Origin of the sequence: Serratia nevei (assembly GCF_037948395.1) — a bacterium.
In the GTDB taxonomy this organism is placed as follows: domain Bacteria; phylum Pseudomonadota; class Gammaproteobacteria; order Enterobacterales; family Enterobacteriaceae; genus Serratia; species Serratia nevei.
In genome coordinates this window covers 1,485,689-1,540,743 of the sequence record NZ_CP149940.1, presented here as the reverse complement: position 1 = coordinate 1,540,743, position 55,055 = coordinate 1,485,689, and the positions used below count along the sequence as shown (strand labels likewise).

Annotated in this window: 56 protein-coding genes (2 of these 56 running past the window's edge); 24 read left to right on the top strand and 32 right to left on the bottom strand. The window is 60.4% G+C overall.

From position 1 onward, the window contains the following. On the top strand, positions 1–664 hold the end of the coding sequence (locus V8N38_RS07350) for an ATP-binding protein (RefSeq protein WP_147839553.1). The gene continues 803 nt to the left of window position 1, outside the view; 664 of the gene's 1,467 nt are visible here — the last part of the coding sequence; the start codon falls outside the window, past its left edge; the stop codon is at positions 662–664. Here the strand turns inward: V8N38_RS07350 and V8N38_RS07345 are convergent. From V8N38_RS07345 to V8N38_RS07305, 9 genes are all read right to left on the bottom strand, one after another. Continuing rightward, entirely contained in the window at positions 661–1,329 is a 669-nt protein-coding gene (locus V8N38_RS07345) for a fimbria/pilus periplasmic chaperone (RefSeq protein WP_060438937.1), read from the bottom strand. The genes V8N38_RS07350 and V8N38_RS07345 overlap by 4 nt on opposite strands. Positions 1,330–1,338: 9 nt before the next feature. Then, entirely contained in the window at positions 1,339–2,973 is a 1,635-nt protein-coding gene (ecpD, locus tag V8N38_RS07340) for a fimbrial adhesin EcpD (protein ID WP_102984058.1), read from the bottom strand. Further along, positions 2,963–5,515 (bottom strand): CS1-pili formation C-terminal domain-containing protein, encoded by a 2,553-nt coding sequence (locus tag V8N38_RS07335; RefSeq protein ID WP_280524755.1) that lies wholly within the window; start codon positions 5,513–5,515, stop codon positions 2,963–2,965. Before V8N38_RS07335 ends, ecpD begins: the two co-directional genes overlap by 11 nt. Before the next feature lie 17 nt (positions 5,516–5,532). Continuing rightward, entirely contained in the window at positions 5,533–6,201 is a 669-nt protein-coding gene (locus tag V8N38_RS07330; protein ID WP_038880871.1) for a hypothetical protein, read from the bottom strand. Between the two features lie 77 nt (positions 6,202–6,278). Continuing rightward, positions 6,279–6,866, bottom strand: coding sequence for a common pilus major fimbrillin subunit EcpA (gene ecpA / locus V8N38_RS07325; RefSeq protein ID WP_004939148.1), 588 nt, complete (start codon positions 6,864–6,866; stop codon positions 6,279–6,281). A 429-nt stretch (positions 6,867–7,295) separates the two neighbouring features. Next, complete coding sequence (locus V8N38_RS07320; protein WP_087762184.1) at positions 7,296–7,925, bottom strand: helix-turn-helix transcriptional regulator; 630 nt, start codon at positions 7,923–7,925, stop codon at positions 7,296–7,298. Positions 7,926–8,090: 165 nt separating this feature from the next. After that, positions 8,091–8,930 carry a winged helix-turn-helix domain-containing protein gene (locus V8N38_RS07315; protein WP_100396875.1) on the bottom strand — a complete coding sequence of 280 codons (840 nt, stop codon included), beginning with the start codon at positions 8,928–8,930 and terminating at the stop codon, positions 8,091–8,093. Between the two features lie 528 nt (positions 8,931–9,458). Then, positions 9,459–10,880 carry a heavy metal sensor histidine kinase gene (locus V8N38_RS07310; RefSeq protein ID WP_147839555.1) on the bottom strand — a complete coding sequence of 474 codons (1,422 nt, stop codon included), beginning with the start codon at positions 10,878–10,880 and terminating at the stop codon, positions 9,459–9,461. Beyond that, positions 10,877–11,548, bottom strand: a complete 672-nt coding sequence (locus V8N38_RS07305; protein ID WP_033650568.1) for a heavy metal response regulator transcription factor — start codon at positions 11,546–11,548, stop codon at positions 10,877–10,879. Before V8N38_RS07305 ends, V8N38_RS07310 begins: the two co-directional genes overlap by 4 nt. A gap of 140 nt (positions 11,549–11,688) precedes the next feature. Here V8N38_RS07305 and V8N38_RS07300 point away from each other — a divergent pair, with 140 nt between their 5' ends. The 5 genes from V8N38_RS07300 (at position 11,689) to V8N38_RS07280 (ending at position 15,239) form a co-directional block, all read left to right on the top strand. Further along, positions 11,689–12,315, top strand: coding sequence for a hypothetical protein (locus tag V8N38_RS07300; protein WP_049272456.1), 627 nt, complete (start codon positions 11,689–11,691; stop codon positions 12,313–12,315). Positions 12,316–12,327: 12 nt separating this feature from the next. Then, a complete protein-coding gene (locus V8N38_RS07295) occupies positions 12,328–12,933 on the top strand; it encodes a cytochrome b/b6 domain-containing protein (RefSeq protein ID WP_084826574.1) in 606 nt (201 codons plus the stop codon). Then, the gene (locus V8N38_RS07290; RefSeq protein ID WP_004939173.1) at positions 12,926–13,693 is read left to right on the top strand and encodes a molybdopterin-dependent oxidoreductase; all 768 of its coding nucleotides are present in this window, start codon (positions 12,926–12,928) and stop codon (positions 13,691–13,693) included. Before V8N38_RS07295 ends, V8N38_RS07290 begins: the two co-directional genes overlap by 8 nt. Positions 13,694–13,816: 123 nt before the next feature. Continuing rightward, positions 13,817–14,392, top strand: coding sequence for a hypothetical protein (locus tag V8N38_RS07285; RefSeq protein WP_147839556.1), 576 nt, complete (start codon positions 13,817–13,819; stop codon positions 14,390–14,392). A 316-nt stretch (positions 14,393–14,708) separates the two neighbouring features. Next, positions 14,709–15,239 (top strand): GNAT family N-acetyltransferase, encoded by a 531-nt coding sequence (locus V8N38_RS07280; protein ID WP_060440399.1) that lies wholly within the window; start codon positions 14,709–14,711, stop codon positions 15,237–15,239. A 4-nt stretch (positions 15,240–15,243) separates the two neighbouring features. On the opposite strand, the gene V8N38_RS07275 is transcribed toward V8N38_RS07280, so the two are convergent. Beyond that, positions 15,244–16,116 (bottom strand): LysR family transcriptional regulator, encoded by an 873-nt coding sequence (locus V8N38_RS07275; RefSeq protein ID WP_060421276.1) that lies wholly within the window; start codon positions 16,114–16,116, stop codon positions 15,244–15,246. 91 nt (positions 16,117–16,207) lie between these two features. Between V8N38_RS07275 and V8N38_RS07270 the strand changes: the two genes are divergently transcribed. Then, positions 16,208–17,191, top strand: coding sequence for a nitrilase family protein (locus V8N38_RS07270; RefSeq protein ID WP_147839557.1), 984 nt, complete (start codon positions 16,208–16,210; stop codon positions 17,189–17,191). An 86-nt stretch (positions 17,192–17,277) separates the two neighbouring features. On the opposite strand, the gene ompX is transcribed toward V8N38_RS07270, so the two are convergent. Continuing rightward, on the bottom strand, positions 17,278–17,796 hold the full coding sequence (ompX, locus tag V8N38_RS07265; RefSeq protein WP_019454480.1) for an outer membrane protein OmpX: 519 nt from the start codon (positions 17,794–17,796) through the stop codon (positions 17,278–17,280). A 399-nt stretch (positions 17,797–18,195) separates the two neighbouring features. Here ompX and rhtA point away from each other — a divergent pair, with 399 nt between their 5' ends. Both rhtA and nanQ read left to right on the top strand, forming a co-directional pair. Beyond that, the gene (rhtA, locus tag V8N38_RS07260) at positions 18,196–19,083 is read left to right on the top strand and encodes a threonine/homoserine exporter RhtA (protein ID WP_038880488.1); all 888 of its coding nucleotides are present in this window, start codon (positions 18,196–18,198) and stop codon (positions 19,081–19,083) included. Between the two features lie 131 nt (positions 19,084–19,214). Next, on the top strand, positions 19,215–19,682 hold the full coding sequence (gene nanQ, locus V8N38_RS07255; protein ID WP_047728217.1) for an N-acetylneuraminate anomerase: 468 nt from the start codon (positions 19,215–19,217) through the stop codon (positions 19,680–19,682). On the opposite strand, the gene V8N38_RS07250 is transcribed toward nanQ, so the two are convergent. Next, entirely contained in the window at positions 19,664–20,209 is a 546-nt protein-coding gene (locus tag V8N38_RS07250) for an AAA family ATPase (RefSeq protein ID WP_060440402.1), read from the bottom strand. The two genes, nanQ and V8N38_RS07250, sit on opposite strands and share 19 nt — an antisense overlap. Positions 20,210–20,576: 367 nt before the next feature. Here V8N38_RS07250 and dps point away from each other — a divergent pair, with 367 nt between their 5' ends. The 6 genes from dps to ybiO all read left to right on the top strand — a co-directional run bounded on the left by dps (position 20,577) and on the right by ybiO (position 26,431). Next, positions 20,577–21,080, top strand: a complete 504-nt coding sequence (gene dps, locus V8N38_RS07245) for a DNA starvation/stationary phase protection protein Dps (protein WP_004939215.1) — start codon at positions 20,577–20,579, stop codon at positions 21,078–21,080. A gap of 140 nt (positions 21,081–21,220) precedes the next feature. Then, positions 21,221–21,487, top strand: a complete 267-nt coding sequence (locus V8N38_RS07240; RefSeq protein WP_038880495.1) for a DksA/TraR family C4-type zinc finger protein — start codon at positions 21,221–21,223, stop codon at positions 21,485–21,487. A 338-nt stretch (positions 21,488–21,825) separates the two neighbouring features. Continuing rightward, the gene (gene glnH / locus V8N38_RS07235; RefSeq protein ID WP_038880498.1) at positions 21,826–22,569 is read left to right on the top strand and encodes a glutamine ABC transporter substrate-binding protein GlnH; all 744 of its coding nucleotides are present in this window, start codon (positions 21,826–21,828) and stop codon (positions 22,567–22,569) included. Positions 22,570–22,672: 103 nt separating this feature from the next. Then, positions 22,673–23,332 (top strand): glutamine ABC transporter permease GlnP, encoded by a 660-nt coding sequence (glnP, locus tag V8N38_RS07230; RefSeq protein ID WP_019454487.1) that lies wholly within the window; start codon positions 22,673–22,675, stop codon positions 23,330–23,332. Further along, complete coding sequence (gene glnQ / locus V8N38_RS07225; protein ID WP_004939230.1) at positions 23,329–24,051, top strand: glutamine ABC transporter ATP-binding protein GlnQ; 723 nt, start codon at positions 23,329–23,331, stop codon at positions 24,049–24,051. Before glnP ends, glnQ begins: the two co-directional genes overlap by 4 nt. Before the next feature lie 154 nt (positions 24,052–24,205). Next, positions 24,206–26,431, top strand: a complete 2,226-nt coding sequence (ybiO, locus tag V8N38_RS07220) for a mechanosensitive channel protein (protein ID WP_147839558.1) — start codon at positions 24,206–24,208, stop codon at positions 26,429–26,431. On the opposite strand, the gene V8N38_RS07215 is transcribed toward ybiO, so the two are convergent. The 5 genes from V8N38_RS07215 to rlmF all read right to left on the bottom strand — a co-directional run bounded on the left by V8N38_RS07215 (position 26,428) and on the right by rlmF (position 31,391). Beyond that, the gene (locus tag V8N38_RS07215; RefSeq protein ID WP_100396093.1) at positions 26,428–27,435 is read right to left on the bottom strand and encodes an alpha/beta hydrolase family protein; all 1,008 of its coding nucleotides are present in this window, start codon (positions 27,433–27,435) and stop codon (positions 26,428–26,430) included. The genes ybiO and V8N38_RS07215 overlap by 4 nt on opposite strands. Next, positions 27,423–28,061, bottom strand: coding sequence for a GNAT family N-acetyltransferase (locus V8N38_RS07210; RefSeq protein ID WP_070914015.1), 639 nt, complete (start codon positions 28,059–28,061; stop codon positions 27,423–27,425). The genes V8N38_RS07215 and V8N38_RS07210 overlap by 13 nt, the downstream gene beginning before the upstream one ends. 11 nt (positions 28,062–28,072) lie before the next feature. Beyond that, positions 28,073–28,642, bottom strand: a complete 570-nt coding sequence (locus V8N38_RS07205; protein WP_087762177.1) for a TetR/AcrR family transcriptional regulator — start codon at positions 28,640–28,642, stop codon at positions 28,073–28,075. A 183-nt stretch (positions 28,643–28,825) separates the two neighbouring features. Continuing rightward, positions 28,826–30,130 (bottom strand): methyl-accepting chemotaxis protein, encoded by a 1,305-nt coding sequence (locus V8N38_RS07200; RefSeq protein WP_049272509.1) that lies wholly within the window; start codon positions 30,128–30,130, stop codon positions 28,826–28,828. A 295-nt stretch (positions 30,131–30,425) separates the two neighbouring features. Then, a complete protein-coding gene (gene rlmF, locus V8N38_RS07195) occupies positions 30,426–31,391 on the bottom strand; it encodes a 23S rRNA (adenine(1618)-N(6))-methyltransferase RlmF (RefSeq protein ID WP_169318174.1) in 966 nt (321 codons plus the stop codon). 118 nt (positions 31,392–31,509) lie between these two features. Here rlmF and V8N38_RS07190 point away from each other — a divergent pair, with 118 nt between their 5' ends. Both V8N38_RS07190 and bhsA read left to right on the top strand, forming a co-directional pair. Then, positions 31,510–32,139, top strand: coding sequence for a flavin reductase family protein (locus V8N38_RS07190; RefSeq protein WP_049200915.1), 630 nt, complete (start codon positions 31,510–31,512; stop codon positions 32,137–32,139). Between the two features lie 168 nt (positions 32,140–32,307). Continuing rightward, entirely contained in the window at positions 32,308–32,568 is a 261-nt protein-coding gene (bhsA, locus tag V8N38_RS07185; RefSeq protein WP_147839559.1) for a multiple stress resistance protein BhsA, read from the top strand. A gap of 67 nt (positions 32,569–32,635) precedes the next feature. On the opposite strand, the gene V8N38_RS07180 is transcribed toward bhsA, so the two are convergent. Further along, positions 32,636–33,052, bottom strand: coding sequence for a putative T6SS immunity periplasmic lipoprotein (locus V8N38_RS07180; protein WP_087762175.1), 417 nt, complete (start codon positions 33,050–33,052; stop codon positions 32,636–32,638). Beyond that, a complete protein-coding gene (locus V8N38_RS07175; protein ID WP_147839560.1) occupies positions 33,049–33,588 on the bottom strand; it encodes a hypothetical protein in 540 nt (179 codons plus the stop codon). The genes V8N38_RS07180 and V8N38_RS07175 overlap by 4 nt, the downstream gene beginning before the upstream one ends. 381 nt (positions 33,589–33,969) lie before the next feature. On the opposite strand from V8N38_RS07175, the gene V8N38_RS07170 reads away from it, so the two are divergent. Further along, positions 33,970–34,605: a carbonic anhydrase gene (locus V8N38_RS07170; protein WP_004939270.1), complete on the top strand. Its 636-nt coding sequence runs from the start codon at positions 33,970–33,972 to the stop codon at positions 34,603–34,605. A gap of 63 nt (positions 34,606–34,668) precedes the next feature. Here V8N38_RS07170 and V8N38_RS07165 read toward each other — a convergent pair whose 3' ends face one another. The 4 genes from V8N38_RS07165 to V8N38_RS07150 are packed head-to-tail and all read right to left on the bottom strand — an operon-like array spanning position 34,669 to position 39,680. Then, on the bottom strand, positions 34,669–36,525 hold the full coding sequence (locus V8N38_RS07165) for a M3 family metallopeptidase (protein WP_147839561.1): 1,857 nt from the start codon (positions 36,523–36,525) through the stop codon (positions 34,669–34,671). A gap of 46 nt (positions 36,526–36,571) precedes the next feature. Beyond that, positions 36,572–37,531, bottom strand: coding sequence for a DNA-binding protein YbiB (ybiB, locus tag V8N38_RS07160; RefSeq protein WP_147839562.1), 960 nt, complete (start codon positions 37,529–37,531; stop codon positions 36,572–36,574). Between the two features lie 38 nt (positions 37,532–37,569). Then, the gene (locus V8N38_RS07155) at positions 37,570–38,199 is read right to left on the bottom strand and encodes an FMN-binding negative transcriptional regulator (RefSeq protein ID WP_147839563.1); all 630 of its coding nucleotides are present in this window, start codon (positions 38,197–38,199) and stop codon (positions 37,570–37,572) included. 56 nt (positions 38,200–38,255) lie between these two features. Continuing rightward, positions 38,256–39,680 (bottom strand): MFS transporter, encoded by a 1,425-nt coding sequence (locus V8N38_RS07150; RefSeq protein WP_147839564.1) that lies wholly within the window; start codon positions 39,678–39,680, stop codon positions 38,256–38,258. A gap of 99 nt (positions 39,681–39,779) precedes the next feature. On the opposite strand from V8N38_RS07150, the gene V8N38_RS07145 reads away from it, so the two are divergent. Continuing rightward, positions 39,780–40,619 (top strand): helix-turn-helix transcriptional regulator, encoded by an 840-nt coding sequence (locus V8N38_RS07145; protein ID WP_147839565.1) that lies wholly within the window; start codon positions 39,780–39,782, stop codon positions 40,617–40,619. On the opposite strand, the gene V8N38_RS07140 is transcribed toward V8N38_RS07145, so the two are convergent. The 4 genes from V8N38_RS07140 to prpB form a co-directional block, all read right to left on the bottom strand. Beyond that, positions 40,616–41,245, bottom strand: coding sequence for a LysE family translocator (locus V8N38_RS07140; RefSeq protein WP_048321374.1), 630 nt, complete (start codon positions 41,243–41,245; stop codon positions 40,616–40,618). The genes V8N38_RS07145 and V8N38_RS07140 overlap by 4 nt on opposite strands. Positions 41,246–41,325: 80 nt before the next feature. Next, positions 41,326–42,777: a bifunctional 2-methylcitrate dehydratase/aconitate hydratase gene (locus V8N38_RS07135; protein WP_147839637.1), complete on the bottom strand. Its 1,452-nt coding sequence runs from the start codon at positions 42,775–42,777 to the stop codon at positions 41,326–41,328. A 40-nt stretch (positions 42,778–42,817) separates the two neighbouring features. After that, complete coding sequence (gene prpC / locus V8N38_RS07130; protein WP_049200932.1) at positions 42,818–43,981, bottom strand: 2-methylcitrate synthase; 1,164 nt, start codon at positions 43,979–43,981, stop codon at positions 42,818–42,820. A gap of 33 nt (positions 43,982–44,014) precedes the next feature. Next, positions 44,015–44,905, bottom strand: coding sequence for a methylisocitrate lyase (gene prpB, locus V8N38_RS07125; RefSeq protein WP_147839566.1), 891 nt, complete (start codon positions 44,903–44,905; stop codon positions 44,015–44,017). A gap of 245 nt (positions 44,906–45,150) precedes the next feature. On the opposite strand from prpB, the gene prpR reads away from it, so the two are divergent. Continuing rightward, positions 45,151–46,740, top strand: a complete 1,590-nt coding sequence (gene prpR / locus V8N38_RS07120; RefSeq protein ID WP_147839567.1) for a propionate catabolism operon regulatory protein PrpR — start codon at positions 45,151–45,153, stop codon at positions 46,738–46,740. 3 nt (positions 46,741–46,743) lie between these two features. On the opposite strand, the gene V8N38_RS07115 is transcribed toward prpR, so the two are convergent. Next, the gene (locus tag V8N38_RS07115; RefSeq protein WP_060421219.1) at positions 46,744–47,652 is read right to left on the bottom strand and encodes a DMT family transporter; all 909 of its coding nucleotides are present in this window, start codon (positions 47,650–47,652) and stop codon (positions 46,744–46,746) included. A gap of 136 nt (positions 47,653–47,788) precedes the next feature. Between V8N38_RS07115 and V8N38_RS07110 the strand changes: the two genes are divergently transcribed. Further along, positions 47,789–48,223: an Lrp/AsnC family transcriptional regulator gene (locus V8N38_RS07110; protein ID WP_147839568.1), complete on the top strand. Its 435-nt coding sequence runs from the start codon at positions 47,789–47,791 to the stop codon at positions 48,221–48,223. On the opposite strand, the gene dinG is transcribed toward V8N38_RS07110, so the two are convergent. The 4 genes from dinG to V8N38_RS07090 form a co-directional block, all read right to left on the bottom strand. Beyond that, on the bottom strand, positions 48,224–50,422 hold the full coding sequence (gene dinG, locus V8N38_RS07105) for an ATP-dependent DNA helicase DinG (RefSeq protein ID WP_033637643.1): 2,199 nt from the start codon (positions 50,420–50,422) through the stop codon (positions 48,224–48,226). It abuts the gene before it with no gap. 66 nt (positions 50,423–50,488) lie between these two features. Continuing rightward, entirely contained in the window at positions 50,489–50,881 is a 393-nt protein-coding gene (locus V8N38_RS07100; protein ID WP_084826590.1) for a tautomerase family protein, read from the bottom strand. Beyond that, entirely contained in the window at positions 50,871–51,203 is a 333-nt protein-coding gene (locus V8N38_RS07095) for a carboxymuconolactone decarboxylase family protein (protein WP_049200944.1), read from the bottom strand. The genes V8N38_RS07100 and V8N38_RS07095 overlap by 11 nt, the downstream gene beginning before the upstream one ends. Positions 51,204–51,327: 124 nt before the next feature. Next, positions 51,328–51,984, bottom strand: a complete 657-nt coding sequence (locus V8N38_RS07090) for a glutathione S-transferase family protein (RefSeq protein WP_038880560.1) — start codon at positions 51,982–51,984, stop codon at positions 51,328–51,330. 241 nt (positions 51,985–52,225) lie between these two features. Here V8N38_RS07090 and ompC point away from each other — a divergent pair, with 241 nt between their 5' ends. The 3 genes from ompC to V8N38_RS07075 all read left to right on the top strand — a co-directional run. Next, positions 52,226–53,323 carry a porin OmpC gene (gene ompC / locus V8N38_RS07085; protein WP_038880563.1) on the top strand — a complete coding sequence of 366 codons (1,098 nt, stop codon included), beginning with the start codon at positions 52,226–52,228 and terminating at the stop codon, positions 53,321–53,323. A 179-nt stretch (positions 53,324–53,502) separates the two neighbouring features. After that, positions 53,503–54,351, top strand: coding sequence for a GNAT family N-acetyltransferase (locus V8N38_RS07080; protein ID WP_147839569.1), 849 nt, complete (start codon positions 53,503–53,505; stop codon positions 54,349–54,351). Positions 54,352–54,368: 17 nt separating this feature from the next. Further along, positions 54,369–55,055: the 5' portion of a 5'-nucleotidase, lipoprotein e(P4) family gene (locus tag V8N38_RS07075; RefSeq protein ID WP_147839570.1), read on the top strand. It continues 144 nt past the right edge of the window; 687 of the gene's 831 nt are visible here — the first part of the coding sequence; it begins with the start codon at positions 54,369–54,371; its stop codon lies beyond the right edge, outside the window.

Sequence of the window (55,055 nt, the reverse complement as noted above, 5' to 3'; positions counted from 1 at the left end):
TGAGTTCATCGCCAACGTCTCGCACGATCTGCGCACCCCGCTCACCTCGCTGCACGGCTATCTGGAGACGCTGTCGGTCAAGTCCGCCACCCTGAGCGAAGCCGATCGGCGGCGCTATCTGGAGATCGCGCTGGCGCAGAGCCGCAAAGTGGGCAAGCTGGCACAGGAGCTGTTCGAGCTGGCGCGGCTGGAGTACGGCGTAGTGAAACCGCAGAAAGAGCCTTTTTCCCTCAGCGAGCTGTTGCAGGACGTGTTCCAAAAGTTCGAGCTGGCGGCGGAGGCGCGCAACCAGCGGCTGCATGCCGACATTCCCCCCGGCATTCCGCCGGTGTTCGCCGATCTCAGCATGATTGAGCGGGTGCTGACCAACCTGTTGGACAACGCCATTCGCCATACGCCGCCCGGCGGCGACATCGGCGTGCGGCTGTGGCGGCAGGACGATCGAGTGATGGTGCAGGTCAGCGACAGCGGCCCCGGCATTCCGCAGACGCTGCGCGCCGATCTGTTCGTGCGCCCGTCTGTCCTGAGCGGCGCCCGGCGCCCTTCCGGCGGACTGGGCCTGATGATCGTGCGGCGCATTCTGCAGCTGCACGACAGCGATATTCAGCTGATCGAACAAGCGCAAAGCGGCGCCTGCTTCCGCTTTGCCATTCCGCCGCGTTAATCGAGGCAGCTGCGATCGACGCTGATAAATTTGTCGTTATAGATAATGAATTTCTGCCCCTTCAGCCGAATACCGGCATGGGTCAGCGTATCGCCGGGGCGCAGGTATTCGGTGACGCCCTCTTCATCCGTGCTGTTGCAGCCCGGCTTGAGCAGGAACTTGAAGTAGGTGTTGCCGGTGTTGGTGAGCGTACCGCGCTGGGTATCGAGCCGATAGGCAAAGTTTACCTGACGCGGGCGCACCACCAGAATGGTGTCCATCACCACGATCGGCTCCAGGTTGACGCCGGCGCCCCGACGCGGCCCCGGCTCGAACAGTCGGGTCGGCACTTCGCGAAATGATACCCGGTAATAACGCTCGCGATTATCCTGCGGCCCGCGATAGAAAAACTTATAGTACTCCGCCTGCCCGGCCTGCAGCGTCAGCTGGCGCGGTGCGAACAGCAGCTCGCCGTCCGCCGGCCGGCTGCGCACCTCGCGCTCTCCCGGCCGATCGATGGCGCGAATGCTCACCTGATACAGGCGCGCACTGCGGTTGTTATTCAACACCCGCTTGGCGGTGAATGAGCGATCCTGATCCATGGCAAACGTCAGGGTACCGACATTGATCGCGGCGGCGGTAAAGGGGAAGGACAAACACAGCAACCCTATCAGCACAAGTTTCACGCCCTGCCCTTAATTGATGTTGCGCCAGGTGGCTTCGACATGAATTTCACCGGCGGCGCTGACGTCGCCATACCAACCGTTGCCGTCGACGGTTCTCAGTGAGATCGGATTGTTCATCGGAATGCTAAAGGTCACGTGGGTCTTGTTCAGCACCCCCACTTCACCGGAGATATCATTCCACGGCGTGCTGCTCCAGAGCGCATTGGTCATGTCGTGCCACTGGCCATCGCAGCCGGCGGCGAAGCTCTGCTGACCGTTGGTGCTGGTGGTGATGCCGAGTGTGGCGGGGAACGGCACCTGGGTAGTGTTATCCGCAGAAGAAAAGAGGCAATAGTTCACCCCATTGATCGCCTGAGTCGGCCCGGTCGCCATCACCCTCACCTGATCGGCGGCGGTTTTGCCGCTGGTGGTCACGAAGTAGCCGAACTCCAGCGCCGGCTCCGCCGGGCCGACATAGCCTTCACGGTGTGGGCTGTTGTCGTAATCATCGGAAATAATGCTGATGCTGAAATCGCGCGGCTTGATAATCAGCTGGTTTGAAGTGGAAAACTCATACCATCCCGACTCCGGCGAGGTGGTGTTCTGAAAACGGAAATTGATCAGATCGCGAGTGCCGCTGTCGGAAATCCCCAGCGCGACCATCTGTTTGAAGAAGTTACTGGAGAAGAACACATAGACGGCGTTGCTGCTCTTCAGCTCGTTAAACGTATAGTAGCTGCCGGTGCCCGACGTGTTTTTCCAGGTGTTGCCGTTCAGACTGAACTGCAGATCGGCGGCGTTCACCGCTGAGGACAGCGCCGCATGGTTAATCGCCGGGAAAATATGAATCGAGGTATTGCTCACGCTGCCGTCGGTCTGCAAATCGTAGCTGACCATCTTGCACATGATGCCTGAGCGAGCGCCGATGGTCTGGTTCTTGCAATCGGCATTGCCCTCGCCGATGATCGGCACCCCATCGCTATTGACGAACACCTCCGATACGGCGTTGGTATTGATAAAGCGCAGGTGGGCCGCCTTGCTGTGCGTGACGGTCCGCTTGTACCAGCTGCCGCTGGCCTGATCCCGACAGCGGCCGCCGGCCGCGGCGTCATAAGCCACCGACGTTTGGCAGCCGTTGATCTGCATGCTGAAAGCTTCGCCCGCCGCCATCTGCTTCAGATACTGATAGAAGCTCGGCGACATCATGCCGTGCATCCATTTTGCGCCGCCGGGCGTAACCACGGCGCCGTAAAATCCCTTTTCGTCGGTGGTCTGCGGCAGAATCAAGCTGGTATCCATATTGCAACCGGCATACCAGTTGATGCAGCGCAGGCCGAGGAACGGATTCTTTATCGGCGCATTTTCCAGCCACATGTCATAGCGCCAGTTGGCATTCAGCCCCGTGTTATAACCATTATCCACGTACCCCAGGCTCTGCTGATAGACAGTGCCGGAACCGCCGTATTTCAGCCCGGTCCACTTATTGGCGCCGGTCATGCGCGGATCCAGCCCGCCGGCCGGCGTGACGAAAAAGTTGTCGTCGGCGTTGTTCTCCACGAAGACAAATTTCATGACCGCCGCATCCGGCCAGTTGGTCTGGCTGACCGCCGCCTGCAGCGCGGGGGCGACCAGCGCCAACAACAACAGCGCAACGTTAGCTCTCATGGTCAGACTCCCCGGATGACATATTGCCTGCATAGGTTTTCAGCCCGGTGCAGATCACGTCGCCGACCCACACGGCGCCTTGCGCCTTGCTGAGATCCAAATCCACTTCGCATGTCTGATTGCCGCCGTGGGTAAAATCGATAACCGGGAATTTCTTGTCGACGTCCATGATAAATTCGCCTTTCTCATCGGTGCGGGTGCGGCCGATATGGTTCTTGATATAGGCGTTGGCCAGCAGCGTGCCGTCCTCCGCTTTGATGCGGCCAAACACCGTCACCATCTGTTTTATCTCCGGCGAGATCACCGCCACGTTGCCCGGATACAGGGTGAGCTTGCTCTTGCGCTTGGTGACGATGTCGAAGCTCTCCGCCGAGTTTTTGTTGTTCATCAGCTCAACGTCGTACTGACCGTAAGGCGACAAAGGCAGGTAATTCTTATTGCCGCTCAGCTTCACCATCCGGCCGTCAACCCGTGCGGTCAGCAGGCCGTCGTTTTCAATGCCGGTATTGAAGATAATCCCGGCGTTGCCTTCGTTGCGGCCGCTGATGGCAATATCACGCCCTTGCCAACCCATGCTGCCGCTCGCGGTCAGGCTGCTGTTAACGTAGCCGTCGGCGGAGCTGCTGACGTTGAGCGTGCCGGCCGAATACTTGGTGTCGAAGCGCGCATAGCCACCACCGTTGAAGCGATTGTCGCCGCGGGTATCACCGGAAATCGCCCGCGACAGGTTGGCGCCCAGGGTGCGGATCGGCCCGTCCTTGATGTCCTTGCGCGCCGCCAGGTTGGCGGTGGTGTAACCGTTTTGATTGGAAACGCCGGCGCTGAGCCAGTTGCCCATCGGCAGTGAAAAATCGAGCGCGATGTACTTGCCGGTATTGGCGTTGCTGCTGCCGTTGTTGTAGCGTTGCACGCCCGCCCGGACGCCCAGCGTGCCGAAGCGGCCGGTAAAGATGTTCTGGTAATAGTCGGCGTTGTAATAGTGACTGTCGTTCTTCTTATCGTCGTTGTAGCTGGCGCTCAGGGTGCCCAGCGGAGACCACAGCGCCCCCAGATTAAGGCTGCCGCCAACGGCGCGGTTATAGGCGTCATTTTGCAACAGACGATCGCCAATCTGCGTTTTCTCCTGATTGATCCATACGCTGCTGAAGCCGCCGGGCAACGCGGCGCTGACGCTGTTGACCAGGCTCCAGGAGCGATCGGAGGCCGCCATGTTTTGCAGGTTGATCTGAATCGACTCGGTCACCGGCAGGCTGACGCGGCTCTCGCCGACGGCGTTGCCGTCAAACGAATACCCCGACAGCGCCCAATTAAGCGTTTGCAGATTGCCGCTAGCCGAAGCGCCAAGCAAATAAGAGTCCTTTGCCGGGCGGTGGCGTTCCCTTTCGCCGCGCCAGTCGTCCATGCGCAGCATCCCACCCCAGAATTGCCAGGCCAGCGGCGCATTCGCACCGCGATTGGGGCTGAACAATTTATTCACTCGCTGCATGCGTTTATCGACCACTTTGCCGTTGACCACGACCTCCACCTCTACGTCATAGATACCGTAGGGCAAACTGCCGGTGTCCACTTCATGGTTGCCCATCGTGAAGTTTTGTACGCTGAGCAGCCGCCCGTCGCGCGACAGATGCACCTCGCCGGCCGAGGGGAAAAAAACCACGATCGGCGTCAGCGATTGGGAATTATCGAATACCGTCGAGTTGGCGCGGTTGCCGTAGGACAGGCCATAAATCTTGCTCGAGTTGATGGTCGTGACCGGCCCCAGCGACTGCAGGTTCCAGCTGTCCAGCATGCCGGCGGCGAAACGGCGGCCGGCGAAATCACGCTCGTACATTGCTTTGTACAGCGTGGCGTTTTCATCGCCGCTGCCGATACCGTAGATGGAACCGTTCAACTCCACGTGGTGTTCGCGCAACGCCGTGACGCTGTTGAGCGATAAATAACTGGAGGTATTGCCTTCGCTGGCGCGGGCCCGGTTATCGTAGACCCCGAGGTTATAATCCAGCGTGCTGCTTACGGCATCCACGCTGGACGCGCCGATGTCGCTGGAGCGGGCGCGCAGCACCGTCCCCAACGCGGATTCCTTCACCACCAGCTGCAGGTTGAGCTGCCGGAAATCCAGCGCCAGCCAGGCGTCGTCCGCGATCCGAATATGCTGCTGCCGATCGAATGGCGCATCCTGCAAAGCCTGCAGCTGGCCGGCAATCGCCGCCGTCAGCCGGGCGCCGTCGTCGTTATCCTCCAGCGTCACCCGACGAATCTTTAGCCGGTCCTGATCCAGGTAGAGAAAGGCATGGCCGATGCGGCTGTCGTCTTTGACGCCATCGCTCTTTTCATAATGCAACAACAGCGGAATACTCATCCCCTCGCGCAACGCCAGGCTGAAAGTGTGCGGGATCAGCACGCCGTTAATCTGCGTCAAACCGGCCGCCATCGCCATCCGGCCAGGCAACAGCGTCGGGAGCGCCAGCGCACCGGCAGCCAAAAGCGTTCTCAACAGCACAGCGTTCACATGCCACTCCTTGCGTGATTGTTTTGCATCCATCGTGGATAACGCGCGCATTACTTCACCGGGATAAACTGTTCGCCGTGCCACAGCGCGACGCGTCCTTTTTTATCGTTGACGTCAACCTTGCTGAAGGCGCGATCCTTCCCCGGCATCACAAAATAGTTTTCCTTGCAGTCGCTGCCGTCTTGCTTGTTCCTGCAATTGCCGTAGGCCACCACTTTGAACGTGGCGTTGCCGGTGTTTTTGATCCGTCCGTTGGCGAACTGATAGGCGAAGCGATCCTGCCGAGGCGCCACCACCAAAATGGTGCCGATGCGCGCCGACGTGGTGGCCACGGCATTACGCCGAGCCGAGTTTTGCCCCGCCTCGCTCAGCGCCTGATCGAACCAAACGATGCGGTAGTAACGCTCTTGGGCATCATTCGGCCCCTTGTAGTAAAAGCGGATCACATCGCTGGCGTTGGCCGGCAAGATCAGGCTGGCGGGCGACAGCAGCATTTCATCCCGACTGCTCATCGGGATCACCGTGCCGGAGGCCAGGGGACTGGAAATGCGTTCGATCTTGATGGTCACCAGCCGGCCGCTGTCGGTGGTGTTTTTGATTTCCTTGCTCAGGCGCGCGCTGTCGCCAGGCATGAAGGCGCTGATCTCACCCACATCGAGCGCCAAAGCCGGCCGCAGCAGCATTAACATCAGGGTGACGGCGAGAGAAAAGCGTGTCATTGCGGTATTCCACTGGCGTTGATGAGCGATAAATAGCAGGAGGTCTCCCCCCTGCCAGATGCAGATCGTTCGGGGGATTAGGAAGTCCAGGTCGCGTTGAACTCGACGCTGACGTCGCCGCTCCAGATACCTTCCGGCAGCGTGCTGAAATCCGTGACGGCGGTGGTGCCGTTTGACGTCGCGCCGATGATGCTGAAGGTGAACTGATCCTGCGCGCTGGTGCGGCCGGCCTGGTTGTAGGCGTTGGACAGGGCGCTCAGATTGCCGCCCAAAATGCCGGCGGTGGTGTCGATCATGGTGGTTTCAGCCGTTTTCCCGACCACCGCACCGTTATAGTTCACCCCGACTTCCAGCGTAGAACCGGAAGTATCCAGCTGAGTCAGCGTATTGGAGACCAGTTTTGAGGTCAGTTTGAAAGCGGTGGCCGTGGTATCGCCTTCCACGGTGACGTCAAACAGGCCTTTCTGGCTGTTGAAACCCTTAATGCCTTCTGCATAGTTGAAGGCCAGGCTGCCAATCGGCGTCACAACCAGTTTGCTGGTGGTGTCTTTCTTGGCGGTCGCAGACCAGGTTGCCAGCGCCTGAGCGGTAACGTCGGCGGCTTGAGCAGTGCTGACCGCTGCAAAGGCGGAAACGATCGCCAGAGCCAGTGTCATTTTCTTCATGGTATAACTCCCTTCAATGTTGAATATGTTTTCTTTCTTTCGTCCATTCTCAGCCAGCCGTTTGCATCACTGCGTTTAGCCAGTCTGCTTGACGCCACAAGAATATCCCCGGCCGATCAAAAAAGAATCATTAACTATTAAAGTTCAAATATTTAGATTTAAATCCCGCCGTTAATGTTTTAACCCCCATCAATCACATTAAAAAGCGGGTTAAGCCTTTGATGAAAGCACAATCACATTGTGGTTTAACCCCGGCAAGGCGGGTATTGTTTAACCACAAGTACGCTCTGTTCGCCCTTCCCATGGCCGTGCAAAATTTCAGCGTCGGCGTTGTTCGCTGAGGGAAAAGATTGATTGGATTTACGCAGGGGGCAGCAGCCAATCCAGATCGGCCGCTGTAGAGAAAAAGGGGGGGCTTCTCGCCCTGTGTCAGGAAGGGTATCGGGTTCTCAGGGAAAGAATAAGCCGCATAAAGCCGGCCTGATTGAGGCCCAGTTTTCGCATAATATTCAGTTTATGGGAGCTTATGGTTTTGTAACTTCGCCGGGTCACGTTGGCGATGCTGCCTGGAGATGCACCGGCAACCATCATGGCCAAAACTCGCCATTCACTGTCAGATAATGCGGCTGCCGAATGCACCAGCCGGGCGCGAATATGCGGGGAACGATAGCCGGAGAACTCACCCGCAGCCGCAATGGCGTCATTCAGGCAATGCAATGGCTCCTCCTTTGCCACTATCGCTATGCGCGCATCCGCCGCCAACAACGCTAATATACCGGGGTGTTCTACCGCGGTGAAAATCACCAAGGGAATTTCCGGCCAAACATTTTTTGCCGTCAGAACGAACCGTAATACATCATACAAATATTCTCTCTGATGATATAACTCCATAATAAGCGCGCGAGGCTTTCCCTCTTTCAATACCCCCTCCAGCTCCCTCAAGGTGTCGATAAAATAGCTGTCACTTGATTGGGTAACGAGAAATGCTTCCATTCCTCTTCTCACTAAATAGCTGGGTTCAAAAAATAGCAGCGCATCACCGAAATCGGCTTTAACCATACATAATCACCATAATGAGGTAGAAAGCGGTAGAGAAAGGGAAATACCTCTCGTAAGCGCCACACGGCAACCCGCCAAATGAAAGTCGAACGTTCTATTTCAACACTGTAATATTTTTGTCATATCCACCGCCCTTCAATCGCGTTGGGCAGCGGCTATCAATGGTCAATTAATAAACTCGGCATTGTCGCTTTCCAATCCTGAACAGATCTCCATTTTATGTTCGCGCAAGATCTTGCAGCGCAGCAGGAATAAGCGGGAAATGCCGGAAATGTAAGCCCTGACCTGATTGCTGCGCACCACCAGCAAAAACTCATCGCCGCTGCATTCTCCCGTTTGGTGCGCGGCGTAAGCCAGAATGTCCCGATTCAGGCTGGCGTTGACCGTCGCCGAGGCATCAGGCAACGACATGAAAACCTTACAGTTGCCCGACTTTCCCAGGTAGCTCTCCTGCCGGGCCCCCGAGCCGCTGAAATAGGCCGTGACAGCAATAGCCATGAGGATCCCCCCCAGAACCATCGCGCTGAACATCAGCCACCCACGGCGGGAATAACCAAGATGAGAAGAGGCCCCGTCGATGACGGTGTCGGACGCCAGATTGACCGTCGCTGCGGCCGCAGATCCCGGCACAGCCGCGGCAGGCTCCGCGTCGTGAATATCTTCCGCGTCCTCATAAGACTCGATGGTAATCTCATCACGCAACATAAAGCCCACTTTAGGAACCGTAACAATGACCTCATCCTCGACGCCAAGGTTTTTAATCACCCGACGCAATTTGCTGACGCACTGATTAAGATTATTATTGCTGGACACCATGCCGTAATCGTCCCAGACCTTCTTGAATATCAGTTCACGCCCTACGGCCTCGCCATGGTGGGCAATCAACAGCAACAACAACCGTTTGGAAGGACTGGATATGGATATGGGATCGTCAGAAAAATCTGTTGGGCTAAGGGTTCTGGTGTCTGCGTCAAAGAGAATATGGTCATTAAATCTATATTTCATTTTATTCACATGTTTTCACTATAGCGATCATTTATAGTTTGGCGTCAAATGTTAATGAAATATTAAATAAATATTTAATCAGGTAATTCGCGAAAATACCCAAGCACAGGCAAGAAAAACCACTCAATTAACGCCACGAAATACGCTTTGTCACCTCACCATCGTTTATATAGGATTTTTCTTGCAAACCATAACCAAAGGTTAACCAATCACCTCATTCATTGATATATTGACGCGACAAAAACCACAAAGTTAGTTTTTTGTGTCGCAAATTATCAATTTTAAGGAAAATCATCTCAAAAAAAGACCGCAGAACTAAATTTTAATAAAAAAATAATAACACGTGAATGTTGAGCGTAATCACAGACCGCAGTCCATCCGCATTAGCCCGATGAATTAACGCGTTTGCCGCGTCGCAAATGTTAAATTTTGGGTTCAGCCAAGGCGGTGGGAAACAATAATGAAAGGAAAAACTTACGAATGGCGCCTGTCGCGTTTTCCGCAACAGGCGAAAACATTCGCGGTAGCTCATTGAACTGATGAGGGGAATATCAGGCTAAAGGTCAAGCAAGCAGAACCCCGGCCATCGGAACACTGCGCGCGAACTTCACCGCCGTGCAGCGTCATGATGGCGCGCACGATAGACAGCCCCAGCCCACTGGCATGATTGCCGGCGCTGCGCGCGGGATCGGCGCGATAGAAGCGATCGAACAACTTTTCCAGCTGTGCCGGCGCGATCGGCGGCCCCTGATTGATAACCTGTACCCACCAGGCATCGGCGCGCCGTTCAGCCCGCAGGACGATCCGGCTGTTCTCGTCGGCATAACGTACCGCGTTAGCCACCAGGTTGCTCAACGCGCGCTGGAACAGCATCGCGTCCGCCTTCAGCGTTCCCTCACCTGCGCAGCTCAGCGCGATGCCGCGTTCTTCCGCCAGCACCTCGAAATAATCCGCCACCCGCCGCAGCTCCAGCGCCACATCCAGCCGACTGTAGTTCAGCGCAGACTGCGCCTCGCCGGCGCGCGCCAGGAACAGGATATTTTCCACCATGCGGGAAATGCGCTCCAGCTCATCCATATTGTTCGACAGCAGGGTTTCGTACTCCTCCACGCTGCGGGGCTGGTAAAGCGCCACCTGGCACTGGCCCATCAACGCCCCTACCGGGGTGCGGATCTCATGGGCCAGATCGGCGGAAAACTGCGTCAGCCGCTGATAGCCTTCATTCAACCGATCGAGCATCGCATTGAACGAACGGGTCAGCTGCTGCAACTCCTTCGGCGCCCCCTGCTCGCTCAGGCGTGTCGACAGCGTATTGGGTGCAATCTGCGCCGCCTGCGCCGCCATGCGCCATAACGGCTTCAATCCTCGGCGCATGACCCCATACCCCAGGAGCGCAATCAGCAGGAAAGCCACCGCCACCGCCGCGACGATGCGCCACAGGTAGCGCGCCAGCATCTTCTGTTCGTTGACCATCACGTGCGCGGCGGAGATCTGCAACAGGCTGCCGTCTTCCAGGCGCACCATCGCGGAAGCCGCGCGCAGCGGCACCCCCTGCGCCGTTTCCCCGCCGCGCACGGCGGCCAACGTCTGCGCCTGACCGGCCGGCGTCGGCACGATCGGCGGCAATGCCACCCCGGCCGGGTTCACGTTGATGAGCGGTTTTTGTCCCGGGATTTGGAAAATCAGCACGTCCTGTTCATTGCCCAGCATGTTTTCAAACAGGCCGTTATTGGCGGTCAGGCGAGCCAAAGGAAAGCGCTGTCCCAGCAGATGGCGGAAATACTCTACGCGCCCGGTCACCTGCAGATCGCTGCGCAGCGTCATTTCCTGGCGCATGGCGCTATACAGATACCCGCCCGTCCCGCTCACCACCAACGCGGCCACCAGCGCGAACAGCGTGGCGGTGCGCAGCGTCAGCGATACCGGCCGACGTGACGTGCGCCCGCTCACGAGCGTGGCTCGCAAACATAGCCGATACCGCGCACGCTGTGGATCAGCTTGACGTCGAACGGCCGGTCTATTTTGGCGCGCAGGCGTTTGATGGCCACGTCAACCACATTGGTGTCGCTGTCAAAATTCATGTCCCACACCTGAGAGGCTATTTGCGTGCGCGACAGCACTTCGCCCTCGCGCCGCACCAGCAGATGCAGCAGCATGAACTCCTTGTTGGTCAACGGGATCACCTGATCCTGGCGCACCGCCCGGCGACGCAACACGTCCAGCTGCAGATCGGCGATGGCGTAATGATCGGCTTCGCGCGCCGGCCCGCGGCGCAGCAAGGTGCGTAAACGCAGCACCAGTTCGGTAAACGAAAACGGTTTAATCAGATAATCGTCCGCGCCCAGCTCCAGGCCGTGGATGCGATCCTGCACGCCGTCGCGGGCGGTGAGAAACAGAATTGGCACGTCGCTTTTCTTGCGCAGCACCTCGATAATCTGCCAGCCATCCAGCCCCGGCAGCATCACATCGAGCACGATCGCATCGTAATCCTGCTCCAACGCGCGAAACAGCCCGTCGGTGCCGTTGCGCGCCAAATCGACGCCGTACCCCGCTTCCCCCAGCCCTTTCTTCAGGTAATCCCCTGTGCCGATATCGTCTTCAACTACCAGTATTCGCATGCTCGCCACCTCGTTACGTCTGCAAAAATACTAGCAGCTTCGGCGGACAAACTTGATGACATTAATGTCATCAAACGGCCATGGCGCTGACCCAATGGCTCAACCATGCTTAACCGGCAAACTTATTTCAGGAGAACGTTATGATTACTCGTCATCGTATAGCCGGTTTACTGTTATCCACCTTGCTGCTGTCCAGCGGCCTGGCCGCCGCCGCCCAAACGCCGGGCAAAGTCATCGCGCCGCTGCGCGGCACCATCAGCCAGGTGGCCGACGGCAATCTGCAGCTGACCGATCGCAAAGGCGAGACACTCAGCGTCAAGCTGAACGATCAGACCAAAGTGCTCAGCGTGTCCAAAGCCACGCTGGACGACATCAAACCGGACAGCTTTATCGGCACCGCCGCCGTGCCGCAGCCGGACGGCACGCTCAAAGCGCTGGAGGTGCACGTATTCGCCGCCAGCCTGCGCGGCACCGGCGAAGGGCACTCGGCCTGGGAATCCGCCGACGGCAAAGTGGACACCATGACCAACGGCACCGTCGGCAAACTGGTGAAATCCAACGGTCGCACCCTGACCGTCACCTACGGCAACCAGCAGAAAACCGTCATCGTGCCGGAAGACGTGCCGATCGTGACGCTGGATCCGGGCGATTTGAGCCTGCTGAAGCCTGGCGTACACATCGTGCTGTTCTCCGCCGTCAACGATAAGGGCGAGCGCATCGCCACCCGCATCTCCGCCGGCAAAGACGGCACCGTGCCGCCGATGTAACCGGAGAAAGCCATGAAAACCAACGCGTCGCGGCCGGTGCATCGCTGGCCGGTTCGAATCACTCATTGGATCAACCTGTTCGCCATGGTGTGCATGTTTATGAGCGGTTGGGAGATCTATAACGCCTCGCCGCTGTTCGATTTCCGCTTTCCGCCGCAGATGACGCTGGGCGGTTGGCTGGGCGGCGCGATTGGTTGGCATTTGGCGGTGATGTGGCTATTGGCGCTCAACGCCGTCTGCTATCTGCTGTGGAGCCTGTTCAGCGGCCATTTTCGCCGCGATCTGTTGCCGCTGCGCGTTGGCGCGCTGCGGCAGGATATCTGGCTGGCGTTGACGCTGCGCCTGCGCCACCGGCATGGCCACTACAACGCCATTCAGAAGCTGATGTACCTCGGCGTACTGGCGCTGGGCCTGTTGCTGGTGCTGTCCGGCCTGGCGATCTGGAAGCCGGTTCAGCTGCAGGGATTGGTCGCCCTGTTTGGCGGCTTCGATTTCGCGCGCTACGTGCATTTCTTCGCCATGGCCGGCATCGGCCTGTTCGTGGCGATCCACGTCTTTATGGTGATCATCGTGCCCAAAACGCTGTGGGCGATGATAACGGGTGGCAAACATGAATGAGAAAAAGCCGCGGGCAACCGCGCCAAAACTGGAACCGGACCAAAAAAAGCAGTTGGTCAATCTGCAGCGCCGCCTGATGCTGCGTTCCGGCCTGACGCTGGGTGGTATCGCCATGCTCACCGGTTGCAACCTGCAAGACGGCGATCGGGTGGATAAGGTGCTGTGGGCCATGTCGCGCTGGAACGACCGCGTGCAGGCCTGGCTGTTCAGCGGCCAGCGGCTGGCGCAAACTTACCGGCCCGATCAGATTACCCACCCTTTCCCCTTCAACGCGTTTTACCCGGAATACAACGTCCCCGAGATCGATCTCGCCGGCTACCGGCTTGAGGTCGCCGGGAAAGTGGAGAAAAAAGCCCCCTGGACGCTGGAACAGCTGCAGCGGCTGCCGCAGCAAAGCCAGATCACGCGTCTGATCTGCATTGAGGGCTGGAGCGCGATCGGCCAATGGGGCGGCGTGCCGCTACGCACCTTTCTGCAGCACGTCGGCGCGGATCTCAATGCCGGTTACGTCGGCTTCAAATGCGCCGATCGCTACTACTCCAGCCTCGACATGGCCACCGCGCTGCACCCGCAGACCATCCTGGCGCTGGATTTCGGCGGCAAGGCGCTGCCGGCGGACTATGGCTACCCGCTGCGGCTGCGGGTGCCAACCAAACTGGGGTTCAAAAACGCCAAACATATCGCCGCGATCTTCGTCAGCGACGTCAATCCGGGCGGGTATTGGGAAGATCAGGGCTACAACTGGTTCAGCGGCATTTAGTTTTGCGCGGCGCTGCGCATAAGCCTCATCGGCGGCTGGAGGATCTTCTCCGCCGCGGTTAATAATCTGTTCGTCACAACGGGGATAACTATAGGAAAAATAATAGTAAAAAAGGATTTTATCATGGAGATTGATGTGAGGGAGATCAATGCACGACCTGTCACGGAATATAGGTACCGAATAACGGTTTTTAAAAAAGCCAGCAGCGTTGCTGCATATTACCTTGATTTTAAAAAAGCGACGTTAAGGATGCGTCAATGGCTTACTGGGGCTTACCCTGCCTCGGAAGTATTGGACAATGCTTACGGCATGGAACTGTACGATGTAAGGGCGTTGGAAACCCGCGCCGAAGTAACCAAATCCTTATTTGATACCTATACCAGGATGGCATACACCCGAGATGAACGAGAACAGCTATTCATTAATGGCATCGGCCAGGCGATCGTCACTTTTGTGGCGCAATACCAAGCGAGATTGCTTTTCAGCGTACCGCTCAGGCCAGCGTTAGCCAGAATTTATGACTCGCTCTTGAAAAAACATGCGCATCGCGTACATTATTTGTACAACCAAGGGCTTATTGAGGACAGATTATATGTCATCGAAATACCGCCTGTTAACGGCAGAATCCCACCCAACTCCTATGAGCATAAAGGAACGGCACCAAAGAGAAATGCAAACCTTCCACGAAGAATGGGCTGAACAAAGGCGCCGCGAATGGCGTGAACGCGGCGGTGCTGAAGCCAGTGAAGCGCCCGCCAGTGGCATCGATAGCGAACTTTCATCCTGATTCCGGTTCGTATTTCCTCTTCCCCTGCCGTCAGCAACCCAAGCCCCGCCTGCTCGATGGCCTCTTGTGCGGCGGCGGCTGGCCCCAAGACCTGGACGAAGCTGACCACCCTGCTCGGTCTTGAGCGGCTTTCTGTTCACCCGGCCGTTGTGGCTGGCGATGTGATTTCTCTGGCATACTGAACGCCGTTGTTTTTCATCGCCTTTCACCCTGTGCAGGAGCAGCAACATGACCGTAATCAACACCGCGCCAACGCTTATCACCGAACGTCTGCGGCTGGACGCGCACACGCTGGACGACTTCGAGTCGCTGGCCGCATTGTGGGCCGATCCGCAGGTGGTGCGCTACATCGGCGGCACGCCGCGCGACCGGGAGGACTCCTGGGGGCGCCTGATGCGCTACGTCGGCCACTGGGCGCTGTTGGGATACGGGTATTGGGCGGTGCGTGACAAACTGAGCGGCGATTACCTCGGCAGCATCGGCTTTTCCAACTTCCTGCGCGACATTACCCCGGCGCTCGATGCGCCGGAAATGGGCTGGACGCTGGTGAGCTCGGCGCAGGGCAAAGGCTACGCCACCGAGGCACTGCGGGCGGCGCTGGCCTGGGGTAAAACGCACCTGCCGGGCGAGAAAACCGTCTGCATCATCTCGCCGGAAAACCAGGCTTCGCTGGCGCTGGCGAAAAAGGTCGGTTTCTGCGAAAGCCACCGCAGCGAGTATCACCAGAGCCCGATCGTCGTGATGCACTGCCCGCTTTGAATGCCTAAGCGCGTTGCACCGCCAACGCCGTCTGAATGAAGTTGTCCCGCAGCGCGTCCGCGCGCTGCGGATCCCAGGCGATACCGACCTGCCACTCCGTCTCTTCGCCGCTCAGCGGCAGAATGTCGATGCCAACCGGTGCGATGTGCGTGATGCTGTGCGGCAGCAGCGCGACGCCAACGCCGGCGGCGACCAGCGCCAGCAGCGTCTGGATATCGCCGGCCTGCTGCACCACGTTCGGCGTCAACCGGTGAGCAGCGATAAACCGCAGCGACTGATCGCTCAGCCCGCGCCCGCGTTTCGGCGTCAGCTGCAACAGCGGCAGCTGATTGAAACGCGCCATCAGGTCGTCGGCCCGCAGCGCCAGCGCGCCCGGCGCGGCCAGCACCAGCCGGTCGCTCAGCAATGCCACGCCGCACAGCGGCGTAGTGACCGGTAAGCGCACGAACCCCGCCTGCAACTCGCCCTGCAGCAACAGCTGATACTGCCGCTCCGACGGCATGTCCTCCAGCCCAATGATCACCTCGGGAAAACGCTGGCGAAAGGCGGCCACCAGCTGCGGCGCCAGATGAAAACTGGAGAGGCCAAATCCCAGCGCCAGCCGCCCCGCTTCCCCGAGCGCTACCCGCCGGGCGCGCCGCTGAAACTGCTGGTACTGTTCCACCAGCGCCTGCGCCTCCGGGTAGAGCCGCTGCCCACCGGCGGTGAGCACCGCCCCCTGTCGGCCACGCTCGAACAGCCGAACGCCGAGCTGGGTTTCCAGCGCTTGAATCTGCTTGCTCAGCGCCGGTTGGCTGATGCACAGCAGGCTCGCCGCCTGCCGATAGTTGCCCTGTTCGGCCAGCGCCACCAGGGCGCGCAGTTGTTTTATATCCATTCCATCAGGTTATCGAATAAGGAATTTAATTGATTATACAGTAATCAATCCACCTGCTGTAATCAACGCAGACCCCAACCGGAGAGACACCATGACCCCTTCACTTCGCGCCGCCACGGTGCAATTCCAGCATCGCGCCAACGATAAGAATTACAACCTGTCGACCATGGAACGCTTTATCACGGAGGCGGCCGAGCAGCAGATACAGCTGCTGGCCTTCCCGGAAATGTGCATCACCGGCTATTGGCACGTGCGCCATCTGTCCGACGCCGAGGTGCGCGCGCTGGCGGAGCCGATCGCGAGCAGCCCTTCTCTGGCGCGTATTCGCCCGCTGGCGGAGCGTTACAACATGGCGATCGGCGTCGGGCTGATCGAGCTGGGCGACGACGGCCGTTGCTACAACGCCTATGCCGTTTGTCTGCCGGACGGCGAGCTGCATGTGCACCGTAAACTGCACGCCTTCGAACACCCGGCTATCGCCAGCGGCGACCGCTACACGGTGTTCGATACCCCCTGGGGCGTGCGCGTGGGCGTCTTGATCTGCTGGGACAACAATCTGGTGGAGAATGTGCGCGCCACGGCGCTGCTGGGCGCGGAGGTGTTGATCGCCCCGCATCAGACCGGCGGCACCCATTCGCGCAGCCCGCACGGCATGAAGCCGATCCGGCAGACGCTGTGGCAACGGCGTGTGGAAGATCCGCAGGCGATAGAAGCCGCCTTTCGCGGCGAACACGGCCGCGGCTGGCTGATGCGCTGGCTGCCGTCGCGCGCTCACGACAACGGGCTGTTCTTGCTGTTCAGCAACGGCGTAGGTCGCGATGACGATGAGATACGCACCGGCAACGCGATGATCCTCGATCCTTACGGCCGCATCGTGGCAGAGACCTGGGCGGCGGAAGACCGGATGGTCAGCGCCGAACTCGATCTGACGCTGATCCCGCTCAGCACTGGCCGTCGCTGGATTTACGGACGCCGCCCCGAGCTGTACGGGCTATTGACCGAACCACAAGGCTATGAGCGCGATGCCCGCAGCGCACGCTTTTCAACGCAGCCGACGGGGCGCGGCGGCCGATAACAGATAAAAAAAATCCGCCCGGAGGCGGATTTTTTATCGGTGCGGCAAAATCTGCCGCAGGTTCATGCCCGCAGGCACGAACACACTTAGAAGCGGTAGCCTACGCCAACGTTCCAGGTGCCAACGTCAACGCTACGAATGCGGTTCTGCTCGTAACCGACATCCAGGGCAACGTTCTCGATTGGGTTGAACTGCAGACCGGCACCGTAGGTGAAGCCGTAGTCAGCGGTGTCGTGACGAGAAGTACCGTTCTGAGCGTTGGTAGTGAATTTACCGTAACCCAGGCCAACCAGACCGTAGATGCTCGCCCAGTCATTGATGCGGTATGCTGGACCGGCAGAGATAGAGTTGTACTGAGCTTTGTTGTAGAAACCGTCCTGAGAACCGTCCTTTTCCAGGTGGGTAAAGGAACCGATTACGCCCAGTGGGTTGTTGTCGAACTCGTAACGGTATTTCAGGTTGAAACCGTCGGCCTTGTTAGCAACGCCTTGGAAATCACCCTGCGCATAGCCAGCGGATACGGTGCTCTGACCAGCGAATGCGGTACCTGCGCTAACTGCTAATACGCAAGCTGCTACTGCGGAAAGACATGCAATTTTTTTCATAACCACCTCAAACGCGTTTTATTATTAAGTACATCCATTTGTTCATGCTTTGAAAATATAACAAAAATTAGCGTGAAACTCTGCCTTGAAATGAGTGTCTAATGCTTTATATCGTGTAACAGAAGATTTCAAGAACAGTGTATCTTCTTCTTTTCGCTCTATTTTCGGCCGTATTCTACGGCTTTCTGTGACAAAAATCACCTATTTAATATCCAGATAATTCTTAAGAAAAAGCGCACTTTTTGACCAAATCCGCCACATCTCATCCGAGGATCGGCGGATTTCACCGCGATGCGCGCTTTTCTCAGACAGATTTTCGCATTTCATTTACACTGCTCGCATCCCCGTTTCGACCGTTTTCTCAAGGCTGAGGAACGGCGCATAAAAGGCCCGTTAAGGATGTCGTTACCTACTTCCGGCAGAGCGCCCTCCGCGCTGCTGCCTATCTGTCTGTTAATCATCGCCATGGTGTCTATCCAGAGCGGTGCCTCGTTGGCCAAAAGTCTGTTCCCGATCGTGGGCGCGGAAGGCATCACCACGCTGCGCCTTTTCATCGGCACCCTGATTTTGTTCATCATCTTCCGCCCGTGGCGCATGCGCCTCGCCGCCGGCAGCCGCTTGCCGCTGCTGATTTACGGCCTGTCGCTCGGCGCGATGAACTACCTGTTTTACCTGTCGCTGCGCACCGTGCCGCTCGGCATCGCCGTGGCGCTGGAGTTTACCGGCCCGCTGGCGGTGGCCATGTTCTCCTCGCGGCGGCCGATCGACTTCCTCTGGGTGGCATTGGCGATCGCCGGGCTGTGGTTCCTGCTGCCGCTCGGCCACGGCGTGGGGGGGATCGATCCGTTCGGTGCCGCCTGCGCGCTCGGCGCCGGCGCCTGCTGGGCGGTCTATATCATCTTCGGCCAGAAGGCCGGCGGCGATCACGGCCCCGGCACGGTGGCGCTCGGTTCGCTGATCGCCGCGCTGGTGTTCTGCCCGATCGGCGCCTGGCAAACCGGCAGCGTGCTGTTCAACCTCGATATTCTGCCGGTGGCGCTGGCGGTGGCGATCCTCTCCACCGCGCTGCCTTATTCACTGGAGATCATCGCGCTGCCCAAAATCCCGGCGCGCACCTTCGGCACCTTAATGAGCCTGGAACCGGCAATGGCGGCGCTATCCGGCATGCTGTTCCTCGGCGAACACCTGAGCGGCGTGCAATGGCTGGCGCTGGCGGCCATCATCGCCGCCTCCATGGGCTCCGCCCTGACCATCCGCCCTAAACCGCGCCTCGAAAGCCTTTCCTAATCGCTAACCCGCCTGCCGACCGCAACGCCGGAATGCAGGCGGGTTAACTGTTTTCCTCGTGACAAGTCGGCATACTTCCCCTTAGCCTGTACCGCAGGCACTTTGGACTTTCGCTCACATGGAGAATAACAGTGATTCACAACAGCCTGTTCAACCCACGCTTCGGCCGCGGACTCGCGCCGGCGCTGGTTTCAACCCTGACCGAGTTGCGTCGATGCGACCTGCCCGAACTGGCCCCGGGCCATCACCCGATCGACGGCGATAACATCTTTATGGATGTCATGACGCTGACCACTACGCCGGCGGCGCAGAAGCGCGCCGAGATGCATCAGGAGTACATCGCGCTCCATCTGCTGATCAGCGGTGAAGAGCGCATCGAATACGGTCTGGCGGGCGACGGGCATCGCGAACAGCCCCACGCAGAAAATAGCGACCTTCTGCTGCTGGACATCAAACGCCATCCGCAAACGCTGCACATGACGCACGGCATGTTCGCGATCTTTTTCCAAATGGAGCCGCACAAAACCGGCTGCCTGTGGCAGCGGCCGCAGCACATCAAGAAAGCAGTGGTGAGGATCCATCACCGCCTGCTGCTGTGACCCTGCGGCAACGCCCGTAAAAAATCGGCGGCCTGGCGGGGAGAGCGCAAGCGTATGAAGCAGCGCCCGGCGCCGGCCATTTCCGCCAAGTATTTTCGCCGATTTTTGGCGTAGGTGCGGATCGTCCAAAGTACGATCGACTCGCGGCTGAAGAAAGAACGGCGAAAACTTTCCCGGTTGCCGGTGCCCGGCCACAGCTCACGTTTGCTGGCCGCGCGTCGGCACGCGCGGCGCACGGCTTGCCACAGCGTGCGCCCAAAACCGTAGTCCAGCCACAGGATATAGTCGACCTCGCGCCACTTGATCGGCTGCGTGCGGCTGTAGTTGCCGTCCAGCACCCAGCCTTCGCCCGCTTCGGCCAGCGTCTGCTCAAGCCGCGCCAGGAATGCATCATCGGGCGTTCCCTGCCACTCGGGCCGCCAATAGAGCCTGTCCATCTCGATATAGGGCACGTCAAGCCGTTCTGCCAGTTGACGCGCCAGGGTGCTTTTACCGCTGCCGCTGGTGCCGACGACGTTAATTTTCATCACTCGCCACTCATAGAGAGGGGATAATCTCCCTACTGTAACTGCATCAATTACGGCTATCAATCTGAATAGGCTTAAAATTAACACCGCGATAACAAAGTGGATATTCTTCTGAGGCCGGCATGCTCAATGAAAATAAAATAACAGGGATAAACCGTCACTGCGGTAAATAATAAATCTGCAACAAAAAATAAAAAAACCAATAAAAATCAATTTCATTAATCAAAAACAAAAGCCACATTAAAATATTGCCATTAGGCTAATCCTATTTGTGCAATAGCCATTTTCGTACGGCAAAAATAAATACCCCTGCTATAATTGATCCCGTAACGAAATAGGACAACGACTAATCAAGAGGATATCTGATATGAGTACCGCTAAACTGGTGAAAACGAAATCTTCTGATCTGCTGTATACCCGTAACGATCTGGACGAAAAAGTCAAACTAGCCGCCATCAAGGCGCTGAACCATCAGGTCGTGCAATTTATCGATCTTTCGCTGATCACCAAACAGGCGCACTGGAACATGCGCGGCGCGAACTTCATCGCGGTCCATGAAATGCTGGACGGCTTCCGCACCGCCATCATCGAGCATCAGGACACCTTCGCCGAGCGCGTGGTGCAGTTGGGCGGCGTCGCACTGGGCACCGTACAGGTGGTCAACGATCGCACACCGCTGAAAAGCTATCCGACCAATATCCACAGCGTGCAGGAGCACCTGAAGGCGCTGGCCGATCGCTACGGCGCGGTAGCGAATGACATCCGCAAGGCGATTACCGAAGTGGAAGACGAAGACACCGCCGACATGTTCACCGCCGCCTCGCGCGATCTGGACAAGTTCCTGTGGTTTATCGAATCCAATATCGAATAACGCGAAAGCGTTGCAGAGCGCCCGTCGTTCCGGGCAGAACAGGCTGGGCTTTGCCCGGCCTGTTTTCTTTTGCGCGACCGTTGCATTGTACAAAAAACGGCCCATATTAAACGGTAAGGTTCCCTTGTCAGGAGGTAATGATGGCCAGCGGCTGGGCGGCGGACGGCGCCGTACAAGATCAGATTGATTCCACCGTCGACGATGCGGTGCAGCGCGCGCGTGAAGCGCTCGGGCACGGCGAGAGCGAACGCTATTGCCAGGAATGCGGAGAGGCGATCCCCGAGGCGCGACGCAAGGCGTTAACGGGCGTGCGTTTTTGCCTCGCCTGCCAGACCGAACAAGACAAAAAACACGCGGCCGCCAGCCTGTACAATCGGCGCGGCAGCAAAGACAGCCAGTTGCGCTAGCATTATCTGCTCCCCCTTTTGCACCCTCGCGGCCCCGCTTGCACCGTCAGTGCATCATGAAAGTTAGAGTTAGTTATCAATATTGAAGCAAAAACGTTAAAGAACGGTTGTTTCACAGCCAAAATTTGGTTAATGATAGCCCCGTGCACCAAGATAATTCTTACGCACCATTTTGGTGCCTCACCTTGGTGCACAACCATAACAATTCGCCTTTCCGGCACAACATCACGCACTAACTCTTTGTTTTTATAGTAGTTGAAAACATGGCACGATTTTTTCATGGCACCAACTGCAATATAAAAAATGGGTAATCCGCAACCTGTACAGGAATTCCTCTCATGAAGTCGATTTTTAAAGTCTCCCTGGCCGCACTCTCTCTGGCCTTTGCCGTAAGTTCCCACGCAGCAGACAAACTGGTGGTCGCCACCGACACCGCTTTCGTTCCTTTTGAGTTCAAACAAGGCGACAAATACGTCGGCTTCGACATCGACCTGTGGGCCGCCGTCGCCAAAGAGCTGAAGCTGGACTACACCCTGAAACCGATGGACTTCGGCGGCATCATTCCGGCGCTGCAGACCAAAAACGTCGACCTGGCGCTGGCCGGCATCACCATCACCGATGAGCGCAAAAAAGCCATCGACTTCTCCGACGGCTACTACAAGAGCGGCCTGCTGGTGATGGTCAACGCCGACAACAACAGCGTGAAAAGCATCGACGATCTGAACGGCAAAGTGGTGGCGGTGAAGAGCGGCACCGGCTCGGTGGATTACGCCAAGCAGCACATCAAAACCAAGGATCTGCGCCAGTTCCCTAACATCGACAACGCCTACATGGAACTGGGCACCAAGCGCGCCGATGCGGTGCTGCACGACACGCCAAACATCCTATACTTCATTAAGACGGCCGGCGCCGGCAAGTTCAAAACCGTAGGCGATTCGCTGGAAGCACAGCAGTATGGCATCGCCTTCCCTAAAGGCAGCGACGAGCTGCGCGAGAAGGTGAACGGTGCGCTGAAAACCCTGCGCGCGAACGGCACCTATAACGAGATCTACAAGAAGTGGTTCGGCACCGAACCTAAGTAAGCTGTGAATTTGGCAAGCTATTAACTTAAGCACAGGGGGTCGCTTAACCCCCTGCGCTTCGTTGTATCTGATACCCACGTTTGGGATCACCGGGAGAAATATCATGCAGTTCGACTGGAGCGCCATCTGGCCCGCCATTCCTATCTTGTTAGAGGGCGCCAAAATGACCCTGTGGATTTCGGTCCTCGGTCTGATTGGCGGCCTGATCATCGGCCTCGTCGCCGGCTTTGCCCGCACCTACGGCGGTTGGATCGCCAACCACATCGCGTTGGTGTTTATCGAAGTAATTCGCGGCACGCCGATCGTGGTACAGGTGATGTTCATCTACTTCGCCCTGCCGATGGCATTTAGCGACTTGCGCATCGATCCGTTCACCGCGGCGGTGGTGACCATCATGATCAACTCCGGCGCCTACATCGCGGAAATCACCCGCGGCGCGGTGCTGTCGATTCATAACGGTTTCCGCGAGGCCGGCCTGGCGCTCGGCCTGTCGCGCCGCGAAACCATCCGCTACGTCATTATGCCGCTGGCGCTGCGCCGCATGCTGCCGCCGCTGGGCAACCAGTGGATCATCAGCATCAAAGACACCTCGCTGTTCATCGTGATCGGCGTGGCGGAGCTGACCCGTCAGGGTCAGGAAATTATTGCCGGTAACTTCCGCGCGCTGGAAATCTGGAGCGCCGTGGCGGTTATCTATCTGATTATTACCCTGGTGCTGAGCTTCGTGCTGCGTCGTCTGGAAAGAAGGATGAAAATCCTGTGATTGAATTTAAAAACGTCTCCAAGCATTTTGGCCAAACCCAGGTGCTGCACAACATCGATTTGAAGATCGACAAAGGCGAAGTGGTGGTGATCATCGGGCCGTCGGGCTCCGGTAAATCCACCCTGCTGCGCTGCATCAACAAGTTGGAAGAAGTCACCAGCGGCGATCTGATCGTCGACGGCCTGAAAGCCAACGATCCGAAAGTTGACGATCGGTTGATCCGCCAGGAAGCCGGCATGGTGTTCCAGCAGTTCTACCTGTTCCCGCACCTGACGGCGCTGGAAAACGTCGCCTTCGGCCCGATCCGCGTGCGCGGCGCGAAGAAGTCCGATGCGGAAAAGCTGGCGCGCGAGCTGCTGGCCAAGGTCGGTCTGGCGGAGCGTGCCCACCACTACCCGTCCGAACTGTCGGGCGGCCAGCAGCAACGCGTGGCCATTGCGCGCGCGCTGGCGGTGAAGCCGAAAATGATGCTGTTCGACGAGCCGACCTCCGCGCTCGATCCGGAGCTGCGCCATGAAGTGCTGAAGGTAATGCAGGATCTGGCCGAGGAAGGCATGACGATGGTCATCGTCACCCACGAAGTCGGCTTTGCCGAAAAAGTGGCGTCGCGCCTGATCTTTATCGATAAGGGCCGGATTGCCGAAGACGGCAACCCGCACGATCTGATCAACCATCCGCCAAGCCCGCGTCTGCAGGAGTTCCTGCAGCACGTGTCCTGATCCCGGCGGTTTAACGGCGGGCGCGCCACGCGCCCGCCGCTTTCATTCCGCACGCTCTCCCACGCCCCAGCGCGCCATCTTTCCTACTATATTGATTGTTTTTCATCGTATTGCTTTTACATCCGCCGATCACAGAACGCCAAAGAGAGGAACAATGCCGCCAAACGCAGACTCCCGACGAGGTTCTCATCTGCGAGAACACCTGCTTTTCCTGCTGCTGTTGCTGACCCTGAACGTCTTCGCACCACCGGCCCTGGCGCAAAACGCACCGCCCGCGCCCACCGACAAAAGCGATCAGCAGAAAGCCGCCTACGCCGCGCTGGCCGATCTGCTGCAGGACGACAAAGCGCGCGCGGAACTCATCAACCACCTGAAACAGGCCGCCGGCGACGCCCCCGCCACCGCCCCGGCAACGCCGGTGGAATCAACGCCGGCGACGCTGAGCGACAGCCTGAACTCGCTGGCGCAGGAAGGCATCGGCACCTTTAACCAGAAGCTCGGCGCGCTGCAAAAGCTGATCGATTCCGGCCCGAAGCGCGTTTTCAATCCCGCCGGCTTTTTCCGCGCGCTGGGCTACTTTCTGCTGACGGTGGCGGTCACCTTTGCGCTGTTCCACCTGATCCGGCGGCTGATCGCGCCGCTGTACAAGCGCATGGGCAGTTGGGGGCACAACGCCCGGCTGCAGCGTGGCCCGTGGTATAAACGCCCCGCCGCCATTCTCGGCGCTTTCGCCGTCGATCTGCTGGTGCTGCTGCTGGCGCTGGCGGCGGGCAACCTGTTCGCCCGCCACGTCCACGCCGACAGCGCCACCATTCTGCGGTTGCAGACCCTGTTTCTCAGCGCCTTCGCGGTGATTGAGTTCTTCAAGGCGGTGCTGCGGCTGATTTTCGCCCCCAACTTCGACTACCTGCGCCCCTTCCCCTTCAGCGACCCGAGCGCGCGCTACTGGAACACGCGTCTCGCCTGGCTCAGCGGGCTGATCGGCTACGGCCTGATGGTGGTGGTGCCGGTGGTGGCGGTGCAGATCAGCTACCCGGCAGCCGCCGCCGTCAACCTGGTGGTCATGCTGGCGCTGACGCTGTATGCCATCTGGCTGATCCTGCACAACCGCAAACCGATACAGCAACAGATCAACCTGCTGGCCGAACGGTCGATGGCGTTTTTCAGCGTGATCCTGCGCGGCCTGGGGCATATCTGGCACCTGCTGGCGATCGCCTATTTTCTGGTGTTGTTCGTGCTGTCCCAGTTCGACATCGGCAACAGCCTGCGCTTTATGATGAGCGCCACGGTGAAAAGCCTGCTGGTAGTCGGCGTCGGCGCTCTGCTGTCCGGCATGCTGACCCGCTGGATTTTCCGCCGCATTTCGCTGCCGACCGACGTCAATCTGCGCTATCCGATGCTTGAGCGGCGCATCAACTCCTATATTCCCAACGGGTTGAAGATACTGCGGGTGATGGTGGTGCTGGCGGTGACGCTGTTCCTGCTTGACGCCTGGCACCTGATTAATCTGTACCAGTGGGCAGGCAGCGAAAATGGCCAGCGGACGCTCGGCGGGCTGGTGCATATCCTGCTGATCCTGCTGATCGCCGTCTTCAGCTGGACGCTGATGGCCAGCATCATCGAGCACCGCCTGGCGTTGGAGCTCAGCAACGGCGTGCGGCCGAGCGCGCGCGAACGCACGCTGCTGACGCTGTTTCGCAACGTGCTGGCTATCGTTATCAGCACCATTACCGTGATGATCGTGCTGTCGCAGGTGGGGCTGAACATCGCGCCGCTGCTGGCGGGCGCCGGCGCGCTGGGGCTGGCTATCAGCTTCGGCGCCCAGACGCTGGTGAAAGACGTGATTACCGGCGTATTCATCCAGTTCGAAAACGGCATGAACACCGGCGAATACGTCACCGTCAGCGGCATCACCGGCACCGTGGAGCGCATGACCATTCGCTCGATTGGCCTGCGCGACGACTACGGCGTCTACCACATCGTGCCGTACTCCTCGATCACTACGCTGGCCAACTATGCGCGTGAGTTCGGGGTGTATCGCGCCAACTACACCGTCAGCCGCGACGAGGATATCGATCGGGTCAATGAGGTGCTGCATCAGGCCGTCGCGGCGCTGAAGCAGGATGAGCAGGTGAAGCATTTCCTGATTGGCGAGCCGGCCTTCAACGGCGTGGTGGCGCTGGGCGACCGCTCGTTCACCACCCGCGTGACGGTGCGTACGCAGGCGCTGAAACAGTGGGTGGTGCAATACGCCCTCGATCGGCTGGTGAAAATCCATTTCGATCGGGCCGGCATCAGCATGCCTCAGCAGGCGATGCAGATCTCCCGCGCGCCGCAGCCGCACGAAGAACAGGCACCGCCCGCGGCTCCCGGCAGTTAGCGCCCGCGCCCGCAGGGCTGAGCGGCCAGGAAGGCCGCCACGTCCTGTCGGTAGGCGTCGTATTGCACCGAGCGCGGCGCAAACAGGCCCACCACGTTGATCAGCCACGGATGGCGGGCGAACAGCGGTTTGATCATCACGTGGTCGGCTTCGTCGATGCGCGTTACCGTCAGCAGCGAGGCCGGGATCGTTTGCCGATACACGCGCTCGGTTTCGTCCGCGTCCACGTTGACGTCGCGCCCGCCCAGGATCAGGTGCACCGGCGTGTTGAAATTCCGCAATCCCGCCGTCGCGTCGCTGGCCATGTTGGCGCGGATAAAGCGCCAGCGGTCGGCGCTCAATGCGGCGGAGCCATACTCGCGGCGGTACTGCGCGTAGCCGTCCGGTTGCTCGAGCAGCGTCTGGATATGGCGCCAGTGCGCTTCGCGCGCCTGGATTTTCGCTTCATCTTCCCCCGCCGCCGCCATCGCCGCGCGGGTGTTGTAACGCCCCTGCCGCAGCCAGTTGATCGCCGGCGCCAGCGCCAGCGTGAAGGCGATATCGGGGCGTAAACGCGCCACCTCCGGCATCACCCACCCCGCCTGGCTGGTGCCCCATAGCCCCACGCAGCGCGCATCGAAGCGCCCGTCTCGCCGGGCCCAGTCGATGATATCGGCGGTTTCCCGCGCACGATCCGCCATGGTCTGATGCAGCCAGTTGCCGCCCGAGCCGCCAACGCCCGGCTTATCGAAGGATAAAACCGCGTAGCCCTGCTGCGCCATCGCCTCCCAAATGCCGAAATAGCCTTCGTCGCGGCTGGCGTTAGCCGGCCCATCGCCGTGCACGAACACCACCACGCCGGGCTTGACCGGCGCATGCTGCGGCAACACCAGCGTGCCGGTCAGCCGGTTGCCGCCGGCGATCACCGTGATCGGTTCGGTGACGAAGCGAAAGTCGTTGACGAAAATGACCCACCCGAGCGCCAGCAGAAACAGCACCACACTGCACAGTCCTATTTTGCGCACGTCGCCTCCCCGCAGAGTCTCTCCATCAACACCCAGTCGGCCTGACCGAACAGCCATCCCAACGCAGCGTAATGCTCTTCTCGCCGCACCTGAAAACCACAGCGCCGATACAGGCGCAGCGCATCCACGTTGCGCCGGCTGACGTGCAGGCTCAGGCGCCGCCCCGAACCCTGCCCGGCAGCGTAGTCGTTCATCCACTGCAGCAGCCGCTTGCCCACCCCTTTGCCGCGCTGATTCTCGGCCACCGCCAGGTAAGAGAGATACAGTTCATCGGCCGCCGGGGTGTGCCGCAACACCGCCATTTGCAGATACATGCGCCAAACGTTCAGCCAACCATAGCGGCGGCACAGCCGCCAAATCGGCAAGGCATGCGGACGCCGCCCGGCGTTGTTCTCGCCAGCGGCCGCATTGAGGGCAAAGGCCGCCACCACCTGTTCATCCTGCTTCACCACGAAGCTGCGCTCCCGGCTGCCGCCTTGCTTCCAACGCCACAGCCGATAGAACAGACGCCACTGAAGGCGGGGGCTCAGACGGCGCGCGCGCTGGAACTTGTCGCAGAACGCAGCGTAGATCAGCGCCGCCGTTTGCAGGCGGTCAGCATCGTGGTACGGCTCAATGTGCAGCATATCCACCTCGACTAGGGATGCCGGTAGAGCAGCTGTTCCAACAGCCGCACCGGCGTGGTCTCCTCCGGCGCGGACGACGCAAAGATCGCCTGCCGCCAGGCCTGACTTTCGATCACGTCCAACACCAGCTGCGCAAGCGGTAACGGCGCTATCGCCGGTGCAATCTCACCGGTTTGCTGAGCCTCGGCGATAACCGTCGCCAGCGCCTCAATCAGCTGCCGCTGGTTAGCGCCGAACGGCTCGGCCAACGCCGGGTTGCGCGCCACCTCCGCCACGATCTCCGCCGACAGCTGCACATTGGCCGGCTCAGCGACAAAAGCGTGATAGGCGGTAAAAAAGGCCGACAGCGCCTGCTTCGGCCGCTTTCTCTCGGCCCGCAATCCGGCGGCAAACTCGGTGAATACGCCGTTTTCCAGCAGCGCAATCTCGCCGATCAACGCCTCCTTGCCGGTAAAGTGGTTATAGAGGTTGCCGACGCTGACGCCCGCCGCCTGCGCGATATCCCGCATGCTGGTCTGGTGAAATCCCTTATGGGTAAAGCTGTGCAGCGCGGCCTTGACAATCTTTTCTCGATTTCCCATCGACAACTCCCGAAACGGTGAAGGGGGGCGCCTGGCGCCATCGAATAAATATTAATGAACGAACGTTCGTTCACATTTAAGGATAGCATAGGCCGGTAAAATTGAACCGCGGCTCAACGGCGTGTGAATCGGCGGGAAGATAAAAATGCCGCCCCCGTTTTCGGCGGGCGGCGTGGTGAAAACTCAGTGCAGCGCGTCGCCCTGCTTCACCGACGTAAACGCCTGCATCAGTTTCACGACGTCGTGCATGCCGATGTTGACCTGGTTGATCACTTCCCCGGCATCGTGGGTCAGCGCCACGCCGCCGCCGGCCTGCTCTACGCAGGTTGCCATGCCGGCAATCGCCGCCGCCACGCCTTGCTGAATGGACTTGGTCATGCGTTCGATCTCGGTCGCCGCCTTGCGCGACTGTTCCGCCAGCGTGCGCACTTCGTTGGCGACCACCGCAAAACCGCGCCCGTGCTCACCGGCATGGGCGGCTTCGATCGAGGCGTTAATCGCCAGCAGGTTGGTTTGGGAGGCGATTTTACGAATGGCTTCGACGATGGTGCCGATCTGCTGAGAACACTTACCAAGCTCGGTGACCACGTCCGAGGTTTCGCGCGCCGCCGCTTCGACCTGCTGCATGCCTTTCACCGCCTGCTGCACGATGATCGCGCCCTGCGCCGCCTGCCGATCGGTATCGAGCGACAGATGATGCGCGTTGCGCACCATCTCTTCTTCATGCTGCTGCTGTTGCATCAGCCGGGTGATGTCCTGGGCAATCTTCACCACTTTCACCACCTGGCCTTCGTTGTCGAGGATCGGATTATAACTGGCCTCCAGCCATACCCGTTCGCCGCGCCGGTTGAGGCGCTCAAAACGCCCGGTGATGAACTCGCCGCGCGCCAGGCGCTGCCAATGCCGCCGATAATCGTCGGAAGCGGCGAACGCCGGCGGGCACAGCACCGCATGCGACTGCCCGCACGCCTCTTCCAGCCGATAGCCCATCAGCGCCAGCATATTGTCGTTGGCGCTGACAATGGTGCCCTGCGGCGTGAAAGCGATCATCGCCATCGATCGATTCAGCGCCGCCAGCAGGCTGCGGTGTTCCTGCGCCTGGGTCACTCGCTCGGTCACTTCGCTGGCGATCTTGACGATTTCCACCACCTTACCCTGTTTATTCAGCACCGGCGCGTAGGTGCCCTGCAGCCATACCGCCTCGCCGTTTTTCGCGATGCGCTTTATGGTGTCCGTGATGGGTTGCCCCTTATTCAGCGTCTCCCAATGCTTGCGATATAACGGGCTGGCGACATAGTTCGGATCGCAGAAAATACGGTGATGCCGGCCAATCACATCATCGCGTTGAAATCCCAGCGTGCTGAGGAAAAGATCGTTGGCGCGCAATACCGTGCCGTCGGGCGAGAAGACGATCATCGGAACGGCGTGTTCTATCGCGCTCAGCTCGGCGCCTTTGTGGGTAGTTAACTGACTGAATCGTAACAGCATAAGGTGTAGTCCTTGTGGCAGATGATGGCGCTTTTCTTATTTTTGCCTGGCCACATGCCGCGCCCACACGCAGACGTGCCATCGCGGAAGGAACGGGCAGCGCCGTTCCTTCTGGTTATTGCTATTAACCGGATTAAATTTATTTATTCAGTAAAGTAATTATTAGAATTTAAATAAACCAACAGCCTAAGATTTTTATTACCAAACCCGTATTGAGAATAACGTAAGTGATGAAAATTGAAAGGTAAAATGCGGATTTTTGTCGGCGCCGGCAGGATAACCGGCGCCGGAAGGGTTAGCGCCAGCGTTCGGCTGCCCAGGCGGCCTGTTGCTCGGCGTCGTGGAAGGTCCAGGCGACGAAGCGGCTGATCTTCTGCCCTTGCGCCATCTCGATGGTGCGCACCTCGGCCGCGCCCGCCACCTTCAGCGCATGGTAGATGGCCGGCAGCGTGGTGTTTTTCGAGATGAGCGAAGTGAACCACAGGCAGTTATTGGCCTTGCCGACGCTCTCTTCCACCATCTTGCGCACAAAGGCTTCTTCGCCGCCTTCACACCACAGCTCGTTGTTCTTGCCGCCGAAGTTTTGCACCGGCTTGGCGGCCACTTCCCCTTTGCCCAATTTGTGCAGCTTGCGGCGGGTGCTGGCGCGCGCTTCCTGCTCGGACGCATGGAACGGCGGGTTGCACAGGGTGGCGTCGAATTTCTCGGCCGCGCCGATGATGCCGCTAAAAATCAGCTCAGGCTGTTTTTGCAGCCGCAGGCGCACGCTGTTACGCAGCGTCGGGTTCATCTCGACGATCATCTTGGCCGAGTTGAGCGACACCGGATCGATTTCAGACCCGGTGAAACGCCAGCCGTATTCGCGCAGGCCGACGATCGGGTAGATGCAGTTGGCGCCGACGCCGACGTCGAGGATCGCCACACCCTTGCCGCGCGGGATCTCACCGCCGTTGCTGGTCGCCAGCAGATCCGCCAGGTGGTGCAGATAATCGGCGCGGCCGGGGATCGGCGGGCACAGGTAGTCCGCCGGAATATCCCAGTGTTCAATGCCGTAAAAGTGTTGCAACAACGCACGGTTGAGCATTTTCACCGCCGCCGGATCGGCGAAGTCCACCGAGACATCGCCCCAGGCGTTCGGCTTCACGAACGGCGCCAGCGCCGGGCAGCTGGCGATCAGCGCCGGGAAGTCGTAGCGCGAACGATGACGGTTGCGCGGATGCAGGCCGCTTTTCTGCTGCGGGAAGGTTTTCTTTTTTTCCACCGTGACGGGCTCTCTTGAAGGTATTTCCGACGCGTAAGATAACACATCCGGCCCGCAATGGCGCAGCGGCGGGAAACCCGGCACAATGAAAGCTTCATCGATTGCCACAGGGTCCCCCATGAGCCGTGAATCTCGTTATTATTATGAACCCGCCGCCGGCCACGGCCTGCCGCACGATCCGCTGAACGCCATCGTCGGCCCGCGCCCCATCGGCTGGATCTCCTCCCGCAGCGCCGCCGGCTTGCGCAATCTGGCGCCCTACAGCTTTTTCAACTGCTTCAACTATCGCCCGCCCATCATCGGTTTCGCCAGCACCGGCTGGAAAGACAGCGTGGCGAATATCGTGGAAACCGGCGAGTTCGTTTGGAATCTGGCGACGCGCCCGCTGGCGGAAGCGATGAACAACAGCGCCATCAACCTGCCGCGCGGCGAGGATGAATTCGCCTTCGCCGGCGTCACGCCGCTGCCCGGGCGCCGGGTCAAAGCCGAGCGCGTGGCCGAAAGCCCGGTGAACTTCGAATGCCGCCTGACCCAGTGCATTCAGCTGCAAACCGCCGCCGGTGAACAGGTGGAAACCTGGCTGGTATTGGGCGAGGTGGTGGCGGTGCACCTCGATCCGGCGCTGCTGGACGAACACGGCGTCTACCAGACCGCCGCCGCCGAACCTATCCTGCGTGCCGGCGGCCCGACCGCCTACTATGGCATTTCCGAACAGCACCGTTTCGATCTGGCGCGCCCGACGCGCTGATCGTCTCCCCCCGTTTAGGCAGAAGATGAACGGGGGAGTAAACAATCAAAAAATCTGAACAAAACCATCAACACTCTCCGATTTCATCCCGCCTGTCACTGCGCAATAATCTTCCCATCGAAAGGCAACCCCCTTTCTCCCTAATTCACTTTGACAGGAATGACGAACATGAAAACCATCAAAACTTTTGCTACTGCTATCGCCCTGGCCACCGTTTCTTTCACCACTTTCGCCGCTGAGCACGTCAGCGCCCAGGATGCCGCCCAATTCGAAAAAGCCGGCGTGATCGTCGCCAGCGGCGCGACCGACCTGAGCAGCCTGAAGTCGCAGCTGGCCGCCAAAGCCGATGCGGCAGGCGCCAAGGCCTTCACCATCACCTCCACCAGCGGTAACAACCTGATGCACGCCACCGCAGTTATCTACAAATAATCACCGCCCCAGACGTCAAAAAGCCCGCCGGCTATCACCCCGGCGGGCTTTTTTATGTTCAAGTGCATTAGCGCTGAATGGGTACGACAGCGGGTTTTTTACCGTCCGCTTTGTCAGCAACCAATGTAAATTCAGTCCAATATTTGCGCGGCACCTCATTTGACGCATTGCCGACCGTCGCAATCTCAACCGAATAGCTATGCCCAATCTGGAACCCGTCGAAAACCACCGCCAAGCATTCGCCTGGCATCACCGCTATCGGTTGCTGACCTGGCGCAACAGAAGTGGACCATTCCGCCTTCCCGCCGCCCCCCGGTTGATAAATTCCGATGCCCACCAGCTCGCGTTTTCCGGCAATATCGTCCGGCACGCTAATGCATACGCGATTGTTTTTAACGCTGACATTTGCCGGATAGAACCAGGGACGCTCCTGCACACAGCCGCTCAGTAATACCAACGCCACTAAAAAAGTCAGTTTTTTCATTTCATTGCCTTAGGGTTACGCGGCTCTTGGATGAACAACCGTAACACGGTTTCATAGCGAGTTTTAAGATCTGGCCCTTCCAAGCCAGCCATCCGTTTGTTACGACGCCACTCTTCTCGACTAAAACGAATAAGTAAAAAGTAGTCGGCAAGGATGGAGGCCTGCTGCTCCATTCCGTAATCAGCGAGAGTGTTATAGTTGGGAAGAGAGTATTCATAAGTTGCCGCCCAGCTCATGGTGCCTCTGAGCAACACATTCATCTTCATTTGATACTGCCAAACATGCGCCATTTCATGGATAAACCAATGTTGAAAACCCGCGCTCTCTCTTGAATAATCTTCACGAAAATTCTTTGGAGTGAAATAAATTTCGCCGTTCGGTGTAACGGCCGTATTGTCATTTTGCAAACCAAAAGGGAAATAACCCGCGTTATGCACACTCACCCTCGAGTAATCGATAGCATTCTTAAAAATGATCTGGGCAATTCCTATCTCACCCACGGTGAGCTTTCGCGCCATTCCTTTAGCCGTAATCATATCGCCAGCTCCATTGACAAGTGAAAGCATACCCTAGCATAAATAGCCACCTTGTACGGGAATGCCCTGATAGTTTGGGATAATTCTCCCGGAAAAATTGATGGTCTCCCCTCGTTATTGCGGAACAAATTTTTATTTATGATGGACTAAATAAAATATATTTATTCTTTGAATAAGTAAGGTAACTGGTTTCTTACCGTCTGCTTCTTCAGCACTCCACGCGTAAACGAACCGGACAATGCTGCCGAAAACGGGTAGAAACCCCGTATTTAATGGGGTTTACAGGGGGGATGAGCACACATTTTTTTACCACCCCATTGCTGGACTAACGGGAGAGGATGATTATCATGTTACGCAGACTACAGATGCAGAGAGCGTTGTATGCAACATATTATTGAAGGTTTCCTCAGTTTCCAGAAAGAGATTTTCCCGCAGCGTAAGGAACTCTTTCGCAGCCTGGCCTCCAGCCAAAATCCTAAAGCGCTGTTTATCTCCTGTTCTGACAGCCGCCTGGTGCCCGAGCTGGTGACGCAGCAAGAGCCTGGGCAACTGTTCGTTATCCGCAACGCCGGTAACATCGTCCCTTCCTTTGGCCCGGAGCCGGGTGGGGTTTCTGCGACTATCGAATACGCGGTGGTGGCGCTGGGCGTGACTGATATCGTGATTTGTGGCCACTCGAACTGTGGCGCCATGAAGGCTATCGCGTCCTGCCAATGCCTCGACCCTATGCCTGCCGTTGCCCACTGGCTGCACTACGCGGATGCGGCCAAAGCGGTGGTCGAGAAGAAAACCTGGAATAGCGAAACAGACAAAGTTAACGCTATGGTGGAAGAGAACGTTATCGCCCAGCTAAATAATATCAAAACCCACCCTTCTGTTGCGGTGGGTCTGCGCAACAGCGGGCTGCGCCTGCACGGCTGGGTGTACGACATCGAAAGCGGCGAAATTCGTACGCTGGACAGAAACACCAAGAGCTTCGTGTCCCTCGCCGATAATCCCGACGTCTATTTCGAATAAAATAACGCCCGGTTTTAATCATTAAATAAAATCCACGCTGCCGCGTGGATTTTATTGTCAGCCTTAAACCAAACGCGCCTCTATCGCCGCGGCGAAGTCGCGGCACATCCGTTCGTCACCGTCGGCGTTATCCGCCAATACCGTCTCGCCGTCCACCACCCGAATGTGCGCCTCCAAATCGAAATCCGCCGGCGGCTGCGGGCGCGCGGCGGCGGCGGCCATCGTCTGCTGCGCCTCGCGCCACGCCTGCGCCACCGTCTGGTTACAGGCCTGCGCCAGAGAGCCCGGGTTGAACCCTTCGCCGGTCAGGCTGCGCAGCGTGTCGTCATGGCTGACGCTGTTGCCCGGCAACCAGTAGTGTTGCGCCAGATCCGGGCCGATGGCCGGGTTGTCCGTCAGGTAACCATCGCGCTGCAGGAAGAACTGGCGGGTTTGTTCCACCGCCATCATCGCCAGCAGATAGCCCTGGTAAGAGCAGGCAGACTCCAGCGACAGCAGATGCGGGATCGCCAGCGTCGGGCGCGGGCTGCCGCTGATGCCGAGGATCTTTTGCTCGACCTCGCGCGCCAGCGCGGTGATGGCTTCCGGCGTTCGCTGCGCGTCATCCCACTGGTACAGCGCCCACTCGAAGTACGGCACCAGCAGGATATGGCGTTCGTTAAACGCGCGCATCGGCTGGCGCGCCGCGATGCCGGCTTCGATCAGCGCATCGGGTACCGCTTCGCCGGCGGCGTTTTTCGCATAGCGTTTCAACCAGTCGGCGTCGTCCAGCAGGCTGTCGCAGAACATCGACTGGGTTTCGGCATAGGCCATCGAGGTCGGCGGGAACTCCTGCGAGAAGCACGGCGCATTCTGGCGAATGTTGGCGAAATGCGCCGCGTGGCCGCCCTCGTGGAACAGCGTGTTGAGCCCGTAAGCCCCGCTGCCCACCTGCCCCGGCTGCGCCAGGCTGGTGAAGTTGATGCGCGCCGGCACCCATTCCCCTTGGCGCACAAACGGCGGCACCGGGCCGTGCATAAAGCCGTTCTCATACTTGCCTTTGCGCACCAGCAGATCGAGGTTCATCTCGGCGCCGCCAAAGCCGATGTGCAGGCGTTTGAAGCTGTCGACCCAGCGTTCCAGCGAACGCGAAAACGGGAAGTAAGGATCCAGTTGGCGGGTGACGTCGCCGGCGCTGGCGAAGCGCACGTTCCACGGCTCCAGCGCCTGGCTGCCCTTGTCGGCCGCCAGCTGCTGCAGGCTGCGCGCGTTGGCCTCGCGGGTTTCCCGCTCGAAACGATCCAGAATGGCGAACAGCTGCTCCGGCGTCATGCGCTCGGTTTTGTTCACCTTGTAGTCGAAATAGTTGCGATAGCCCATCTGGCGCGCAAAGCGGTTGCGCAGGCCAATCAGCTCCGGCAGGCCGTTATGCAGCAGCCATTGCTCCAGGTCGCGCAGCGCCTGCTGCGAGCTGAGGCGGTAGTCTTCGTTCGGGTTGGTCGCCTGGTTGGTCAGCAGCTCGCCGAGCGAGGCAGCCACCCGCTGGCCCTCGGCGTTCAGGTGCGTGACCTGGTAGCCCTTGCGGCGCGAGTAGAGATCGGATTCGGCGTGGATGATCTGATCCAACAGCGCCTGCGCCTGCGGATCTTCAATGGCGTTACAGTCGAAGAAACGCAGCCAGCCTTGCAGGCCGTGGATCAGCGCATCGCGCTGCGCCTCCTGCGACAGCGTTTCCAATCCGGCCAGCAGATTGCGGATCTCCGCCAGCCGGCGCGGTTCGGCGATAAAGCGCTTATAGGCGCTTTCCGCGGCGGAAAAGCGCGCCGACACGTCGTCACCGCCGGTGCCCATGTAGTTTTGCCAGAACAGCTCTTCTTTGGCGCGGTGTACGTCGAGGTAATCCTGGTTCAATTGATTGAAGTAATCGAGAGCCTGTTGCATAACCGTCCTTCTCAGCCGATGAGGAAATATCCCAGTATAGTCGCGCTCAGGCCTGATGCAGGCGCTGCAGCCCCTGTTCCAGCGTCTCGCTCTCGCCGGCGGCCACCAGGCAACAGGCGATCTGCTGCTGAATGGCCTGCGGGATCACCACCTCGCCCGCCAGGCAGCGCTCGGTCCAGCGCGCGGTGGTTTCCGCGTCTTTCGCCGCCGGCAACGTCGGCGTTTCATCCTGCAAGGTGCGCTCCAGCAACACGCGCTGTTCGCCGCCGGCAATATAATGAATCTGCGGGCAGCGCAGCGGGTTGGCGTAGGCCTCGCCTTCGGTGCCGTGCATCAACAGCCCGCGGGCGCCGATCTGGCGGAAAAACGACGCCACCCGGCCGACATACTCCGGGTGTGAGACGCTGGCGAGGCGCAGCGCATCCTGTTCGCCAAACGGCGTCGCCAGCTTGGCCAGCGTATGGGCGCTGTTGCGCACCCCCATGCGCCAACGCAACCCGAGCTGCCGCGCCAGCGGCGCCGACAGCGTGGAAACCGGCATGAATACCGCCTCGCCGTTATCGAGACGCTGCTGGGCGTGAGCGGCCTGTTCCGACCACGGCAGCCCCAGGGCGCGAAAAATCTCGGCGCTGGTCACGCGGGTACTGTCGTCCAGCACGCCGTGCACCACCACCGGCAGGCCCACTTTCGCGAGCAGCAGCGCCAGCAGCGGCGTCAGGTTGGCCTGCTTGCGCGCGCCGTTGTAGCTCGGCAGCACCACCGGCAGTGGCCGCCCCTGCGGCGCCTGCAGCGGCAACACCTGCTGCTGCATCGCCTGGTAGAAGCCCAGCATCTCCTCTTCGGCCTCACCCTTGATGCGCAGCGCGATCAGAATGCCGCCCAGCTCCAGCTCGGGGACCGCCCCGGCCAGCATCGCCTGATACAGCTCAAAAGCGGTCTGCCGGTCCAGGTCGCGCGCATGATTTTTGCCGCGGCCTATTTCTTTGATAATTTTGGTGTAATCCATCCGAAGGTTCCCCTTGCTCACTCTTCGGTTAGCATACCCTATCCGCGCCGCCGCTCAACCTCCGCCGCCAGCCGCCGCTGCGTTTCATCCCCTTCGCGCAGCCCGGCGATCACCCCATCGGCATCGTCGGCGCTGCGGTTTTGGCTCATCTTCCATTTGCCTTCGCGCCGGGTGACGGCGATCTCGATACCGACAATGCCTTTTAGCTGCGCGGCGATGTAGTTGGCCGGCGCGTCGTCGAGCTGCCAGGGCGCCGGGCGGCGCCCTTCCTGTTGCGCCGTCAGGTCGATCAGCTGGCGGCGCAGCCAGGCTGGGTCGTCCATCACCGTCGGCACGCCATACAGTTGCACCACGCTGTAATTCCAGGTCGGCACCACTTTGCCGGTCTGGCGCTTGCTCGGGTACCAGCCGGGCGACACATAACCTTCCAAACCCTGAAAAATCACCAGGCATTCCGCCGCCTGCTGCAGCCGCCGCCAGTGCGCGTTGGCGCGCGACAGATGCGCCCGCAGCCGGATCTGCCCCTGTTCGACATCGGCCAGAAACGGCAGCGGATCGGCCGTCAATCCCTGCTCACCGTGGCTGACCAATAGCCCCAACGGGTGGGCGCGCACCAGCGCCAGTTGGGCATCCAGATCGTCTTCGCAAAATGCGGCGGGTTGAAACATCAGTGTGGCTCCTTACGCTCTCTCATGATGACCACAGTAAAGCACCCGCCGGCGGCCTACTTAAGATCCGCTTTCTGACTATTTCGAGTGATCCGGTTTAACAAGATCAGGGCAATGCCCATCGCCAACAGATTAAATACCATGGCGCCGGCAAAGGCCTGCGCATAGCGTTCCGCCGCGCCGCCGTTTGCCAGCAGCGGCACGAAGCCGACGCCGCTGACCACGATGCCCAGCGCACCTCCCACCTGCTGCACGGTGGCAACCAGGCCCGCCGCCATGCCCGCCTGCCGCTCCTGCGCCAAACCGAGCACCAGATTCAGCAGCGGCGTCATGCTCAGCGCCTGGCCGAATCCCAGCACCACCAACCCCGGCAGCAGCCGCAGCGGATGCGCCAGTGCCGCGCCCCACAGCGCCTGGGCCATTAACAGCGCCAACCCGGCGGCGTAAATCGCTACGCCCACGCTCAGTACGCCATTGCCCCAACGCAGCGCCAGCCGGGGCGCCAGCATCGACGCCAGCATAAAGGCCGCGCTGGCCGGGGCGAACAGGCTGCCCGCCTGAAAAGGCGTAAGCCCCGCCCCCGCCTGCAGCAGCAGCGCGAAGCACAAGAAAAACGAGGAGGCGGTGGCATAAATCGCCAGCACCACCGCCATGCCCGGCGCGAAGCCTGCCTGGCGTAACAGCGCCGGATCGAGCACCGCATCACCGCCGCGCCGCGCCAGACGGCGCTCCCACCGCAGGAAGCCCCACAGCGTCACCATCGCCAACGCCAGCATCGGCGCTATCCACCACGGCCAGCCGCGCGCCGGCCCTTCCAGCAGCGGCAGCAGCAACAGCGACAGGCCGATCGCCGCCAGCCACAGGCCTACGCCGTCCAGCCGCTGCGCCTGCGCCACCCGCGATTCGGGAATGCGCCGCGCCGCCCACAGCGCCAGCGCGCCGATCGGCAAATTGATCAAAAAGATCATGCGCCAGCCGCTGCCGAACAGGTTGGCCTCGATGATAAACCCGCCGAGGATCTGGCCGAAGATCGCCGCCAATCCCAGCATCATGCCCAGCCAGGCAAAGGCGCGCCGCCGCTGTTGCGGCGCGTACAGCACCCGCATCAAGGCGTAGATCTGCGGGAACAGCAGCGCCGCCGCCGCCCCCTGCAGGATACGCGCCGCGATCAGCAGGTTGAGCGATCCCGCCAGCCCGCACAGCAGAGAGCTCAGCGCAAATCCCAACATGCCGAGGCTGAACAGACGCCGGCGCCCGAAACGATCGCCCAGACGCCCGCCGGCGATCAGCAGCACCCCAAACGCCAGTTCATAACCGGCGACGATCAAACCGACACCGGCGAAATCGGCGGCGAACTGCCGCTGGATCACCGGCGCCGCCACGTTGACCACAAACAGATCGAACACAGTGACAAAACCGCCCAACAACAGCACCGGCAGGCCGGGCAATGCCCGCCGTTCACGAGACAATGAATGTTCCATACCACCTCCAGCGATTATGATGGCCGCAGTATGGAACAGGGTTTAAACTGTTACTATATAGCCATTTATACTATTACTAACAGCAACAGGACGGCCGCCATGCCCCCACGTACCCTCGAGCGCACCCGCCACGAACTGGCGGATTTTCTACGTCAAAAGCGAGAACAGCTGTCGCCGGAGGCGGTCGGTTTGCCGAGCGGCAGCCGCCGCCGCACGCCGGGATTGCGGCGCGAGGAGGTCGCGGCGCTGGCCGGCGTCGGCCTCACCTGGTACACCTGGCTGGAACAAGGCAGGGAAATCAATGCGTCGGTGGCATTTTTGGAGAACCTGGCGCGGGTGCTGCAGCTCGACGCCGCCGGCCGCTACCACCTGTTTTTATTGGCGCATCAGCGGCCGCCGGTGCCGGTCGGCCATCAGTGGTGCCAGGTCTCACTGCTGGTGCAGCGGCTGCTGGACGACCTTGTGCTGCGGCCGGCCTACGTCATGAACCTGAGTTGGGACATCATCGCCTGGAACCCGGCGGCGCAGCGGCTGTTCGCCATCGGTGAACGCCCGGCGGAAGAGCGCAACATGTTGTGGATGCTGTTTGCCGATCCGCAGCTCAATGAACGCCTGTTGGAGTGGGAGGCGCAGGCGCCGCAAATCCTGGCCAGCTTCCGCCGCGACTATGCCCGCGCGCCGGAGGATGAGGTAATGCGCCAACGGGTACAGGCGCTGGAGCGGGTATCGCCGCCGTTCCGCCGGCTCTGGCGGCAGCACGATATCCACGGGCGCTGCCAGGGGCGGCGCAGCTTCATCGTCCCGGAGATCGGCCCGGTCACCTTTGACCACGCCTCTTTCATCGTCGACGAAGAGAATCACCTGCGGCTGGTGATGTACAGCGCGCTGCCGGACGAACCGGCCAGCGCGGCATTTGAAGCGCTGCTGCGCGAGGGTTAGCGGCGGCTGTCGAAAATGAGCTTGCAGGCCAGCCCAGCGAATACCCCGCTCAGCAGGTAGTTCGGCCAGCGGGCGCTGAAGCGGCGGCCGGCGAAGCGGCTTTTCATGCCGCTGACCGCCAGGATCACCCCGCCGTTAATCAGCAACCCCACCAGATTCAGCACCGTCGCCAGCGCCAGCATCTGCACCACCACCGAGCCTGAACGCGGATCGATAAACTGCGGGAACAGCGCCAGCACGAACAGCGCCATTTTCGGGTTGAGGATGTTGGTGAACAGCCCCTGGCGGAAGATGCGCGCCGTCGGCACCGCCTGCAACCCGGCGGAAGCCTGCAAACTGCTGCCGGATCGCAGCGTTTTCCACGCCAGGTAGAGCAGATAGGCGGCGCCGAGCATTCTTACCGCGTCGTAGGCCAGCGGCACGGCGACGAACAGTTGCGACAACCCCAGCGCCGCCGCCAACGCGTGGCAATACGTGCCGAGCTGAATGCCCGCCAGCGAAGCGAAACCGGCGCGCCGCCCCTGGCTGACGCTGCGCGAAGCGATCAACAGCATATCCGGGCCGGGGGTCAGCGCCAGCGCCACGCAGGCACCGGAAAACAACAACAGCGTTGCGGCATCAATCATGAATCACCTGATAAGAAGATGGAGGGGAATGAAGCATCCATCATAGCGACGCCGACGTGGCTTGTCAGCGCCGCCTCGCGTCAGATCACCCACAGATCGAGATACTCGTTGACCGGCATCTGCGCCAGCCGCTGCCGGTCCAGCGACACCTCGAGAATACGCTGCTGCTGCAGGGCCGGGAACTGGCGCGCCAGGTTGGTTTTGAACTTCTCGATCAGCAGTGGGATGCCCTCTTCGCGCCGCCGCGCATGGCCGATAGGGTACTCCACCGCCACCTCATCCAGGCGGCTGCCGTCGGCGAACTCCACCGTCAGCGCATTGGCGATCGAGCGTTTTTCCGGATCGTGATAATCGCGGGTGAAGACGGGATCTTCATGGCAGTGGATCTTGCCGCGCAACGCGTCGATGCGCGGATCCTCGGCCACCCGATCCTCGTAGTCCGCCGCCGTCAGCCGGCCGAACAGCAGCGGGATCGCCACCATATACTGAATGCAGTGATCGCGATCCGCCGGGTTATCCAATGGCCCCTGCTTGTCGATAATACGCAGGCAAGCCTCGTGAGTGCGGATGCTCACCCTGGCGATGTCGGCGGCGGTTTTACCGGCGGCCTGCATCAAGCGGTGCAGCGTCATGGCCGCCTCCACGGCGGTCTGGGCATGGAACTCCGCCGGGAACGAAATTTTAAACAGCACGTTCTCCATCACGTACGCGCCGTACGGCCGCTGGAAGCGGAAAGGCTTGCCGTTGAAAGAGACGTCGTAGAACCCCCAGGTCGGCGCCGTCAGCGCCGAGGGGTAGCCCATCTCGCCGGTGGCGGCCATCAGCGCCAGCCGCACCGCGCGGGCGGTCGCATCCCCCGCCGCCCAGGATTTGCGGGTGCCGGCGTTCGGCGCGTGGCGATAGGTACGCAGCGACTGCCCGTCCACCCACGCCAGCGACACCGCATTCAGGATCTCCGCCCGGCTCAGGCCGAGCAGCTGCGCCACCACCGCGGTAGACGCCACCTTCACCAGCAGCACGTGATCCAACCCCACCCGGTTGAAGGCGTTTTCCAGCGCCAGACAACCCTGGATCTCATGCGCCTTGATCATGGCGATCAACACCTGCCGCATGGTCAGCGGCACCTTGCCCGCCGCCACCGCCTGGCGCGAGAGCCAGTCGGCCACCGCCAGGATCCCGCCCAGGTTGTCCGACGGGTGGCCCCACTCCGCCGCCAGCCAGGTGTCGTTGAAGTCGAGCCAGCGGATCATGGCGCCGATATTGAACGCCGCCTGCACCGGATCCAGCTGGAAGCGGGTGCCCGGCACCCGGCTGCCGTTCAGCACCTCGGCGCCCGGCACCACCGGCCCCATCAGTTTCTTGCAGGCCGGATAGCTCAGCGCCTCCAGCCCGCAGCCGAGGGTATCGAGCAGGCAATAGTGGGCGGTGCGGTACGCCGCCGGGGTATCGACGGCCTCTTTCATCACATAATCGACGATATCGACCATTTCGCGATCGAACGGCGGACGGCGGGTATTGGCAGACTCAAGCATCATGATTCCCAAAGGCTCCATAGTGAATAACGACCGGCGCTCAGCGCTGATCCAGCGGTACGAACGCCCGCGCTTCCGGCCCGGTATAGTTGGCGGACGGGCGAATGATTTTGTTGTCCTGCCGTTGCTCGATGATGTGCGCCGACCAGCCGCTCACCCGCGCCATGACAAACAGCGGCGTGAACATTTCGGTGGGCACCCCCAGCTGGTGATAAGACACCGCCGAGAACCAGTCGAGGTTGGGGAACATCTTTTTGGTGTCGCGCATCACGCTTTCCAGCCGATCGGCGATGTCATACAGCTTCATCGCCCCCGCTTCCTGCGACAGGCGCAGCGCGATCTCTTTGATCACCTGATGGCGCGGATCGGAAACGGTGTACACCGGGTGCCCGAAGCCGATCACCACCTCTTTGTTGTCGATGCGGCGGCGAATGTCGGCTTCCGCTTCGTCCGGCGTTTCATAACGTTGCTGGATCTCCAGCGACACCTCGTTGGCGCCGCCGTGTTTCGGCCCGCGCAGCGCGCCAATGGCGCCGACGATCGCCGAATAGACGTCGGATCCGGTGCCGGCGATCACCCGGCCGGCGAAGGTCGAGGCGTTGAATTCATGCTCGGCGTACAGGATCAAGGAAGCGTGCATCGCCTGTTCCCAACTGGCGGAAGGCGCTTCGCCGTGCAGCAGGTGCAGGAAGTGGCCGCCGATGGAATCGTCGTCGGTCTCCGGCTGAATGCGCTCGCCGTTGTGGCTGTAGTGATACCAATACAGCAGCATCGATCCCAGCGAGGCCAGCAGCCGGTCGGCAATGTCGCGCGCGCCGGCCGCGCCGTGCTGCTCTTTTTCCGGCAGCGTGCAGCCTAGGGCCGAGACGCCGGTGCGCATCACGTCCATCGGGTGAGACGCCGCAGGCAATGCCTCAAGCACCGTGCGCACGCTGGCGGGCAGGCCGCGCAGCGCTTTGAGACGGTGTTTGTAGGCCTGCAGCTCATCGCGGTTGGGCAATTTGCCGTGGATCAGCAGGTGGGCAACCTCTTCAAACTCGCAGTGGCGCGCGAGATCGAGAATGTCGTAACCGCGATAGTGCAGATCGTTGCCGCTGCGCCCTACGGAGCACAGCGCGGTATTCCCGGCGGGCACGCCGGATAACGCCACGGATTTTTTCGGCTTATCGCCAGTCGGGCTTTGCGGGGGGATCGCTTGGCTCATACTGTCCTCGTTTGGCTTCTGCGTGAATGGCGCTTATTCGTCGCGCTGGCGAGCGAACAGAGCGTCGAGTTTCTCTTCGAACAAATAGTAGTTGATGCTTTCGTACAGCTCGTTGCGGGTCTGCATGGTGTCGATGACGCTTTTCTGCGTGCCCTCCTCGCGCAGGGCGCGGTATACCCGCTCCGCCGCGCGGTTCATCGCCCGGAAGGCCGACAGCGGATACAGCGCCATATCCACCTGAGCGCTGCGCAACTCGTCGGTGGTAAACAGCGGCGTCGCGCCGAACTCGGTGATATTGGCCAGGATCGGCACCTGCGTCGCTTCAGCGAAGCGGCGGTACATGCTCAGTTCGGTGATCGCTTCCGGGAACAGCATGTCGGCCCCGGCCGCCACGTAAGCCTGAGCGCGCTCGATGGCCGCCTCCAGCCCCTCCACTGCCAGCGCGTCGGTGCGCGCCATGATCACGAAGTCCGGATCGCTGCGCGCATCCACCGCCGCCTTGATGCGATCCACCATCTCTTCGGTGGAGACGATGGCCTTATTGGGCCGATGGCCGCAGCGCTTGGCGCCGACCTGATCTTCGATATGCAGCGCCGCCGCCCCGGCCTTGCTCACCGATCGCACCGTGCGGGCGACGTTGAACGCCGAAGCGCCGAAACCGCTGTCCACATCCACCAGCAGCGGCAGCGGGCAAACGTCGGTGATGCGGCGAATGTCGGTCAGCACATCGTCCAGGGTCGAAATGCCCAGATCCGGCAGCCCCAGCGAACCGGCCGCCACGCCGCCGCCGGAAAGGTAGATGGCCTGGAATCCGGCCCGCTGGGCCAGCAGCGCATGGTTGGCGTTGATCGCGCCGGCGATTTGCAGGGGTTTTTCTTTACTCAGGGCCTGACGAAAGGCGAGCCCGGGTGAGCGCAGCGTCATGACGTTTTCTCCGATTAGCCAGATGAAACAGACAGAGCAAGGGGCGGGCCAGGTTGTACTTCGGTAAGGGGAAAAATTAAACGCGATAAAAATAAGTGAGTTACAACACCTTCAGCGCCATTAGCCTGGCAAAGGGGTAAAAAACGTTTCAGTTAACGTTTCAATCGTTGTTTCACACAGTAAATTTGAAACATCACTGAAACCGGGCTACACCTAATGCAGCCACTTCCATTCGGTAACCCACCATGAGCGATCACGTCACGCCGGACAAACCGGTGATCTGGACCGTCTCCATCACCCGCCTGTTCGATCTGTTCCGGGACATCAGCCTCGAGTTCGACCATCTGGCAACCATCATCCCGATCCGCCTCGGCTTTGAGGAGGCGGTGCAGCACATCCGCGCCCGACTGGCGACCGAGCCTTGCGACGCCATCATCGCCGCCGGCTCCAACGGCGCCTACCTGAAAAGCCGCCTGTCGGTGCCGGTCATCCTGGTCAAGCCCGGCGGTTTCGATCTGCTGCAGGCGCTGAGCAAGGCGCGCAGAACCGCCGATCGGATCGGCGTCATCACCTATAAGACCCCTCTGCCCGCGCTAATGGAGTTCCAGCAAACCTTCGATCTGCCGCTGGAGCAGCGCAGCTACGTCACCGAAGAGGATGCGCGCGGCCAGATCGCCGAGCTGAAAGCCGCCGGCATTCAGGCCGTGGTCGGCGCCGGCCTCATCAGCGATCTGGCGGAAGAGGCCGGGCTCACCGCCATTTTTCTCTATTCCGCCGCCACCCTGCGCGCCGCCTTCAGCGATGCGCTGGACGTGACGCGCCTGATGCGGGGCGGCGGCAAACGCGGCGGCGATTACGCCACGCGCAATACCCTGCAACCGCGCTACGGGCTGGGCGATTTGCAGGGCAAGTCCCCGCAGATGGAGCAGATGCGGCGCACCATCATGCTGTACGCCCGCTCGCCGGCGGCGGTATTAATTGAAGGAGAAACCGGCACCGGCAAGGAGCTGGCGGCGCAGGCGATCCACCGGGAATACTTTTCCCGGCGCGGCGCACCGGCCAGGGGCGCGACACCGCCGTTCGTCGCCATCAACTGCGGCGCCATCGCCGAATCGCTGCTGGAGGCGGAGCTGTTCGGCTATGAGGAAGGCGCCTTTACCGGCTCACGGCGCGGCGGCCGACGCGGGCTGCTGGAAACCGCCAACGGTGGCACCCTGTTTCTGGATGAGATCGGCGAAATGCCGCTGCACCTGCAAACCCGGCTGCTGCGTGCGCTGGAAGAGAAGGCCGTCACCCGGGTCGGCGGGCAGCAGCCGGTGGCGGTCGACTTTCGCGTCATCAGCGCCACCCACAACCACCTGGAGCAGGCGATTCAACGGGGCGACTTTCGCGCCGATCTGTTCTACCGCCTGAGCGCCCTGCGGCTGCAGCTGCCGCCGCTGCGGGCGCGCGGCGACGATATCGCGATGCTGGCGGAACACTTTCTGAAACGGTCACTGGCGGCGCTCGACGTGCCGCTGACGGAGCCGCTGCGCGCCGCCATGGCCGGCTGTTACGCCGCGCTGAGTCATTACGCCTGGCCCGGCAACCTGCGCGAACTGCGCAACATGATGGAGCGGGTGGCGCTGATGCTGAGCACCGGCGCCGCACCGAGCGGCGAGACGCTACGCTGGCTGCTGCCGGAGCTGGCGACGGGCACTCAGCCCGAGACGCCGGTAGCGCCCCTCTCCGCTCATGAAGCGCTGGCGCGGTGCGGGGGCGACCACGCCGCCGCCGCCCGGTTGCTCGGGATCAGCCGCACCACGTTATGGCGCCGGCTGAAAAAAACGAACTGAGCATCAGCCGGCGCGCCGGCCGTCCGAGGCCGGCAGCAGCCGCGCTCGCCGCTCGCCCAGCAGGTTCATGCCCGCCGCCGCCAGCAGAATGATCGCCGCGCCCAGCAGCTGCCACGCCGACAGGCGGTGGCCAAACGCCAGGCGATCCACCAGCATGGCGGCGACCGGGTAGATGAACGACAGTGAGCCGATCAGGTTGGTCGGCAGCTTCTGCAGGGCGCCGTACATCAACACATACATCAGGCCGGTGTGCAGCACGCCGAGCGTCGCCAGCATTCCCCACTGCCCAACGCTGGCCGAAACGTGGAAATCCACCAGCGGCAACAGCATCACCGCCCCCACCGCCACCTGGATCAGAGCAATAAGATGCGGCGGCGTGCCCTTCAGCCGCTTGGCCGCCAGCGCCATCAGGGCGTAGAAAAACGCCGCCCCGAGCGCCAGCGCGATGCCCGCCAAATAATGACTCTGTTCCCCCGCCTGCCGCGGCTGCGCCAGCACCACCAGCATCATGCCGCCGAACGCCAGCCCCAGCCACAGCAGCTTGCGGGCGGTCAGCCGCTCCCCCAGAAACAGCGCCCCCAGCCCCACCAGTATAAACGGCTGGGTGTTGTACACCGCCGTGGCGATGGAGATAGAGGCATAGGAATAGGCGGCAAACAGCAGCAGCCAGTTGATCACCAGCGCGACGCCGCCGGCGATCGCCAGCAGCAGCGTGGCGCGCGTCAGCGCATCGCGCCGCAGCTGCCCCAGCGCGCCGCACACCGCCAGCAGCACCAGCGCCCCCACCGCGCAGCGCCAAAACACCACGTTGACCACCGGCTGGCCGGACATCAGCACAAACCAGCCGATGGAGCCGGAAATCAGCATCGCCGCCGTCATCTCCAGCGAGCCGCGTTTTATCTCTGCATTCATCCTGCGTTCCTCCAAACTTGCCCAGAGGCATAGCTTGCGGCTTCGTGGGACGGCTTTCCATAGCATAAAAAAGGCAGATATGCTTAACTGCCTTTTTCTCGTAGCTATAATAAAGAAAATACCTAACGGAGGCGTTATGGATGATATCGATCGCCAGATCCTGACTCTTTTGGCGCAGGACGCACGCGCGTCGTTGAAGACGCTGAGCGCGCAGGTGGGGCTGTCATCGCCGAGCACGTCGGAAAGGCTGCGGCGGCTGGAGGAAAGCGGCGTGATCCAGGGCTATACCCTGAACGTCAATCTGCAGGCGGTGGGCTACGCCTTCGAGTCACTGGTGCGTATCAAGCCGCTGCCGAGCATGCTGAAGAAGGTTGAACAGCTGATTCAGGCGATCCCGGAAGTGGTCGAGTGCGATAAGGTGACCGGCGAAGACTGCTTTATCGTGCGGCTGGTGGCGCACTCGATGGAACAGCTCGACCACACCCTCGATCGGCTGGCCGAGCATGCGCAGAGCAACACCTCGATCGTGAAAACCACGCCGGTCAAACGCCGCCTGCCGCCGCTGCTCTGATTAACGCCGCCGCTTGCGGGCAAACGGGTTGCCGCGCTTCTTCTCTTTTTTGGCCGCGTCGGCGGCGGATTTCAGCGCCGCCAGATGCGCCTTGTCGGCCTCCGGCACCGCGCGCTGTTCGATCGGGAACACCGGCAGCGACGCCAACAGCCGCGAACCGTAGTTTTTGGTCAACAGCCGACGATCGTAGATCACGATCTCGCCGTAGCATTGGTTGCTGCGGATCAGGCGGCCGACCTGCTGGATCAGGTTGAACGAAGCGCTCGGCAGGCTCTGCACTTCGAAAGGATAGCGCTTCAGCGATTTCAGCCACTCGCCTTCGGTAATGATCACCGGGCTGTCGATCGGCGGGAACGCAATTTTGTGAATGTGTACCTGGGTCAGCAGCTCGCCTTTCAGATCCAACCCTTCGGCGAACGATTGCAGCCCCACCAGCACGCTGGCGACGCCCTTCTCCACCCGCTTGCGGTGTTCTTCCACCAGCCGGTAGCGCGGCTGGTCGCCCTGCACCAGCAGCATCAGCCGCAGATCGGTCACGTAGCTGAGGAAAGTCTGCATCGCCCGGTGGCTGCTGAACAGGATCAGCATGCCTTTGTGTTTGCCGCTCGCCTGCTCGGCGCGGAAACATCGCGCCATCTCCTCGAGGTGCTCCGCCTCGTTGGCGAGCGCCGGTTCATAGCGCATTTGCGGAATGACAATCTTGCCCTGTTCGACATGATTGAACGGCGAAGAGAGCGTTTCGAAGCGATCGCCGGCCTTCTCGCTCAACCCGCTCATCTCCTGCAAACGCGCGAAGCTGTTCAGCGAACGCAGCGTGGCCGAGGTGACCACCACGTGCGGCACCTTGCGCCACAGCAGCTTCTCCAGCTGGTCGCTGACGCGGATGCCGACGCAGTGCAGGTAGAGATGGGTAACGTTATCGCGCAGCTCGCGCGTGACCCATTTGGAGATCGGCGCGTTGGACGACTTGTCGAGCGCCGCCAGCCGCCACAGCTTGCTCATCGCTTCCAGATAGCCCAGCGTGCGGCTCATCTGAATGATCGACCGGTGCAGGCGCACGATGTCGTGCTTGCCGGTCTGCTCGGTGAGATCGTTAAGCACGAACTCCGCCAGCCCGCGCAGCGCATCGGTCAGTTTGAACAGCCGCGCGCAGCTCTCCACCATCTCCGCCGGCAGCTCGCCCATCTCGAAACGGTGCTCGGCCGCCACGCTGTCGCCGGGCAGGTAAGCGCTGACCTGATGCTCGAAGATCTGCACCAGCTCGCGCAGCTCCTCGCAATGGTTCTTCAGCCGCTCGCTGTTGGCCAGCCCCGGCGGATTCTTCGGCCGGTACTGCGTCATGCACTGCTCAACCTGGCGCACGATCATGTCCAGCTGCAGGTTGGTCGAGAGCGCGGTGATTTCCCCGTCGATCTCCAGCGCATCGCGCGCCACCTCCGGCAAATGGTGGCCTTCGTCCAGCACCAGCAGCAACTCTTTCGGGTTCGGCAGCACCGATTCCGTCTCCAGCGCTGCCATCACCAGGGCGTGGTTGGCCACCACCACGTCGGCGCTCTCGATCTCTTTGCGGGCGATATAGAACGGACATTCGCGAATATAGTGGCAGTTGCGACCCAGGCAGTTGGCCTTGTCGGTGCTCAGCTTGGCCCACAGCGGATCGTCGATGCTCTGTTGATAGTGATCGCGCAGCCCGTCCCACTCGAAGCGGGCCAGCGCCTTGGTCAGCTTCTGGCACAGCGCCTGCTCTTCGCCGCTGGACGGCGCCAGCTCGTCGTCGAGGAACAGCGTCAGATCGCCCTGTTGGCTGACGTCGGTGCTCATCGCCGCCAGGTTGCGCGGGCACACGTAGCGCCCGCGGCCAAAGGCGCCGGTAAATTTCAGATCGGGGATAATCTTCTTCAGCAGCGGCAAATCCTTGCTGTAGATCTGATCCTGCAGCGCCACGTTGGCGGTGCTGACCACCAGCGGTTTGCTCTCCGCCCGCCCGACGGCGATACCCGGGATCAGGTAAGACAGCGTTTTACCGACGCCGGTCGGCGCCTCGATCGCCAGATGGCGCGGGTAGTCACCGGCCAGCGTCTTCGCCACCTCGGCGATCATCTGGCGCTGGGGCGCGCGGGAAATAAAATCCGGTATTTGCTGCTGCAGGGCTTTGTACCACTGGCCAATCTGATCTTTAACTGCGGAGGAGAGCGCCATTCAACTCTTATCTAAACGAAATGATGGCGCTATTGTCCCACAGACCGCCCGCGGCGTCAGCCCGAGTTACGTCTGCGGATCGATCATCGAGGCGCGCCCGGCGCTGAACGACCACTCGTCCAACTGGGTGGTGGTGATCACCACCATCACATCCTCGGGGCGCAGCCGCAGGTTTTCCGCCAGCAGCGCCGCCAGCCGCCCGTAGAAACGCCGCTTGGTGTCGGTGTCGCGCGGCCGCCCGGCGGTGATATAAAACAGCACGAAATCCGCGCTGCGCGGCCCGCCGAGATAGTCGCGATCGTAGATAAGCTCACCGGGGCGGTATTGATCGATCACCTGAAATTTATCCGTCGGCGGCACCTCAAAGGCCTCCACCAGCGCCTGATGCAGGCTGTCGGACAGGGTTTGCAGATAGTCGGCGGACTTGCCCTGAAGCAGGGCGATACGGCTAAACGGCATGATTGGCCTCCTGTTCCAGCTCGCGCAGGCGCGCCACGGCCGACGCCGCCGCGGGCCAGCCGGCGTAGAACGCCAGATGGGTGATGAGCTCGGCCAGCTGCTGACGCGTCACGCCGTTGCGCTGCGCCAGCTGCAGGTGAAACGGCAGCTGTTCCACGCGGTTGAGCGCCACCAGCGCGGCGACGGTAATCAGGCTGCGCTCGCGCGGGCTCAGCGCCGGCCGCTGCCAAATATCGTCAAACAACACTCGGTCGCTGAGCTGCGCCAGCTTGGGGGCAATATCGCCGAACGCCTGTTGCCCGGCCTGGGATTCTGATGGCATCACACTCTCCTGTCAGTTGCGGATAGCCTTACGCTACCCGCCGCCGCAGCGAGTGAAAATCGGGATTTTCGGCAGTCTCGGTTCAGAAAAACGGGAAGGTTCCCCGCCGGGCGGCGGGGAGGATTCAGGATTCCAGCGGGGCAACGCCGTCGAACTGCGCGCTCAGCAGCGCATTCAGCTCCGGCCGCTGTTCCACCCGCTCAGCGATGGCGTACAGCCGCGGACAGTGTTGCCGGAACCACGCGCGGCCCGGCCGCCAGTGGCACATCACCGCCACGTACAGATCCAACGCGCTGAAGCTCTTGCCGAGAAACCACGGGCCCGCTGCGCCGGCGGCGGCGTTCAGCTGCTGCAATAAACGCTCGCGATAAGCCATTACCGCGTTTTTCAGCTGTTCCGCCCCCGCCGCCTGCGGCTGCCAGCGCTGCGGATGGTCGGCATAGGTGAAGGTGGGGTAAATCTCCGCGTTGATGAACAGCAGCCAGCGCAGAAAACGCGGCAACAGCGGCGAACCGCCGGGCGGCGCCAGCTCGGCATGCGGTGCGCGATCGTGCAGCAGCAGAATAATCGCCGCACTCTCCGTCATCACTTCGTCATTGGGCAACACCAAGGTAGGCACCTGACCCAGCGGGTTCAGCGCCAGCAGGCGATCGCGCTCCGGGCCGTCCTGCGTGTAGTCCACTTCCTCATAGCCCCAGGGGAAAGCGGTCAACGCCAACGCGGCGGCCACGATCGTCGAGCCGCAGCCCTGCGTACCGAACAAAGTATAAGTATCGTGCATGATTCCTCCCGCAGCGGAACAAGGTATCGGTAACTGTAGACCAGCCGCCGACCATCGGCTGAAGAAAAAATTCACCCTTTGCGCGACTTTTTTAATCGTTCGACATGAAAATGAATTTTTTGTCATAAATAGATCACATTACTACGGTAAAAATTCTCCGCCGCAAACAATCAGGCGGCAAAGTAAAACAGCAATGCAACTGATGATAAGCGTCTTTCAATCGAATAAAGCAGGGTAACTCATGAAACGTAATCTTCTGGCCGTTATTATTCCGGCACTTTTACTTGCGCAAGCGGCACAGGCAGCAGAAATCTACAATAAAGACGGCAACAAACTCGATTTTTACGGTCGTGTGAAAGCCCTGCATTATTTCTCCGATGATGCCGGCAACGACGGTGATAAAACTTACGTCCGTATCGGCTTTAAAGGCGCGACCCAGATTAATGACATGCTGACCGGTTACGGCCAGTGGGAATATCAGATCGCCGCCAACCATTCTGAATCCGACGGCACTAAAGACACTAAAACGCGTCTGGGCTTCGCCGGTCTGAAATATAAAGACTTCGGCTCTTTCGATTACGGTCGCAACTACGGCATTATTTACGACGTCGGCGCCTGGACGGATATGCTGCCTGAATTCGGCGACGATGCTTACGTCAAGACCGACAACTTCATGAACGGCCGCACCAACGGCGTTGCCACCTACCGTAATAACAACTTCTTCGGTCTGGTTGACGGCCTGAAATTCGCCGTGCAGTACCAGGGCAAGAACGAAAACGACGGCCGCTCCGCCAGCAAGGCGAACGGCGACGGTTGGGGCCTTTCCTCCAGCTATGAAATTATCGACGGCCTGAGCGTGGGCGCCGCCTATGCCTCTTCCAACCGTACCGCCAGCCAGAAAGCGGGCACCTTCGGCAAAGGCGACAAGGCCGATATCTGGGCCGCCGGTATGAAATACGACAACAACGATGTCTACCTGGCTGCCACCTACTCGGAAAGCCGCAACATCGCGCCTATTTCCGGCACCGCCACCATCAATAACCGTTCCACCTCCGTCAGCGGCTTCGCCAATAAAGCGGAAGGCCTGGAATTGGTTGCGCAATATCAGTTCGATTTCGGTCTGCGCCCATCGCTGGGTTACGTTCAGCAGAAAGGCAAAGATATTGAAGGCATCGGCGATGCCGACCTGGTGAAATATATCGATGTCGGCGCGTACTACTATTTCAACAAGAACATGTCGACCTATGTCGATTATAAAATCAACCAGCTCGACAGCAATAACAAGCTGGGTCTGAAAGACGACAACGTGATTGCCGTCGCCCTGACCTACCAGTTCTGATGTGATGAATGAATAACCACCACTGCAAACTTTAGCGTCACTTGATACCCAGAGTTTTATTTCGCCGGGCGGCTGCGTCCGGCTTTTTTGTTTTTATTTTCCCGCCAACGAATGCCCCCGCTTGCCTTGCAAAACAAACGGGTCTACATGTATAGCTTTCCCCCCGAGCGGAATCAGCCATGCATAACGACGGACGCTTCGACTACCACAACGCCCTGCGCTACAGCAGCAACGAACTGGCAAACATCCTCAACCACTGTTTTGAAAACTACATCGTGCGCTTCGTGCTCGACGGACCGACCTTCGCCGCCCGCTTCGGCGCTGAGGATCTCAGCCTGAACGACAGCCTGATCGTCACCCACCGCCATGAACCGGTGGCGGTGGCGCTGATCGCCCGCCGCGGCCGGCACAGCCGGATTGCGGCCTTTTCCGTGCGCCCGGAGATGCGCGGCCAGGGGCTGGGCAAGGCGCTGATGCAGCGGCTGGTGGCGGATGCCCGCCAGCGCGGCGACCGACGGCTGTCGCTGGAAGTGATCGAAGGCAACGAAGCCGCGCTGGCGCTGTATCATCGCGCCGGGCTGCGCATCGTGCGCACCCTGACCGGCCATCAGGCGCCGGCGGAAGCGCCGCCAGGCACGGCGGCGCTGCAGGCGGTCGATCCGCTGACCGTCAGCCATCGCCTGACGGCGGAAGGCGCCACCGACCTGCCCTGGCTGATCGCCCCCGAATCGCTGTTCAAGCTGCCGGGCAAACCGCAAGCCTATACGCTCAATCGCCAAGCCTACGCCGTGGTGATGCCCGGCGCCGAGCACTGCTGGCTGCGCCTGATCTATGTGCCGCCGCGGCACCGCGGCCAAGGGCATGCGCGCGCCTTGCTGGCCGCCCTGCAAGCGCAGTTCGCCCCTTTGCCGCTGACCGCCAACGTCTTTGTGCCCGAGGTGGCGGCCCCCTTCTTTACGCATCTTGGCTGGCGGCAGGATCCCCTGCGCCAGTTCGAGATGGATATGCTGCTGGACAGCCCACAATAAAAAAGAGAGAGATAACGATGGCAGGAAAACAGGTACGCACACTCACCCTCGGCGCGGCGGTCGGCGTCGCGCTGCTGACGTTGGCCGGTTGCGCGCAGCCGCCGCACACCGACGCCCAGGCCCAGCAACGGCTGGCGGATCAGTCGGTGCTGGCGGTGAACTGGTTCCAACAGTCCGGCGAATACCAGGCGCTGGCGCATCAGGCGTTCAACAGCGCGCAGCGCGCCTTCGATCAGGCCAAGGCCGCGCCGGGCCGTAAAAAGGCGGTGGTGGTCGATCTGGATGAAACCATGCTGGACAACAGCGCCTACTCCGGCTGGCAGGCGCAGCAGGGCCAGCCGTACGACGGCGCCACCTGGGCCCAATGGACGCAGGCCGAACAGGCCGGCGCGGTGCCGGGCGCGGTGTCGTTTGCCCGTTACGTTAACACCCATCAGGGGACGATGTTCTACGTATCGAACCGCAAGCAGAGCGAGTACGCCGCCACGGTGGCCAACATGCAGAAGCTCGGTTTCACCGGCATGTCGGAAAAGACCGTGCTGCTCAGCACCGACACCTCCAATAAACAGGCGCGATTCGACGCCATCAAACAAGCCGGCTATGACATCGTGGTGTACGCGGGCGACAACCTGAACGACTTCGGCGCCGCGACTTACCACAAGGACAATGCGCAGCGCCGGGCGTTCGTCAGCGAGAACCTGGGC

What these genes read in the sequence shown, in the direction of transcription:
- ecpD (WP_102984058.1), bottom strand. Translation starts at nt 2,973, where the DNA reads ATGAGAGCTAACGTTGCGCTGTTGTTGTTGGCGCTGGTCGCCCCCGCG.
- V8N38_RS07335 (WP_280524755.1), bottom strand. Translation starts at nt 5,515, where the DNA reads ATGGATGCAAAACAATCACGCAAGGAGTGGCATGTGAACGCTGTGCTG.
- V8N38_RS07330 (WP_038880871.1), bottom strand. Translation starts at nt 6,201, where the DNA reads ATGACACGCTTTTCTCTCGCCGTCACCCTGATGTTAATGCTGCTGCGG.
- ecpA (WP_004939148.1), bottom strand. Translation starts at nt 6,866, where the DNA reads ATGAAGAAAATGACACTGGCTCTGGCGATCGTTTCCGCCTTTGCAGCG.
- V8N38_RS07320 (WP_087762184.1), bottom strand. Translation starts at nt 7,925, where the DNA reads ATGGTTAAAGCCGATTTCGGTGATGCGCTGCTATTTTTTGAACCCAGC.
- V8N38_RS07315 (WP_100396875.1), bottom strand. Translation starts at nt 8,930, where the DNA reads ATGAAATATAGATTTAATGACCATATTCTCTTTGACGCAGACACCAGA.
- V8N38_RS07305 (WP_033650568.1), bottom strand. Translation starts at nt 11,548, where the DNA reads ATGCGAATACTGGTAGTTGAAGACGATATCGGCACAGGGGATTACCTG.
- V8N38_RS07300 (WP_049272456.1), top strand. Translation starts at nt 11,689, where the DNA reads ATGATTACTCGTCATCGTATAGCCGGTTTACTGTTATCCACCTTGCTG.
- V8N38_RS07295 (WP_084826574.1), top strand. Translation starts at nt 12,328, where the DNA reads ATGAAAACCAACGCGTCGCGGCCGGTGCATCGCTGGCCGGTTCGAATC.
- V8N38_RS07290 (WP_004939173.1), top strand. Translation starts at nt 12,926, where the DNA reads ATGAATGAGAAAAAGCCGCGGGCAACCGCGCCAAAACTGGAACCGGAC.
- V8N38_RS07285 (WP_147839556.1), top strand. Translation starts at nt 13,817, where the DNA reads ATGGAGATTGATGTGAGGGAGATCAATGCACGACCTGTCACGGAATAT.
- V8N38_RS07280 (WP_060440399.1), top strand. Translation starts at nt 14,709, where the DNA reads ATGACCGTAATCAACACCGCGCCAACGCTTATCACCGAACGTCTGCGG.
- V8N38_RS07275 (WP_060421276.1), bottom strand. Translation starts at nt 16,116, where the DNA reads ATGGATATAAAACAACTGCGCGCCCTGGTGGCGCTGGCCGAACAGGGC.
- V8N38_RS07270 (WP_147839557.1), top strand. Translation starts at nt 16,208, where the DNA reads ATGACCCCTTCACTTCGCGCCGCCACGGTGCAATTCCAGCATCGCGCC.
- ompX (WP_019454480.1), bottom strand. Translation starts at nt 17,796, where the DNA reads ATGAAAAAAATTGCATGTCTTTCCGCAGTAGCAGCTTGCGTATTAGCA.
- rhtA (WP_038880488.1), top strand. Translation starts at nt 18,196, where the DNA reads ATGTCGTTACCTACTTCCGGCAGAGCGCCCTCCGCGCTGCTGCCTATC.
- V8N38_RS07250 (WP_060440402.1), bottom strand. Translation starts at nt 20,209, where the DNA reads ATGAAAATTAACGTCGTCGGCACCAGCGGCAGCGGTAAAAGCACCCTG.
- dps (WP_004939215.1), top strand. Translation starts at nt 20,577, where the DNA reads ATGAGTACCGCTAAACTGGTGAAAACGAAATCTTCTGATCTGCTGTAT.
- V8N38_RS07240 (WP_038880495.1), top strand. Translation starts at nt 21,221, where the DNA reads ATGGCCAGCGGCTGGGCGGCGGACGGCGCCGTACAAGATCAGATTGAT.
- glnH (WP_038880498.1), top strand. Translation starts at nt 21,826, where the DNA reads ATGAAGTCGATTTTTAAAGTCTCCCTGGCCGCACTCTCTCTGGCCTTT.
- glnP (WP_019454487.1), top strand. Translation starts at nt 22,673, where the DNA reads ATGCAGTTCGACTGGAGCGCCATCTGGCCCGCCATTCCTATCTTGTTA.
- ybiO (WP_147839558.1), top strand. Translation starts at nt 24,206, where the DNA reads ATGCCGCCAAACGCAGACTCCCGACGAGGTTCTCATCTGCGAGAACAC.
- V8N38_RS07210 (WP_070914015.1), bottom strand. Translation starts at nt 28,061, where the DNA reads ATGCTGCACATTGAGCCGTACCACGATGCTGACCGCCTGCAAACGGCG.
- V8N38_RS07205 (WP_087762177.1), bottom strand. Translation starts at nt 28,642, where the DNA reads ATGGGAAATCGAGAAAAGATTGTCAAGGCCGCGCTGCACAGCTTTACC.
- V8N38_RS07200 (WP_049272509.1), bottom strand. Translation starts at nt 30,130, where the DNA reads ATGCTGTTACGATTCAGTCAGTTAACTACCCACAAAGGCGCCGAGCTG.
- V8N38_RS07190 (WP_049200915.1), top strand. Translation starts at nt 31,510, where the DNA reads ATGAGCCGTGAATCTCGTTATTATTATGAACCCGCCGCCGGCCACGGC.
- bhsA (WP_147839559.1), top strand. Translation starts at nt 32,308, where the DNA reads ATGAAAACCATCAAAACTTTTGCTACTGCTATCGCCCTGGCCACCGTT.
- V8N38_RS07180 (WP_087762175.1), bottom strand. Translation starts at nt 33,052, where the DNA reads ATGAAAAAACTGACTTTTTTAGTGGCGTTGGTATTACTGAGCGGCTGT.
- V8N38_RS07175 (WP_147839560.1), bottom strand. Translation starts at nt 33,588, where the DNA reads ATGATTACGGCTAAAGGAATGGCGCGAAAGCTCACCGTGGGTGAGATA.
- V8N38_RS07170 (WP_004939270.1), top strand. Translation starts at nt 33,970, where the DNA reads ATGCAACATATTATTGAAGGTTTCCTCAGTTTCCAGAAAGAGATTTTC.
- V8N38_RS07165 (WP_147839561.1), bottom strand. Translation starts at nt 36,525, where the DNA reads ATGCAACAGGCTCTCGATTACTTCAATCAATTGAACCAGGATTACCTC.
- ybiB (WP_147839562.1), bottom strand. Translation starts at nt 37,531, where the DNA reads ATGGATTACACCAAAATTATCAAAGAAATAGGCCGCGGCAAAAATCAT.
- V8N38_RS07155 (WP_147839563.1), bottom strand. Translation starts at nt 38,199, where the DNA reads ATGTTTCAACCCGCCGCATTTTGCGAAGACGATCTGGATGCCCAACTG.
- V8N38_RS07150 (WP_147839564.1), bottom strand. Translation starts at nt 39,680, where the DNA reads ATGGAACATTCATTGTCTCGTGAACGGCGGGCATTGCCCGGCCTGCCG.
- V8N38_RS07145 (WP_147839565.1), top strand. Translation starts at nt 39,780, where the DNA reads ATGCCCCCACGTACCCTCGAGCGCACCCGCCACGAACTGGCGGATTTT.
- V8N38_RS07140 (WP_048321374.1), bottom strand. Translation starts at nt 41,245, where the DNA reads ATGATTGATGCCGCAACGCTGTTGTTGTTTTCCGGTGCCTGCGTGGCG.
- V8N38_RS07135 (WP_147839637.1), bottom strand. Translation starts at nt 42,777, where the DNA reads ATGCTTGAGTCTGCCAATACCCGCCGTCCGCCGTTCGATCGCGAAATG.
- prpC (WP_049200932.1), bottom strand. Translation starts at nt 43,981, where the DNA reads ATGAGCCAAGCGATCCCCCCGCAAAGCCCGACTGGCGATAAGCCGAAA.
- prpB (WP_147839566.1), bottom strand. Translation starts at nt 44,905, where the DNA reads ATGACGCTGCGCTCACCCGGGCTCGCCTTTCGTCAGGCCCTGAGTAAA.
- prpR (WP_147839567.1), top strand. Translation starts at nt 45,151, where the DNA reads ATGAGCGATCACGTCACGCCGGACAAACCGGTGATCTGGACCGTCTCC.
- V8N38_RS07115 (WP_060421219.1), bottom strand. Translation starts at nt 47,652, where the DNA reads ATGAATGCAGAGATAAAACGCGGCTCGCTGGAGATGACGGCGGCGATG.
- V8N38_RS07110 (WP_147839568.1), top strand. Translation starts at nt 47,789, where the DNA reads ATGGATGATATCGATCGCCAGATCCTGACTCTTTTGGCGCAGGACGCA.
- dinG (WP_033637643.1), bottom strand. Translation starts at nt 50,422, where the DNA reads ATGGCGCTCTCCTCCGCAGTTAAAGATCAGATTGGCCAGTGGTACAAA.
- V8N38_RS07100 (WP_084826590.1), bottom strand. Translation starts at nt 50,881, where the DNA reads ATGCCGTTTAGCCGTATCGCCCTGCTTCAGGGCAAGTCCGCCGACTAT.
- V8N38_RS07095 (WP_049200944.1), bottom strand. Translation starts at nt 51,203, where the DNA reads ATGCCATCAGAATCCCAGGCCGGGCAACAGGCGTTCGGCGATATTGCC.
- V8N38_RS07090 (WP_038880560.1), bottom strand. Translation starts at nt 51,984, where the DNA reads ATGCACGATACTTATACTTTGTTCGGTACGCAGGGCTGCGGCTCGACG.
- ompC (WP_038880563.1), top strand. Translation starts at nt 52,226, where the DNA reads ATGAAACGTAATCTTCTGGCCGTTATTATTCCGGCACTTTTACTTGCG.
- V8N38_RS07080 (WP_147839569.1), top strand. Translation starts at nt 53,503, where the DNA reads ATGCATAACGACGGACGCTTCGACTACCACAACGCCCTGCGCTACAGC.